General features: G+C 59.6%; 38 protein-coding genes (1 of these 38 only partly in view). 20 read left to right on the top strand and 18 right to left on the bottom strand.

Translation table 11 applies throughout. The annotated features are described in order from the left end of the window. The first annotated feature begins 187 nt into the window (after positions 1 to 187). Entirely contained in the window at positions 188 to 2,080 is a 1,893-nt protein-coding gene (gene mrdA / locus JN524_RS20265) for a penicillin-binding protein 2 (RefSeq protein WP_202370485.1), read from the top strand. A 75-nt stretch (positions 2,081 to 2,155) separates the two neighbouring features. Here mrdA and JN524_RS20260 read toward each other — a convergent pair whose 3' ends face one another. The 5 genes from JN524_RS20260 to JN524_RS20240 all read right to left on the bottom strand — a co-directional run bounded on the left by JN524_RS20260 (position 2,156) and on the right by JN524_RS20240 (position 5,330). Continuing rightward, a complete protein-coding gene (locus JN524_RS20260) occupies positions 2,156 to 2,827 on the bottom strand; it encodes a hypothetical protein (RefSeq protein WP_202370484.1) in 672 nt (223 codons plus the stop codon). Positions 2,828 to 2,911: 84 nt separating this feature from the next. Further along, on the bottom strand, positions 2,912 to 3,118 hold the full coding sequence (locus tag JN524_RS20255) for a helix-turn-helix domain-containing protein (RefSeq protein ID WP_003226632.1): 207 nt from the start codon (positions 3,116 to 3,118) through the stop codon (positions 2,912 to 2,914). Positions 3,119 to 3,127: 9 nt separating this feature from the next. Continuing rightward, positions 3,128 to 3,733, bottom strand: coding sequence for a hypothetical protein (locus tag JN524_RS20250; RefSeq protein WP_202370483.1), 606 nt, complete (start codon positions 3,731 to 3,733; stop codon positions 3,128 to 3,130). A 219-nt stretch (positions 3,734 to 3,952) separates the two neighbouring features. Next, complete coding sequence (locus tag JN524_RS20245; protein ID WP_202370482.1) at positions 3,953 to 4,357, bottom strand: lysozyme inhibitor LprI family protein; 405 nt, start codon at positions 4,355 to 4,357, stop codon at positions 3,953 to 3,955. A gap of 52 nt (positions 4,358 to 4,409) precedes the next feature. Continuing rightward, positions 4,410 to 5,330: an ADP-ribosylglycohydrolase family protein gene (locus JN524_RS20240; protein ID WP_202370481.1), complete on the bottom strand. Its 921-nt coding sequence runs from the start codon at positions 5,328 to 5,330 to the stop codon at positions 4,410 to 4,412. A 186-nt stretch (positions 5,331 to 5,516) separates the two neighbouring features. Here JN524_RS20240 and JN524_RS20235 point away from each other — a divergent pair, with 186 nt between their 5' ends. Beyond that, the gene (locus JN524_RS20235; RefSeq protein ID WP_202370480.1) at positions 5,517 to 6,005 is read left to right on the top strand and encodes an SRPBCC family protein; all 489 of its coding nucleotides are present in this window, start codon (positions 5,517 to 5,519) and stop codon (positions 6,003 to 6,005) included. A 360-nt stretch (positions 6,006 to 6,365) separates the two neighbouring features. Here JN524_RS20235 and acnA read toward each other — a convergent pair whose 3' ends face one another. After that, positions 6,366 to 9,107 (bottom strand): aconitate hydratase AcnA, encoded by a 2,742-nt coding sequence (gene acnA, locus JN524_RS20230; RefSeq protein WP_202370479.1) that lies wholly within the window; start codon positions 9,105 to 9,107, stop codon positions 6,366 to 6,368. A gap of 218 nt (positions 9,108 to 9,325) precedes the next feature. Between acnA and rlmM the strand changes: the two genes are divergently transcribed. Then, a complete protein-coding gene (rlmM, locus tag JN524_RS20225) occupies positions 9,326 to 10,399 on the top strand; it encodes a 23S rRNA (cytidine(2498)-2'-O)-methyltransferase RlmM (protein WP_202370478.1) in 1,074 nt (357 codons plus the stop codon). 166 nt (positions 10,400 to 10,565) lie between these two features. Next, on the top strand, positions 10,566 to 10,817 hold the full coding sequence (gene tusA / locus JN524_RS20220; RefSeq protein WP_202370477.1) for a sulfurtransferase TusA: 252 nt from the start codon (positions 10,566 to 10,568) through the stop codon (positions 10,815 to 10,817). A 49-nt stretch (positions 10,818 to 10,866) separates the two neighbouring features. On the opposite strand, the gene JN524_RS20215 is transcribed toward tusA, so the two are convergent. Beyond that, positions 10,867 to 12,276 (bottom strand): MATE family efflux transporter, encoded by a 1,410-nt coding sequence (locus JN524_RS20215; RefSeq protein WP_202370476.1) that lies wholly within the window; start codon positions 12,274 to 12,276, stop codon positions 10,867 to 10,869. A 218-nt stretch (positions 12,277 to 12,494) separates the two neighbouring features. Here JN524_RS20215 and pdxB point away from each other — a divergent pair, with 218 nt between their 5' ends. Beyond that, on the top strand, positions 12,495 to 13,637 hold the full coding sequence (gene pdxB / locus JN524_RS20210) for a 4-phosphoerythronate dehydrogenase PdxB (protein ID WP_202370475.1): 1,143 nt from the start codon (positions 12,495 to 12,497) through the stop codon (positions 13,635 to 13,637). A gap of 158 nt (positions 13,638 to 13,795) precedes the next feature. Here the strand turns inward: pdxB and JN524_RS20205 are convergent, their stop codons facing one another. Then, complete coding sequence (locus JN524_RS20205) at positions 13,796 to 13,975, bottom strand: PA1571 family protein (RefSeq protein WP_027611439.1); 180 nt, start codon at positions 13,973 to 13,975, stop codon at positions 13,796 to 13,798. A gap of 256 nt (positions 13,976 to 14,231) precedes the next feature. Here JN524_RS20205 and JN524_RS20200 point away from each other — a divergent pair, with 256 nt between their 5' ends. Beyond that, a complete protein-coding gene (locus JN524_RS20200; protein ID WP_202370474.1) occupies positions 14,232 to 16,010 on the top strand; it encodes an ABC transporter transmembrane domain-containing protein in 1,779 nt (592 codons plus the stop codon). Between the two features lie 85 nt (positions 16,011 to 16,095). Here the strand turns inward: JN524_RS20200 and JN524_RS20195 are convergent, their stop codons facing one another. Continuing rightward, positions 16,096 to 18,024 (bottom strand): transglycosylase SLT domain-containing protein, encoded by a 1,929-nt coding sequence (locus JN524_RS20195; protein ID WP_123588518.1) that lies wholly within the window; start codon positions 18,022 to 18,024, stop codon positions 16,096 to 16,098. A gap of 214 nt (positions 18,025 to 18,238) precedes the next feature. Between JN524_RS20195 and JN524_RS20190 the strand changes: the two genes are divergently transcribed. Then, on the top strand, positions 18,239 to 20,161 hold the full coding sequence (locus JN524_RS20190) for an ATP-binding cassette domain-containing protein (protein WP_202370473.1): 1,923 nt from the start codon (positions 18,239 to 18,241) through the stop codon (positions 20,159 to 20,161). Positions 20,162 to 20,335: 174 nt separating this feature from the next. On the opposite strand, the gene JN524_RS20185 is transcribed toward JN524_RS20190, so the two are convergent. Beyond that, entirely contained in the window at positions 20,336 to 20,773 is a 438-nt protein-coding gene (locus tag JN524_RS20185; protein ID WP_098964814.1) for a universal stress protein, read from the bottom strand. A gap of 103 nt (positions 20,774 to 20,876) precedes the next feature. Between JN524_RS20185 and JN524_RS20180 the strand changes: the two genes are divergently transcribed. From JN524_RS20180 to JN524_RS20150, 7 genes are all read left to right on the top strand, one after another. Further along, positions 20,877 to 21,314, top strand: coding sequence for a hypothetical protein (locus JN524_RS20180; RefSeq protein ID WP_202370472.1), 438 nt, complete (start codon positions 20,877 to 20,879; stop codon positions 21,312 to 21,314). 527 nt (positions 21,315 to 21,841) lie between these two features. Further along, positions 21,842 to 23,989, top strand: coding sequence for a fatty acid oxidation complex subunit alpha FadB (gene fadB, locus JN524_RS20175; RefSeq protein ID WP_024013640.1), 2,148 nt, complete (start codon positions 21,842 to 21,844; stop codon positions 23,987 to 23,989). A 29-nt stretch (positions 23,990 to 24,018) separates the two neighbouring features. Further along, positions 24,019 to 25,194 (top strand): acetyl-CoA C-acyltransferase FadA, encoded by a 1,176-nt coding sequence (fadA, locus tag JN524_RS20170; protein WP_047600135.1) that lies wholly within the window; start codon positions 24,019 to 24,021, stop codon positions 25,192 to 25,194. Between the two features lie 99 nt (positions 25,195 to 25,293). Beyond that, a complete protein-coding gene (locus JN524_RS20165) occupies positions 25,294 to 25,530 on the top strand; it encodes a DUF1653 domain-containing protein (RefSeq protein ID WP_202370471.1) in 237 nt (78 codons plus the stop codon). A gap of 114 nt (positions 25,531 to 25,644) precedes the next feature. After that, on the top strand, positions 25,645 to 28,275 hold the full coding sequence (gene topA, locus JN524_RS20160) for a type I DNA topoisomerase (RefSeq protein ID WP_202370470.1): 2,631 nt from the start codon (positions 25,645 to 25,647) through the stop codon (positions 28,273 to 28,275). A gap of 143 nt (positions 28,276 to 28,418) precedes the next feature. Beyond that, the gene (locus tag JN524_RS20155) at positions 28,419 to 28,943 is read left to right on the top strand and encodes a DUF6586 family protein (protein WP_202370469.1); all 525 of its coding nucleotides are present in this window, start codon (positions 28,419 to 28,421) and stop codon (positions 28,941 to 28,943) included. A 106-nt stretch (positions 28,944 to 29,049) separates the two neighbouring features. Then, complete coding sequence (locus tag JN524_RS20150; RefSeq protein WP_003226592.1) at positions 29,050 to 29,283, top strand: hypothetical protein; 234 nt, start codon at positions 29,050 to 29,052, stop codon at positions 29,281 to 29,283. Positions 29,284 to 29,377: 94 nt separating this feature from the next. On the opposite strand, the gene sulA is transcribed toward JN524_RS20150, so the two are convergent. Both sulA and lexA read right to left on the bottom strand, forming a co-directional pair. Further along, positions 29,378 to 29,851, bottom strand: a complete 474-nt coding sequence (sulA, locus tag JN524_RS20145; protein ID WP_202370468.1) for an SOS-induced cell division inhibitor SulA — start codon at positions 29,849 to 29,851, stop codon at positions 29,378 to 29,380. Positions 29,852 to 29,861: 10 nt separating this feature from the next. After that, on the bottom strand, positions 29,862 to 30,470 hold the full coding sequence (lexA, locus tag JN524_RS20140; RefSeq protein WP_003226590.1) for a transcriptional repressor LexA: 609 nt from the start codon (positions 30,468 to 30,470) through the stop codon (positions 29,862 to 29,864). Between the two features lie 229 nt (positions 30,471 to 30,699). On the opposite strand from lexA, the gene JN524_RS20135 reads away from it, so the two are divergent. From JN524_RS20135 to JN524_RS20125, 3 genes are all read left to right on the top strand, one after another. Next, positions 30,700 to 31,407, top strand: a complete 708-nt coding sequence (locus JN524_RS20135; protein ID WP_007961819.1) for a TetR/AcrR family transcriptional regulator — start codon at positions 30,700 to 30,702, stop codon at positions 31,405 to 31,407. A gap of 158 nt (positions 31,408 to 31,565) precedes the next feature. Further along, positions 31,566 to 32,576, top strand: a complete 1,011-nt coding sequence (nagZ, locus tag JN524_RS20130) for a beta-N-acetylhexosaminidase (protein ID WP_202370467.1) — start codon at positions 31,566 to 31,568, stop codon at positions 32,574 to 32,576. A gap of 11 nt (positions 32,577 to 32,587) precedes the next feature. Beyond that, positions 32,588 to 33,325 carry an S-methyl-5'-thioinosine phosphorylase gene (locus JN524_RS20125; RefSeq protein ID WP_202370466.1) on the top strand — a complete coding sequence of 246 codons (738 nt, stop codon included), beginning with the start codon at positions 32,588 to 32,590 and terminating at the stop codon, positions 33,323 to 33,325. A 140-nt stretch (positions 33,326 to 33,465) separates the two neighbouring features. On the opposite strand, the gene JN524_RS20120 is transcribed toward JN524_RS20125, so the two are convergent. The 3 genes from JN524_RS20120 to mfd are packed head-to-tail and all read right to left on the bottom strand — an operon-like array spanning position 33,466 to position 40,194. After that, positions 33,466 to 36,156, bottom strand: coding sequence for a DEAD/DEAH box helicase (locus tag JN524_RS20120; RefSeq protein WP_202370465.1), 2,691 nt, complete (start codon positions 36,154 to 36,156; stop codon positions 33,466 to 33,468). 11 nt (positions 36,157 to 36,167) lie between these two features. Beyond that, positions 36,168 to 36,734, bottom strand: coding sequence for a CsiV family protein (locus tag JN524_RS20115; protein ID WP_202370464.1), 567 nt, complete (start codon positions 36,732 to 36,734; stop codon positions 36,168 to 36,170). Between the two features lie 10 nt (positions 36,735 to 36,744). Next, a complete protein-coding gene (gene mfd, locus JN524_RS20110) occupies positions 36,745 to 40,194 on the bottom strand; it encodes a transcription-repair coupling factor (RefSeq protein WP_202370463.1) in 3,450 nt (1,149 codons plus the stop codon). A 354-nt stretch (positions 40,195 to 40,548) separates the two neighbouring features. On the opposite strand from mfd, the gene JN524_RS20105 reads away from it, so the two are divergent. Next, positions 40,549 to 42,012, top strand: a complete 1,464-nt coding sequence (locus JN524_RS20105; RefSeq protein ID WP_003226583.1) for a glyceraldehyde-3-phosphate dehydrogenase — start codon at positions 40,549 to 40,551, stop codon at positions 42,010 to 42,012. Positions 42,013 to 42,194: 182 nt separating this feature from the next. Here JN524_RS20105 and JN524_RS20100 read toward each other — a convergent pair whose 3' ends face one another. After that, positions 42,195 to 43,496 carry an MFS transporter gene (locus tag JN524_RS20100; protein WP_096797170.1) on the bottom strand — a complete coding sequence of 434 codons (1,302 nt, stop codon included), beginning with the start codon at positions 43,494 to 43,496 and terminating at the stop codon, positions 42,195 to 42,197. A 344-nt stretch (positions 43,497 to 43,840) separates the two neighbouring features. Here JN524_RS20100 and JN524_RS20095 point away from each other — a divergent pair, with 344 nt between their 5' ends. Beyond that, positions 43,841 to 44,857, top strand: coding sequence for an FAD:protein FMN transferase (locus JN524_RS20095; protein WP_202370462.1), 1,017 nt, complete (start codon positions 43,841 to 43,843; stop codon positions 44,855 to 44,857). Between the two features lie 197 nt (positions 44,858 to 45,054). Continuing rightward, the gene (sthA, locus tag JN524_RS20090) at positions 45,055 to 46,449 is read left to right on the top strand and encodes a Si-specific NAD(P)(+) transhydrogenase (protein WP_003226580.1); all 1,395 of its coding nucleotides are present in this window, start codon (positions 45,055 to 45,057) and stop codon (positions 46,447 to 46,449) included. A gap of 42 nt (positions 46,450 to 46,491) precedes the next feature. Here sthA and JN524_RS20085 read toward each other — a convergent pair whose 3' ends face one another. Continuing rightward, complete coding sequence (locus JN524_RS20085; RefSeq protein WP_202370461.1) at positions 46,492 to 47,214, bottom strand: glycerophosphodiester phosphodiesterase family protein; 723 nt, start codon at positions 47,212 to 47,214, stop codon at positions 46,492 to 46,494. Between the two features lie 14 nt (positions 47,215 to 47,228). Continuing rightward, positions 47,229 to 47,394, bottom strand: the 3' end of a protein-coding gene (locus tag JN524_RS20080; RefSeq protein ID WP_007968195.1) for a PilZ domain-containing protein. 416 nt of this gene lie beyond the right edge of the window; only the last 166 of its 582 coding nucleotides appear in the window; its start codon lies beyond the right edge, outside the window; its stop codon occupies positions 47,229 to 47,231.

The following is a 47,394-nucleotide window of genomic DNA, read 5'->3' as shown; positions in this document are numbered from 1 at the left end:
TCGCAGGAAAGTGCTGCGCTCGTCGGATTTGACGGAACCAGCGTTCCAACCGTCGCCGGGACTGCCATTGGGGAAAATCCTTCTGAAGTGACCACTCGGTTTTTGGTATGGTGCAGCTCGTTTTTTAACGGACTGATGTCATGCCCACGGATCGGCACTCAATTTATGTCAAAGAGCTGCTGTAGAAATGCCTGAGCCCATCCCGATCAAGGATCACGAAAAAGAGACGCGTCTGGTCAACAAGCGGTTGATCGCCTGCGCTCTGTTCGTCTTTGCTATCAGCTGCGCGTTGGTGGTACGTCTGTACATCCTCCAAGTGGTTGAATATGACTACCACTCGACCATCTCTGAAAATAACCGCGTCCACGTCTTGCCGATCCCGCCGACAAGAGGCCTGATCTACGACCGCAACGGTGTGCTGCTCGCGGATAACCGCCCCAGTTACAACTTGGTCATCACCCGCGAACGCGCTACTGACGTAAATCAGGAGTTGGACGAGGTGATCAATCTCCTGCACCTGCCCGCAGAGGATCGCACGGTTTTCGATAAGGCCATGAAGCAGTCCCGTCACCCATTTACCCCCGTGACGTTGTTCTATGAGCTGACCGAAGAGCAGATCGCCGTATTAGCGGTCAACGAATTCCGTTTGCCGGGCCTGGATGTGGAGCCGCAGTTTGTCCGTCATTACCCGCTGGGTCCGCACTTCGCGCATTCGATCGGCTACGTTGGCCGGATCAATGAAAAAGAGTCCAAGACCCTCGATTCGGTAGAGTACCGCGGCACGCAGTCCATCGGAAAAACCGGTATCGAACGCTTCTACGAAGCGCAACTGCACGGTCACGTTGGCTATGAAGAAGTTGAGACCAACGCCCAGGGCCGAGTATTGCGGGTGCTCAAGCACACCGATCCGGTGCCTGGCAAAAACATCGTTCTAAGCCTCGACGTCAAACTGCAGGAGGCTGCCGAAGCCGCACTGGGCGATCGTCGTGGCTCGGTGGTGGCTCTCGACCCGTCCACTGGTGAAGTGCTGGCCATGGTCAGCAATCCGAGCTTCGACCCGAACCTGTTCGTAACGGGCATCAGTTCCAAGGAATACTCGGCACTACGCGATTCCATCGACCGGCCGCTGTTCAACCGTGTGCTGCGCGGCCTGTACGCGCCAGGCTCGACCATCAAACCAGAAGTGGCGATTGCCGGCCTCGATACCGGAGTCGTGACGCCGCAGACCCGCGTCTTTGACCCAGGCTACTACCAACTCCCGGATTTCGATCACAAGTACCGCAACTGGAACCACAGTGGCGATGGCTGGGTGGACATGGACGCGGCAATCATGCGCTCCAACGACACCTACTTCTACGACCTGGCACACAAGCTCGGCATCGATCGCCTGCACGACTACATGGCGATGTTCGGCCTCGGCGAAAAAGTCTCGCTGGACATGTTCGAAGAGTCGCCCGGTTTGATGCCGTCTCAGGCCTGGAAACGCGCCACGCGCCGTCAGGCCTGGTTCCCGGGGGAAACGGTGATCCTCGGGATTGGGCAGGGCTACATGCAGGTTACGCCGCTACAACTGGCTCAGGCCACCGCACTGATCGCCAACAAGGGCGTATGGAATCGTCCGCACCTGGCGAAGACAGTCGATGGCGTGGCGCCGATCGACGAGCATCCGATGCCGAATATCCTGCTGAAGAACCCGCGCGACTGGGATCAGGTCAACCACGGCATGCAGATGGTGATGCACGATGCCCGGGGTATCGCGCGCGCTGCAGCGGCCGGTGCGCAATACCGCATTGCCGGTAAGAGCGGTACTGCGCAAGTGGTGGCGATCAAGCAGGGTGAGCGTTACAACCGTGAGAAAACCCTTGAACGGCATCGCGACAATGCCTTGTTTGTCGGCTTCGCTCCAGCAGAGCACCCGAAAATCGCCATCTCGGTGATGATCGAAAACGGTGAGGCCGGTGGTCGAGTGGCCGGCCCTGTCGTGCGGCAGATCATGGACGCCTGGTTACTGGATCAGGACGGCCACCTCAAGCCGCAATACGCGGCGCCCGCCAAGCCGCCGGGTGATCCGCACGTGTAACCTGGATCAGCTTCACAGCGCCGGCTCACATCGGCTGCGCTGTGAAGCTGTCGAGACAGACGTTTGGGCAACTGACTATTTGCAGCTGTAACCCTCGGGCATCGTGACGCTGTAGTTGCGTTGCAGGCGGTCCTGAAAATTCAGGTTCTGCAGGCCTTGCTCGACCAGAAATGCTTCGACCTTGGCAGCCAGACAGTCCTCGTTATAGGACGATGCCCGCAGCAGATACACCGTGCGTTTACTCGTCTCATCCCGGGCGGTGGCAATGAAAGTACTCAGGGTGGTGTAGCCGATTCGCTCTGAAGTGCCCACCGGACCATAGGTTGTGCTGGGTTTACTGGTGCAGGTCAGTCGGTCATCTTTCTTCTTGGTGTTCTTGCACACGGTCGTCGTGCTGGTTGGCACTTGTCCATAGTCGGTGGCGGTGTAGCGGTAAGACACTTGCCGGCTGCCGATATCGAGACTGATGGTCATTTTGATCGGTGCATGACTCCTGGGCAGGCTGGCGTCGGTATAGACCTCCTGGAAGCCCCTGTCTTTCAGTGCGTTGACCATGTCGCGAAGATAGTAGCGGGCATTCAGTGCGTTCTCATCGGCGCTGTTGGTCGAGGTCACCAGTACGGTTGCCTTTCGGTCAAACTGATAGTCCGGATCAGGTATTGCATTGAGTGCTACGTCTAGTTTTGTAGCGCAGCCGCTGAGTGACGCTGTCAGCAATAACAGCGCGCATAACAAATAACGGGACATGACAAAGCCGCCTTGAAACTAAGGAATGAATAAGAGTTAAACGATTAGGACTTGCGATAAACAACTCGCCGTCAGAGGAAAGTCTCAGTCTTTCTGGTATTCCAGCAGATCGCCCGGTTGGCAATCGAGCGCAGCGCAGAGCTTGTCCAGAGTTGCCATCTTCACGCCTTTGACTTTGCCGTTTTTCAGCAATGACAGATTGGCCTCGGTGATCCCGAGCAGGGCGGCTAACTCTTTCGAGCGAATTTTTTGCGTGGCCATGACAACGTCAAGGCGGACGATAATGGTCATTATGTTGTTCTATATGTATTGACTTTGCTCATCGCTGAGTACTTTTGCATCGCGCATGATAATTGAAAACGAACAGAGCAATACGCCTTTGATTATCTCGTAGGCAGAAGAGGAAGACAGGCCGATCGAGAACTGAAAAATGCGATCCCCCGGCGGCAGATCGATCGACAAAGCCAGACCTTGCAAAGTCTCTACCAGCGGGTAAGCCGCCGGAGAAACGATGCACAGCACCCCCACTCGCCACAGGACTCCGATATTGCGATCGGTCCAGGTTTCGCCGCGTGACAAGCGCAAGAAAAACAATCCGGTCAGCCATAACGCGTAAGCCGACAGGACAACGGGCAGGAAATCCAGAAAAACGATCAGCGCAGTGACCGTTGACGATAGCCAGGTGTCGGGATCAAGCAGCGCGCCTTCGACAAACGGGTCAAGCAATTGCGGCGAGCCTTCTGCAAAGGCATTGAGCAGGCCCGCCAGCATTTCATCCTTTTTGAAGAACCAGATCGTCGCGTTGCCGCCTACCTCCGTCACACCCAGAACCCAGACGAGAAACGCTGCCAGCAGCCCGATCCAATGCATGCGCTGCGGCGCCAATCCGTTGATGTGAGTACTCATGAAAATTCCTGGTTGTTACAATTTGGTAGCGAATTTTCGATTAAAAATTATCTAATTACAATAATTAATTTTGATTCGTTTGCCGCGGCATCTTCTTCTGCCGCGGCTTCGACCAATTATTTGTAATGGTCCGGGGAGTCGACTCGCTGGCGATTGCGCCGAAGGCGCTCCAAGAGTGAAATCAACAAATCTATCGGCAAGACCGAAACTCCTACAAAATCAGGCCCCGGGTACCGGGCAACTCATGTCTCCCTCCTGACACTTCAAATATTGCTTCAGCGCCTCGACCCGCACCTTGGTCACCCCGGTCAGGCAATTGCTGTAGATCAATGGATAAACACTCCCGCCTTCGACCCCGGATGCGGAAAACTTGCACTCGGCATCGCGAAACCCGATCCATGCTCGCTGCGCACCCACCAGCAGCTTCTTGCTGTCAGGGTTGTCCTTCAAACGACCGGTAATCTGCTGATACACCGTATTCAGTTCCTTGTCCGCCGCCTTGAATTCCTGCCCGGCACACTGGTTCATGGTGGCCTGATCGCTGGCATTGGCGCAGTCGACGCTCGCGTGGGCGAGGGGGGTGAACAGAAAGGGGGTCAGGGCCAGAAGCAGGTGTGGGGACATGGGGGAATCTCACTGTGTCGGATGAAAGTGCAGTTTAGCGACTCTGGGGCTTCTATTCAGGCACGCGTAGCCGGGATGCTTCGAGCAGGCGATCTGCGGTGGCCGCAATCTCCTCGCCGTCATGGAGCATTTCCAGCCAGTGGGCAGGAATCGCCCGAACGCCGTAATAGGCGCCGGCCATTTGTCCCACGATAGCGGCCGTGGTGTCGGCGTCATCGCCCAGGTTGGCCGCTTGCAGAATCGCTGCGGCGAAACTGTCGGTGTGATGAAAACACCACAGCGCCGCTTCCAGGGACTCGACGCTGTAGCCGCTGCCACGGATTTCGTCCGCCGACTTTATGAGGTAATCACCTCGGGCCATGGCTGCGACTTTTGCTTGAACGAAGGTTGAGCCTGACAGTTTGCGCAATTCTGACTTGGACGCGCCAAGCAAGGCTTTGTTGATCACCTCGGCAAACAACTGACAGCATTCGATGACCTCGGGAGCCGCGTGGGTTGTCCGAGAACTGTCGCTGGCGAATTGGCGGATCTGCCGGGCATCAGGGAAGTAAAACAGCACCACGGGTGCCAGACGCATCAGCGAGCCGTTACCGGCGGTAAACGGGTCGGTTGATCCCGCAAAGGGCTGACCGGTTTGCAGATACTGCGACAGCGCCTGGCTGACTGTCAGGCCGATATCGAAACACTCACCTGTGGAGCTGAGATAGCCCCATTTCCACCAGTTGAGATAGCGTCCCATCTGGTCTGCTGCATCGAATGTGTTTTTGCTCAGAAGACTTTCTGCCAGGCACAGCGCCATCGAGGTGTCATCCGTCCATTGCCCTGGCTTCAAGTGGAAGGGACCGCCACCGACCATGTCCGTCAGCGGCTGGAATGAGCCTCGTGGCTTGAACTCCACCGTGGTGCCAACGGCGTCGCCGCAAGCAAGGCCAAGCAGGGCGCCGCGATAACGTTCGGATAGAGAAGGCTGCATGCTTCGTCCTTGTCTGTGTCCATTTCGCAGGAAAAGGTAACAGGTTCATCGGATGGGGGCGCTCAATTCAACGATCGAAAATGCCGCCGAATGTTTCTCTCGTGCTGCACAGGTGCATGCCTTTGATACAACTTCAGGTTGGACATGTGGTCATACAAGCCTACTGTTCAGAACAGGAGGTGACTTATGAAACCGGTACCCAATAGTTTCGAACGAAAAATCACGCTGAAGGCGCCGCGATCTCATGTCTGGCGCGCATTGGTTGATGCCGAGGCATTTGGCCAATGGTTTGGTGTGGCGCTGGAGGGCAGGCGATTTGTCGCCGGAGAATGGACGCAGGGGCAGGTCACCTATCCCGGTTATGAACACGTTTTGTGGAACGTTTTGGTCGAGCGGGTCGAGCCGCAGCAGTTGTTTTCGTTTCGCTGGCACCCGTACGCGGTCAACCCGAAGATCGACTATTCCCAGGAGCCGACGACGCTGGTCAAGTTCGAACTGCAGGATTATGAGGCCGGCACTCTGCTCAAAGTGTCCGAATCCGGATTTGCGCATATTCCCGACGTGCGGCAGAAGGAGGCCTATTACATGGATAGCCGAGGCTGGGAGGAACAGTTGAGTCGACTTGAACAGTTTCTCGCCGAAAGCGCCAAGGCTCGGGAAAGTGAAGGTGGCTGATACGTCTAAGGGTTTTCGGAAGGGCTTCTATGGCGAATGTCTTACACGCGTTGGTAGCTTTTGCGACTATTGCCGATTGGATCCACGGCGTAATCTACACCCATCAACTGAGACACAGGGAGTGTTTCAGGATCACGGATGATCGACCATAGCAAGGATTGCTGCCGACAGGGAGTCGATAATGGTCTTGGGAAAAACCCGCTTCGGCGGGTTTTTTTTCGCCTGTACAAAAGCGCTGAAGGCTTGTGTCGAGCACCTGTAGCGAGGGGATTTATCCCCGATGGGTAGCGAAGCGACCCCAAAAAGGGCCTGCTGCGCAGTCCATCGGGGATGAATCCCCTCACCACAGGAATCAAGCAATCAAGAGGCGATCAGCTGGCGCAGAACGTAGTGCAGAATCCCGCCGGACTTGAAGTACTCCACCTCATTCAACGTATCAATGCGGCACAGCACCTCGATTTTCTCCTGGCGCCCGTCTTCACGGGTGATCACCAGCGTCAGGTTCATGCGCGGCGTCAGCTCGACACCGGTCAGGCCCTGAATATCCAGGGTTTCCTTGCCGGTGAGGTTCAGGCTCTTGCGGTTCTGATCGAGCTTGAACTGCAGCGGCAACACGCCCATGCCCACCAGGTTGGAACGGTGGATACGCTCGAAGCTTTCAGCGATCACCGCTTTGACCCCCAGCAGGTTGGTGCCTTTGGCCGCCCAGTCACGGCTGGAGCCGGTGCCGTATTCCTGACCGGCGATCACCACCAGTGGCGTGCCCGATGCCTGATAACGCATGGCGGCATCGTAAATCGGCATTTTCTCGCCGCTCGGGATGTAGATCGTGTTGCCACCTTCTTCGCCGCCGAGCATCTCGTTACGAATGCGGATGTTGGCGAATGTGCCGCGCATCATCACTTCGTGGTTGCCACGCCGTGAGCCATAGGAGTTGAAGTCCCGCGGCTCCACGCCTTTTTCGCGCAGATAGCGCCCGGCCGGACTGTCAGCCTTGATGTTGCCGGCAGGGGAGATGTGGTCAGTGGTTACTGAATCGCCCAACAGCGCCAGAACCCGCGCACCCTTGACGTCGGTGATCACTGGCAACGGGCCGGAAATGTCGTCGAAGAACGGTGGATGCTGGATGTAGGTCGAATCTTCCTGCCACACATAGGTGGCGGCTTGCGGCACCTGGATCGCTTGCCATTGCTCGTCGCCGGCAAACACTTCGGCGTATTCCTTGTGGAACATCGCGGTGTTCACCTGATTCACCGCCTCGGCGATTTCCTTGCTGCTCGGCCAGATGTCGCGCAGGTACACCGGATTGCCTTGCTGGTCGTTGCCCAGCGGTTCAGTGCTGATGTCTGTACGCACGCTGCCGGCCAGGGCGTAGGCGACCACCAGCGGCGGCGAGGCCAGCCAGTTGGTTTTCACCAGTGGGTGCACGCGGCCTTCGAAGTTGCGGTTGCCGGAGAGCACCGACGCCACAGTGAGGTCAGCTTTCTGAATGGCCTTCTCGATCGGCTCCGGTAATGGCCCGGAGTTGCCGATGCAGGTAGTGCAGCCATAGCCGACCAGCGAAAATCCAAGTTGATCGAGATATTGCGTCAGGCCGGCAGCCTTGTAGTAGTCGGTGACCACTTTCGAGCCGGGTGCCAGCGAACTCTTGACCCATGGCTTGCGGGTCAGGCCTTTCTCCACGGCTTTTTTCGCCAGCAGACCGGCCGCCATCATCACGCTCGGGTTCGAGGTGTTGGTGCAGGAGGTGATCGCGGCGATCACCACCGCGCCGTTTTTCAGGCGATAGGTGTGGCCTTCGTATTCGTACTCGGTTTCGCCGACCAGATCGGCGTTACCCACGGCCACGCCACCGCCGCCCTCGCTTTCCAGACGGCCTTCTTCCTTGCTGGTGGGCTTGAATTGCAGGTCCATGAAATCACTGAAGGCCTGCGCCACATTCGGCAGCGAAACCCGATCCTGCGGGCGCTTTGGCCCGGCCAGGCTGGCTTCGACGCTGCCCATGTCCAGCGCCAGGCTGTCGGTAAACACCGGTTCCTGGCCGGGCAGGCGCCACAGGCCCTGAGCCTTGGTGTAGGCCTCGACCAGTTTCACCACTTCGGCAGGGCGACCAGACAGGCGCAGGTATTCGAGGGTTACGTCATCGACCGGGAAGAAGCCGCAGGTCGCGCCATATTCCGGGGCCATGTTGGCGATGGTCGCGCGGTCGGCCAGTGGCAGGTCGGCGAGACCGTCGCCGTAGAATTCGACGAATTTGCCGACCACCCCTTTTTTGCGCAGCATCTGCGTGACGGTCAGCACCAGGTCGGTGGCGGTGATGCCTTCCTTGAGCTTTCCGGTGAGTTTGAAACCGATCACTTCCGGAATCAGCATCGACACCGGTTGGCCGAGCATCGCCGCTTCCGCCTCGATCCCGCCAACGCCCCAGCCGAGTACGCCAAGGCCGTTGATCATGGTGGTATGGGAGTCGGTGCCGACCAGGGTGTCGGGGAAGGCGTAGGTGCGGCCGTCCTCATCCTTGGTCCATACCGTGCGCCCGAGGTATTCGAGGTTGACCTGGTGGCAGATCCCGGTGCCCGGCGGCACTACGCTGAAGTTGTCGAAGGCGCTCTGACCCCAGCGCAGGAACGCGTAGCGCTCGCCGTTGCGCTGCATCTCGATGTCGACGTTCTGTTCGAAGGCGCTCGGGGTAGCGAATTTGTCGACCATCACCGAGTGGTCGATCACCAGATCCACCGGCGACAGCGGGTTGATTCGCTGTGGATCACCGCCGGCCTTGGCCATCGCCGCGCGCATCGCGGCGAGGTCGACCACGGCGGGTACACCGGTAAAGTCTTGCATCAATACCCGGGCCGGGCGGTACTGGATTTCCCGGTCGGAGCGACGCTCCTTGAGCCAGGCAGCGATGGCCTTGAGGTCGGCGCCGGTGACAGTTTTTTCATCTTCCCAGCGCAGCAGGTTTTCCAGCAGGACTTTCAGCGACATCGGCAACTGGTCGATATTGCCCAGGCTCTTCGCGGCATCCGGCAGGCTGAAATAGTGGTAGGTTTTTTGGTCGATCTGCAGTGTTTTAAGGGACTTCAGACTATCGAGGGACGGCATTACGATCACTCCTTTGAATCCGCACGGCTACGGATTGAGGGGACGGGCAGAGCTATCAACGTAGCCCTGTTTTCAGTAGCTGGCTAATAACTGGACTCTATCGACAAGTCCAAGGTTCCGAACTCGGCTATCATGCGCCGGTTTTCGTGACAGGCTTTGCTTCACCGCAAGGCTTGAGCAGCAGGGGCCGAATGTCCGCCCTCTGCCCAGGAGTAAGAATGAACACCCTATTCATGCATTGCCGGCCAGGCTTCGAAGGCGAAGTCTGTTCGGAGATTTCCGACCTCGCCGCCCAACTCAACGTCGCCGGTTACGCCAAGGCCAAGCCGGCCACCGCGTACGCCGAGTTTGTCTGCACCGAAGCCGACGGTGCCGAGCGCCTGATGCGCGGTCAGCGTTTCGCCGAACTGATTTTCCCGCGGCAATGGGCGCGGGGCGTTTTCATCAATCTGCCGGAAACCGACCGTATCAGCGTGATCCTCGAGCACATGGCGGACTTCCCGGTCTGCGGCAGCCTGTGGCTGGAAGTGGTCGACACCAACGACGGTAAAGAGCTGTCGAACTTCTGCAAGAAATTCGAAGGCCCGCTGCGCAAGGCGCTGACCGGTGCCGGTAAACTGGTCGACGACGCGAGCAAACCGCGTCTGCTGCTGACCTTCAAGAGTGGTCGCGAAGTGTTTCTCGGCATGGCCGACGCCGGCAACTCGGCGATGTGGCCGATGGGCATTCCGCGTCTGAAGTTTCCGCGCGAGGCACCCAGCCGTTCGACGTTGAAACTGGAGGAGGCCTGGCACCACTTCATCCCGCGTGATCAGTGGGACGAGCGCCTGCACAGCGACATGACCGGCGTCGACCTCGGCGCGGCACCGGGCGGCTGGACCTGGCAACTGGTCAACCGCGGCATGCTGGTGACCGCCATCGACAACGGCCCGATGGCTGAAAGCCTGATGGACACCGGTCTGGTGCAACACTTGATGGCCGACGGCTTCACCTTCAAACCCAAGCAGCCGGTGGACTGGATGGTCTGCGATATCGTCGAGAAGCCGGCACGCAATGCGGCGATGCTGGAAGAGTGGATTGGCGACGGCCACTGCCGCGAAGCGGTGGTCAACCTCAAACTGCCGATGAAACAGCGCTATGCCGAAGTGAAGCGCTTGCTCGAACGCATCGCCGATGGCTTCAAGGCGCGTGGGATCAAGGTCGATATTGGCTGCAAGCAGCTGTATCACGACCGCGAGGAAGTGACCTGCCATCTGCGTCGGCATGACATCAAGAAAGCCAAATCCCGCTAACACCGTAGATCCCTGTAGGAGCTGCCGCAGGCTGCGATCTTTTGATCTTAAATCAACGTCAAAAGATCGCAGCCTGCGGCAGCTCCTACAGGGGTGTGGCGTAACACCACAGATGACTGAGCACCCGGCAATGCGCGACAATGCCGGCCAGTTTCAGGAGTGAATCATGAGTGAAATGATCGATACCCCGGTCGACGGCACCCTCGACGCCACCGGTCTCAATTGCCCGGAGCCGGTGATGATGCTGCACCAGCACATTCGTGACCTGGTGCCTGGCGGCCTGCTCAAGGTGATCGCCACCGATCCCTCGACCCGTCGCGACATTCCCAAGTTCTGCGTGTTTCTCGACCACGAACTGGTGGGGCAACACGAAGAGGCCGGTACTTATCTGTACTGGATCCGCAAGAAGTCCACTTGAATTCGGGCAAAAAAAAGACCTGCATGTGCAGGTCTTTTTTTATGGCTGATCAGCCCACCGAACGACTGATCCGAATACGCTTGCGCGCACTGCGGGTCAGGCGGATCGAGAGCATGAATGCCGCGCAGCTCAAACCGACGATCAAACCCTGCCATAAGCCGCTCGGGCCACGCGGTTCGCCGAGCCAGTCGGTCAGGCCGAGGGCGTAACCCACCGGCAGACCGATGCCCCAATAGGCGAACAGGGTCAGGATCATCGTTACCCGGGTGTCCTGATAACCGCGCAGAGCGCCGGCAGCCGTCACCTGGATCGCATCGGAAAACTGAAACAGCGCCGAGTACACAATCAGCATCGCCGCGATGTGGATCACCGTCGGATCCGCCGTGTAGATCGACGCAATCGGCTCGCGCAGCAACAGCATCATGCTCGCCGAAATACAGGCGTAAGCCAGTGCAGTGCCCATGCCGACGCCGGCTGCAAAGCGTGCTTCACGCGGCTCTTCACGGCCCAGTGCCTGGCCGACGCGTACGGTCACCGCCATGCCCAGCGAATACGGAATCATGAACACCAGCGAGCTGACGTTAAGCGCGATCTGATGCCCGGCCACCACGGTGGCGCCGAGACTGCCGATCAGCAGGGCGATCACCGCAAAGATGCTCGACTCGGCAAACACCGCGATGCCAATCGGCAGACCGATCGCCAGCAGACGCTTGATCACCGCCCATTGTGGCCAGTCGAAGCGGCTGAAGATTTCACTTGAACGATAGGCCGGCGCCCAGCGCTCATAACCGGCCAGCCCCAGCGCCATGACCCACATCACGATGGCCGTGGCCCAACCGCAACCCACGCCGCCCATGGCCGGCACGCCGAAGTGGCCATAGATGAAGATGTAGTTCAGCGGAATGTTCAGCGCCAGACCGCACAGCCCCAGCACCATCGCCGGGCGAGTGCGGCCGATGCCGTCACTGGTGCAGCGCAGCACGTGATAGAACGCCACCGCTGGCAGACCGCTGGCAATGCCGTGCAGGTATTGCATGCACGGGCCGATCAGCTCGGGATCGACCTTCATCAGATGCAGCACCGGTTCGGCGGCGACCAGCATCGCTGTCGCGATCAGGCCCACCACCAGCGCCAGCCACAGCGCCTGACGCACGATCGGGCCGATTTCATTGTGGGTGCCAGCGCCAAAACGCTGGGCGACTTTCGGCGTGGTGGCCAGCAGGGTGCCGGTCATCAGCAGAAACACCGGGACCCAGATCGAGTTGCCCAGCGCTACCGCCGCCAGATCTTTCGGCCCGACGCGGCCGGCCATCACCGCATCGACGAAGCCCATCGCGGTAGTCGCCAGTTGCGCGATGATGATCGGCAAGGCCAGGGCGAGCAGGTTCCTGAACTCCAGGCGAATTCGCGCGGGGCGGGTGAGTGAGGCAGCGAGAGGTTGATCAGTAACAGAATTCACAGGCAAAGCGTCCACAGGTGTTGATGCGCAAGGCGCCGCATTCTACGCCGCTGACGTGACAGTCAGGAAAAATCCTCTGTTGCGGATTTGTAATCTGTAGGAGCTGCCGCAGGCTGCGATCTTTTGAACTCGATCTCGAGCTTGAAAAACAAAATCAAAAGATCGCAGCCTGCGGCAGCTCCTACAGTTAAACTGCCGATCCCCTCAAGGAGCCCGCCATGCTGATTGTTGCCGACGAAAATATCCCGCTGCTCGATGCCTTTTTTGCCGGTTTCGGCGAGATCCGCCGGGTGCCGGGCCGTTCCATCGACCGTGCGACGGTCGAGCAGGCCGATGTGCTTCTGGTGCGTTCGGTGACGAACGTAAACCGCGCGTTGCTTGAAGGCAGCAAAGTGCGTTTCGTCGGCACGTGCACCATCGGTACCGATCATCTCGATCTCGATTATTTCAACGAGGCCGGCATCAGCTGGTCCAGTGCACCCGGGTGCAATGCGCGGGGCGTGGTCGATTACGTGCTCGGTAGCCTGATGACTCTGGCGGAAATCGAAGGCGTTGATTTGCCGCACCGTACGTACGGTGTGATCGGCGCCGGTGAAGTTGGCGGGCGGCTGATCAAGGTCCTCAAGGGCCTGGGCTGGAATGTCAAAGTTTGCGATCCGCCGCGTCAGGCAGCCGAGGGCGGCGATTACGTCAGCCTCGAGCAGATCATCGAGCAGTGCGACGTGATCAGCCTGCACACGCCGCTGACGCGCACCGGCGAAGGCGCGACCTGGCACCTGTTCGATGAGCAGCGTTTGCTCCAGCTCAAACCCGGCACCTGGCTGATCAACGCCGCCCGTGGGCCGGTGGTGGATAACGCCGCATTGCGCAAAGTGCTGCTGGAGCGCGAAGACCTGCAAGCGGTGCTCGATGTTTGGGAAGCCGAGCCTGAGGTCGATGTCGCCCTTGCCGAACTCTGCGTGTTGGCCACGCCGCACATTGCCGGCTACAGCCTCGATGGCAAACAGCGCGGGACGGCGCAGATTTATCGGGCCTATTGTGAATTGATCGGTCAGCCGCCGAGCATCCAGCTCAGTGACCTGCTGCCGGCACCCTGGCTGTCAGAAGTGACCCTGCACGCCGACAGCGATCCGGCCTGGGCGCTGGCGATGTTGTGCCGCGGGGTGTACGACCCGCGCCGTGATGACGCGGATTTTCGCCGCAGTCTTGTAGGCAATGTCGCTGAACAGCGTGCGGCATTCGATGTGTTGCGCAAGCAATATCCGGTACGACGCGAGATCGAGGGGCTGAAGGTGCGGATCGACGGGGATTCGCCGCAGTTGCAAAAGATTGTGGCGGCGCTGGGGGCAGTGGCTGTCTGAAAATCCTGTAGGAGCTGCCGAAGGCTGCGATTTTTTGATCTTGCCTCTGAGAAACAAAATCAAAGGATCGCAGCCTTCGGCAGCTCCTACACAGGAGAGAACGGCAGGCAGAAAAAACCCGGCCAAACAGGGGCCGGGTCAGGAAGACGGTGGCTATATCACTTTTGTTCGGCAGGCTTGACCAATCGCTTCTCCAGTTCGCGGCAAGCGTCCTGGATCATGTCTTCAGTGATCGGTACTTCTCGCCCATCCTTGTCGATAATCGAGCATCCCAGAGGTTGGCCGGGCTTGGTGCGGATCACTTGAATCTTGTCATCGCTGCTGTGTTGCAAGGACATGGCCTGTCTCCTCATCAGGTTGTGCACGTAGATTAAAACCGCCACGTGACCAGGCTGTGACAACACCCTTGGGTCTGTCAAAAGCGGCATCTCCACTCCACCAGAAATGACCGCTCGTCTCAACCGGGACATTAGACCAATAGCAACTATGGCCTAGTCTTTGGGGGCATATTTAACCTGACTCATTGTGATTTACAGAGTTCCGCCCCATAGAAGGTTTAGGCTAGCCCTTTCACCAATAGGGATGTGTACCTGAATGATCTCGAAGCTTTCTTCCCGGCACCGTCGAGCTCTGAGCCTGACCAGCCGATTTCTGGCGCCTTACCGTTGGCAAGTCGGCGCTGCGCTGTTGGCGCTGATCGTCACCGCAGCCGTCACTTTGTCGATGGGGCAGGGGATCAAATTGCTGGTCGATCGGGGCTTCATGACGCAGTCGCCGCACCAACTGAATCAGAGCATCGGCATCTTCATGCTGATGGTGCTGGGCCTGGCAGTCGGCACGTTCGCGCGTTTTTACTGGGTGTCGTGGATCGGCGAGCGTTGTGTAGCGGACATCCGGCGCGAGGTGTTCAATCATCTGGTTTATCTGCACCCCGGCTTCTACGAGAACAATCGCAGCTCGGAAATCCAGTCGCGGCTGACCGCCGACACCACGTTGTTGCAATCGGTGATCGGCTCGTCACTGTCGATGTTTTTGCGCAACCTGTTGATGGTGATCGGCGGGGTGGTCCTGCTGTTTATTACCAACCCGAAACTCACCAGCATCGTGGTGATTGCCTTGCCGTTCGTGGTCGCGCCGATTCTGATTTTCGGTCGGCGTGTGCGCAATCTGTCGCGGTTGAGCCAGGATCGGGTCGCCGACATCGGCAGCTATGTTTCCGAGACCCTTGGCCAGATCAAGACCGTGCAGGCCTACAACCATCAGGTGCAGGACGAGAGGCGTTTCGCCACGACGGTCGAGGATGCATTCGACACGGCGCGCAAGCGCATCTTTCAACGCTCGTGGATGATCACCGTAGTGATCGTGCTGGTGCTCGGCGCGGTGGCGGTGATGTTGTGGGTCGGTGGCATGGACGTGATTGCCGGGCGCATCACCGGTGGCGAACTGGCGGCTTTCGTCTTCTATAGCCTGATTGTTGGCAGTGCGATCGGCACGTTGAGCGAAGTCATCGGCGAGTTGCAGCGTGCGGCGGGTGCCGCTGAGCGCATCGCCGAACTGCTCAGTTCGCAGAACATCATCCAGCCGCCGCCCCTCGGGCTGGTGACGTTGCCAGACCGGATCAAGGGCGAACTGCAATTGCAGAATGTGCACTTTTCCTACCCGTCGCGTCCGGACAGCTACGCCGTCAACGGCTTGAGCCTGACCATCAGGGCCGGCGAGACATTGGCCCTTGTCGGGCCATCCGGGGCCGGCAAGTCCACGGTGTATGACCTGCTGTTGCGCTTCTACGACCCGATTGAAGGGCGGATTCTGATCGACGGCGTGCCCCTGACCAGCCTCGACCCGCTGGACCTGCGGCGCAATTTCGCTCTGGTCTCGCAATCGCCTGCGCTGTTTTTCGGCAGCGTCGAAGAGAATATTCGTTACGGCAATGCTGGCGCGACACTGGAGCAGGTCAAGGAAGCGGCAAGAATTGCCCACGCCCATGACTTCATCGAGAAGATGCCCAACGGCTATCAGACGCACTTGGGGGACGCCGGCCTTGGCCTTTCCGGCGGCCAGCGTCAACGCCTGGCGATCGCCCGCGCGCTGCTGGTGGATGCACCAATTCTGCTGCTGGACGAAGCTACCAGCGCCCTCGATGCCCAGAGCGAGCACTTGATCCAGGAAGCCTTGCCCAGCCTGATGCAAAACCGCACCACACTGGTAATCGCGCATCGCCTGGCCACTGTGAAAAACGCCGACCGGATCGCGGTGATGGATCAGGGTAGCCTGGTGGCCATCGGTACCCATCAGGAGCTGATCGTGAGCAATCCGCTGTATGCGCGGCTGGCGGCGCTGCAGTTCAATGATGGGCATGCGGTGGCGGTGTAGAAACTGCCGCAGATCTTTGCTGCCGGCAAAAAAATGCCCGCATCGATTGATGCGGGCATTTTTCATTTCAGGTATTCAGCACCTGTCATTGATCATCAAAATACCGCTCATGCCAATCCACCAGTGGCTGCGGCGAATTGAGCTTTTGGCCGTAGATCACCGAGTACGACAGCACGTTCTGCACATACTGGCGGGTTTCATCGAACGGAATGCTTTCCACCCACACGTCGAAGCTCAGGTGATCGGCGCCGCGCAGCCACTGGCGCACGCGGCCGGGGCCGGCGTTGTAGGCGGCGGAGGCGAGCACGCGGTTGCCGTTGAACTGGCTGTGCACCTGGCTCAGGTAAGCGGCGCCGAGCTGGATGTTCTTGTCCGGATCGAGCACTTGCTGCGGCGAGGCCAGCGGGATGCTGAACTTGCGCGCGGTTTCCTTGGCGGTGCCGGGCATCAATTGCATCAGGCCGCTGGCCCCGACGCCGGAGCGGGCGTCGTCCATGAAGGCACTTTCCTGGCGGGTGATGGCGAACACCCAGCTTGAGTGCAGGCCGCGCGTCTTGGCTTCACGCACCAGTGTGTCGCGGTGGGCCATCGGGAAGCGGATATCCAGGTCGTCCCAGTATTGCGCCTGACTGATGGTGCGGATGGCCGGGAAGTACCATTTCAGGTCGTAGGCCAGTTTGGCCTGAGCGACCATTTCGTCACGATTGAAATGGCGACTGACGTGATACCACTCGCGGCGACCGTCAACGATCTGCCCACGCGCATGGAATTCCAGAGCACGCCGCACGCCGGGAGTGTTACGCACCTTGTTGATGGTGGCCTGGCTGAGTACCAGCGGCTTGTTCATCAGCGAGTAAGGCAGTTGCGAGCGGTCGGCGGCGAGGAAACCGTAGAAGTCGCGTTCCTTCGCCAGATTCTTGTACAGAGTCTGCGCTTCCGGGTTCTGTGGTTGCGCCAGTTCCAGACTGCGGGCCTGCCAGTAACGCCAGCGGTTGGTGGTCGCCAGATCCTGTGGCAGACGACGAGTCAACTGATACGCATCGTCCCAGCGTGCCAGTCGCAGCAGCAAACGCAGGCGCCATTCGGACACGGTGTTGTCACGCAGTTCCGGATCGTATTTGGTCATCACGTCCAGCGCACGGCTGTCGAAACGCCGGGCCAGGGTCAGGCCGATTTCCCGGGCAATCGCGACTTTCTCGTCACGGGAGAAATGCATGCTGCTGGCGTATCCGTCGAGCAGGGCCATGGCCTTGTCCGGATCCTGGCGGGCGAGGCGGCGCAGGCCGAGGCTGACCACGTCGGACATCGGCTCGTCGGCCGGGGTGAAGCGCGACGGCTGATTGAGCAGCTCGGGTTTCTGCGCCACATCTACCAGCAGCCGACCGCGCGGGGCGAGGGTGGTCAGGCCGTTGACCAGACTGTTGGCCAGTGGATAGTTGCGCGCCTGGGCGGCGAGTTTTGTGCGTTCCCAGCGTTTCTGTTCGGTCAACTGACCGTCGGCGGCCCAGATGCCGAACAGCCCGTCACAGGCGGCTGGTTGCGATTTGCCGGTCAGCCACAGTTTGTCGGCGTTGGCATAACCCTCGGCCTTGTGGCCGCTGCTGATCTGGAACTGCGCATTGAGGCAGTCCAGTTCAGTGAAGTTGAGTTTCGGGTCGTAATACTTGGTGAAGGTCGCCCAATCGCCACGGTCGGCGAGCCAGCGCAACCAGCGCAGCTTCATCCAGTTGGCCTGGGGCAGGTCGCCGTGCTCGGCGAGGAATTTCTCGATTTCCTCGTTGCTCGCGGTCTTCAGACGCGCGGTCAGTTCGTCGTAGGCCAGGTACGGTTCCAGCGGGTAATCGGCCAGGGCCTGGCTGTAACGGAAGTACGGGCCGGTATCGCCCTTGGCCAGCGCGCGCTTGGCTTCATCGTAATACTGGCGTTGGGTGGACAGATCCACCGCCTGAGCGGATTGAGCGGCAGCGGCGGTGAGTAGCAAACAGGACAAGACACTGAAAAGGCGACTGCGCATGAGACATCCGGGCAGAGAAATCATGACAAGCACCGGCCGCGGCCAGCACTGAATTGTCTGTAGCTTAGCCTTTTGCCAGCAACGGGCGAAAGCTTTGCCGGTCTTGCAGCACAAGTTCGCAACAAATGTTGTGCAGAGTGCTTCGGCAGACAAATTGCCGGCCTGCTGAGAGCCTAACTCAGGTAGAATGCGCGCCCGGTTTTTGGAGAAGCTCATGACCCTGCTCAAATTCAGCGATGTGTCCCTTGCATTCGGCGCGATGCCGTTGTTGGACAAGGTGTCCTGGCAGATCGCCCGTGGTGAGCGGGTGTGCATCATCGGCCGCAACGGCACTGGCAAATCCAGCATGATGAAACTGGTCAAGGGCGACCAGAAGCCCGATGACGGCTCGGTGTGGCGTGCCCCCGGTCTGAAAATCGGTGAATTGCCGCAAGAATTGCCGGTGGCCGACGGGCGGACCGTATTCGACGTGGTTGCCGAAGGCCTCGACGGCGTTGGCGCCTTGCTCGCCGAATACCATCACCTGAGCCAGAACATCGTTACCGACGCCGATCTGGACAAGCTGATGCACGTTCAGCATGACCTCGAAGCCCGTGACGGCTGGCGCTTGCAGACCCTGGTCGACAGCACTCTGAGCCGCCTGCAACTGCCGGCCGACAAGACCCTCGCCGAGTTGTCCGGTGGCTGGCGTCGTCGGGTGCTGCTGGCGCAGGCGCTGGTGTCCGAACCGGATCTGCTGCTGCTCGACGAACCGACCAACCACCTGGACATCGGTGCGATTGCCTGGCTCGAAGAAGCCCTGAAGGATTTCCAGGGCGCCGTGCTGTTCATCACGCACGACCGTTCTTTCCTGCAGAACCTGGCTACGCGCATCCTCGAACTGGATCGCGGCGGCCTGATCGACTGGAACGGCGACTACGCCAGCTTCCTGGTGCACAAAGAGGCCGCGCTGGCCGCAGAAGAAACCGCCAACGCGCTGTTCGACAAGCGTCTCGCCCAAGAAGAAGTGTGGATCCGCCAGGGCATCAAGGCCCGTCGGACCCGTAACGAAGGTCGCGTCCGAGCCCTGAAAGCCCTGCGTGTTGAGCGCAGCGAGCGTCGCGAGCGTACCGGCAAGGCGAATATCCAGCTGGAAACTGCCGACAAGTCCGGCAAGCAAGTGATGGTGCTGGAAAATGTCAGCTTCCATCACCCGGATGGCCCGTTCCTGATCAAGGACTTCTCGATGGTCCTGCAGCGCGGCGACCGTATCGGTCTGCTCGGCGCCAACGGTACCGGCAAGACCACCTTGCTCAAACTGATGCTCAACGGTCTGCAACCGACCAGCGGCAAGGTGGAAGAGGGTACTCGGATCGACGTGGCCTACTTCGACCAGTTGCGCCATCAGCTGGATCTGGAAAAGACCGTGATCGACAACGTCGCCGAAGGTCGCGACTTCATCGATATCGACGGCCAGAGCCGTCACGTCCTGAGCTACCTCGGTGACTTCCTGTTCAGCCCGCAGCGTGCGCGCACGCCGGTCAAGGCTCTGTCCGGTGGTGAGCGTGCGCGTTTGCTGCTGGCCAAGCTGTTCAGCAAACCGGCGAACCTGCTGGTACTCGACGAACCGACCAACGACCTCGACGTGGAAACTCTCGAACTGCTCGAAGAAGTGCTGCTGACCTTTAACGGCACTGTGCTGATGGTCAGTCACGACCGGGCATTCCTCGACAACGTGGTCACCAGCACCCTGGTCTTCGAAGGTGAAGGCAAGGTGCGTGAATACGTCGGCGGCTATCAGGACTGGATCCGTCAGGGCGGTTCGCCGCGCCTGCTGGGCGCGACCGAGAGCAAGTCGGGCAAGGCTGACCTGAATTCGGCGGTGGTCACCGCTGAGCCCGCCGTGGTGGCCGCACCTGTCGCTGCCGCGCCGGCTGCAAAGAAAAAGTTGAGCTACAAGCTGCAGCGCGAACTGGAAGCGTTGCCGGGCGACATCGATGCCAAGGAGCAGCAGATCGCTGCGGTCGAGGCTGAGATGGCTGAAGCTGGTTTCTATCAGCGTCCGCCGGCAGAAACGGCCAAGGTGATTGCTTCGCTGGAGCAGTTGCAGGCTGAGCTCGATACGCTGGTCGAGCGTTGGGCCGAGCTGGATGCCTGATTGATCCGGTAACAAAAAAGCCCGGCGTTCAGTGATGAGCGCCGGGCTTTTCATATACGGGTGGAGACCTGATGTGGGAGCGAGCCTGCTCGCGAATGCGGTGTGCCAAGCGGCATTAATGCTGAATGTGCCGACGCCTTCGCGAGCAAGCTCGCTCCCACAGGGTTTTGTGTTTCAGCGTTTGATCAGGTGCACCGCGAGCACATCGCAAGGCGCGCCGTGCAGCACGTCGTTGGCTGTGGAGCCCAGCAATAGCGCCAAACCATGACGGCCGTGGCTGCCGACTACGATCAGGTCGCAATGGTTTTCCTTGGCGAAATGATGGATTTCCTGGCGTGGCTGGCCATAGGTCAGGTGGCAATTGGCGCCCTCAAGTTCGGCGTATTTGGCTTTCAGGCGTTCAAGTCGCTCCTTGGCCTGATCGAACTGCTGCTGTTGCAGTTGTGACAGATCCATCGGCACGTCGCCGCCAAACGCCATCGCCATCGGTTCGACGATATGCACCAGCGACAGCTTGGCGCCATTGCTCGCCGACAGCTCTCGGGCGCGGTGAATCACAGGGTCGCACTCTTCGGTCAGGTCTACGGCGACCAGGATATGGTTGTAGGGCATGAGGTGCTCCTCGTGACGGTTCAATATTGTTAAGTATGGCTGGTTTCAAGCGCATTGGTTCCAAAGTGACACAATGCGCTCACCTTAAGTCGGGAGTAGAGATATGACGGTCTGGTTGGTGGTGTCAATCCTGCTGGTGGTTTTGAGTCCACTGGCATGGTTGCGCCCATCGCGCGCGCAGAGCGGCCGCATGGCCCTGCGCATGGAGGCGCGGCGCATCGGGCTGGCCATGCAGCTGGCGCCTCAGGAGTGGCCACACTGGCTGTCTCAGGAGCCGCCCAGCCCGTGCGCGCAATACCATCGGCCACGGCGTGGCACCCAGCCGGCGTGCTGGGCCTATTGGCAGAAATCGCCGGGGGTATGGGTCAATCAGTGGCAGGAAGTCTGCGAGGACCGCTTGCTGCTCGATCATTTCGAAAAGTTGCCGGGCAACGTGTTCAAAATCGAGGCCGACAAGCAGATGATCGCCTTGTACTGGGGTGAGAAGGGCGAAGCCACGGTTTTGCAGGATATCGACGCGACTCTGAAAGCGCTGGCCTGATTCGCGGACTTTTCCCACTGCAAGGGTGGGGAGCGTCCGGCAGACGAGCAATAAAAAGCCCGACATGATTCATCGGGCGGGGTGGCCAGGCAGGCCGGTAACTGTTTTTATCGCTGACTCGGCTTTTCGCGGTCAGCGATTCTCCCTGTAGTCCAGCCAGCGTAGCCTGTTAAGCAAGGCTCGCCGGTAATTAGGGCGACTTTTCTAACTATTGATTCTATGAATGGCTTTGCATGCGGCTGCGTGTTGCGGATCTGTGTGCAACGGAAATGACCACAAAGTCGCATTTCAACCCGTATTTTGGGCGATTGACAATTGTTGGAAATTCCGTGAAGGTGACGTACCCAAATCAAACGGGCGTATGAATTGAGCGTTTGTCTTACAGACTGCTCCTACAGAATCCCGACTATCGCGTTGGCGGGTGTGCCGGGTGGATTGGCGTCAGCATCGACGAAAAAGCGTCCTGCCGAGCCGTTTACCTGCGTCCGACGTGTACTGTTCAGCTTCCATATCGTGGAGATCAGTTGATGATTTACGAAGGTAAAGCCATCACGGTTAAAGCTCTTGAAAGTGGCATCGTCGAATTGAAATTCGACCTCAAGGGTGAGTCCGTCAACAAGTTCAACCGTCTTACCCTGAACGAACTGCGTCAGGCCGTGGACACCATCAAGGCAGATGCTTCGATCAAGGGCGTGATCGTCAGCAGTGGCAAGGACGTGTTCATCGTCGGCGCCGACATCACCGAATTTGTCGATAACTTCAAGCTGCCGGATGCCGAGCTGGTTGCTGGCAATCTCGAAGCCAACAAGATCTTCAGCGATTTCGAAGACCTCAACGTTCCGACCGTGGCCGCGATTAACGGCATCGCCCTGGGTGGCGGTCTGGAAATGTGCCTGGCGGCGGACTACCGCGTCATGTCGACCAAGGCCAAGATCGGTCTGCCGGAAGTCAAACTGGGCATCTATCCAGGCTTCGGCGGCACCGTGCGTCTGCCGCGCCTGATTGGCGTCGATAACGCCATCGAATGGATTGCCGCCGGCAAGGAAAACCGTCCTGAAGACGCGCTGAAAGTCAGCGCCGTCGACGCCGTGGTTGCTCCAGAGAAGTTGCAGGAAGCTGCCCTTGAACTGATCAAGCGCGCCATCTCCGGCGAGTTCGATTACAAGGCCAAGCGTCAGCCAAAACTTGAAAAACTCAAGTTGAACGCCATTGAACAGATGATGGCTTTCGAAACCGCCAAAGGTTTCGTGGCAGGGCAGGCTGGTCCGAATTACCCGGCGCCGGTCGAAGCGATCAAGACCATCCAGAAAGCCGCGAACTTCGGTCGTGACAAGGCGCTGGAAGTCGAAGCTGCAGGTTTCGTCAAACTGGCCAAGACCTCTGCCGCGCAGAGCTTGATCGGCCTGTTTCTGAACGATCAGGAACTGAAGAAAAAGGCCAAGGCCTACGACGAAATCGCCAAGGACGTGAAGCAGGCAGCCGTACTCGGCGCCGGCATCATGGGTGGTGGTATCGCCTATCAGTCGGCCTCCAAAGGCACGCCGATCCTGATGAAGGACATCAACGAGCACGGTATCGAGCAGGGTCTGGCCGAAGCCGCCAAACTGCTGGTTGGTCGCGTTGACAAAGGTCGCATGACCGCTGCGAAAATGGCTGAAGTACTCAACGGCATTCGTCCGACCCTGTCCTATGGCGACTTCGGTCACGTCGACCTGGTTGTTGAGGCTGTGGTCGAAAACCCGAAGGTCAAGCAAGCGGTACTGGCTGAAGTCGAAGACAAGGTCAAAGAGGACACCATCCTCGCGTCCAACACCTCGACCATTTCCATCAGCCTGCTGGCCAAGGCCCTCAAGCGTCCGGAAAACTTCGTCGGCATGCACTTCTTCAACCCGGTGCACATGATGCCGCTGGTGGAAGTGATCCGTGGCGAGAAGTCCAGCGAGCTGGCAATTGCCACCACCGTTGCCTACGCCAAGAAAATGGGCAAGAACCCGATCGTCGTAAACGACTGCCCGGGTTTCCTGGTCAACCGCGTTCTGTTCCCGTACTTCGGCGGTTTCGCCAAGCTGGTCAGCGCTGGTGTGGATTTCGTCCGCATCGACAAAGTCATGGAAAAATTCGGCTGGCCGATGGGCCCGGCGTACCTGATGGACGTGGTCGGCATCGACACCGGTCACCACGGTCGTGACGTGATGGCTGAAGGTTTCCCGGATCGCATGAAGGATGACCGTCGTTCGGCCATCGACGTGCTTTACGAAGCCAAGCGTCTGGGTCAGAAGAACGGCAAGGGCTTCTACGCTTACGAAGCCGACAAGAAAGGCAAGCAGAAGAAGGTTGCCGATCCGTCGGTGCTGGAAGTGCTCAAGCCGATCGTTTACGAGCAGCGCGAAGTCACTGACGAAGACATCATCAATTGGATGATGATCCCGCTGTGCCTGGAAACCGTGCGTTGCCTGGAAGACGGCATCGTTGAAACTGCCGCCGAAGCCGACATGGGTCTGGTCTACGGTATCGGTTTCCCTCCATTCCGTGGCGGTGCGCTGCGCTACATCGATTCGATCGGTGTTGCCGAGTTCGTTGCCCTGGCTGACCAGTACGCTGATTTGGGCGCGCTGTACCACCCGACCGCGAAGCTGCGTGAAATGGCCAAAAACGGCCAGAGCTTCTTCGGTTAAGCGCCCCCAACTAGAGTGAGAGTGAACTTATGAGCTTGAATCCTAGAGACGTCGTGATTGTCGACTTCGGTCGTACTCCGATGGGCCGCTCCAAGGGCGGCATGCACCGCAACACCCGCGCCGAAGACATGTCGGCGCACCTGATCAGCAAACTGCTGGAACGCAACGCCAAGGTCGATCCTGCTGAAGTCGAGGACGTGATCTGGGGCTGTGTGAACCAGACCCTGGAGCAGGGCTGGAACATCGCGCGCATGGCGTCGCTGATGACCCAGATTCCGCACACCTCGGCCGGCCAGACCGTCAGCCGTCTGTGCGGCTCGTCGATGAGCGCCCTGCACACTGCAGCGCAAGCGATCATGACCGGTAACGGTGACGTGTTCGTGGTTGGGGGCGTCGAGCATATGGGCCACGTGAGCATGATGCACGGTGTCGATCCGAACCCGCACATGTCGCTGTACGCGGCGAAAGCCTCGGGCATGATGGGTCTGACCGCAGAAATGCTCGGCAAGATGCACGGCATCACTCGTGAGCAGCAGGACGCCTTTGGCGTGCGCTCCCACCAGCTCGCCCATAAAGCGACGGTGGAAGGCAAGTTCAAAGACGAAATCATCCCGATGCAGGGCTACGACGAAAACGGCTTCCTGAAGCTTTTCGACTACGACGAAACCATTCGTCCGGAAACCACCCTGGAAAGTCTGGCGGCCCTCAAGCCTGCCTTCAATCCAAAGGGCGGTACCGTGACTGCCGGTACTTCGTCGCAGATCACCGATGGTGCTTCGTGCATGATCGTGATGTCGGCGCAGCGTGCACAGGATCTGGGGATCCAGCCGATGGCCGTGATCCGTTCGATGGCAGTGGCGGGTGTGGATCCGGCAATCATGGGCTATGGTCCAGTGCCGGCGACACAAAAAGCCCTGAAGCGTGCGGGCCTTGGCATCAACGATATCGACTTCTTCGAGCTCAACGAAGCTTTCGCTGCACAGGCCCTGCCAGTGCTGAAAGATCTGAAAGTGCTCGACAAGATGAACGAGAAGGTTAACCTGCACGGCGGCGCGATCGCCCTGGGTCACCCGTTCGGTTGCTCCGGTGCCCGTATTTCCGGCACCTTGCTGAACGTGATGAAGCAGAATGGCGGCACCTTCGGGGTGGCCACCATGTGCATTGGTCTCGGCCAAGGCATCTCCACCGTCTTCGAACGCGTTTAAGCGTCTCGTCGATGGAAGCCGGGGCCAAGTGCCCCGGTTTTTGTTTTTGCGGATTTATTTTTGTATTTATTTTGAAAAAATTTGAGTGAGGGCCGAAGCATGCCGATACAACCTGGGCTCTACCAACATTACAAAGGTCCGCAGTACCGCGTATTCAGTGTTGCGCGGCACTCCGAGACCGAAGAAAAAGTGGTCTTTTACCAAGCCCTGTATGGCGATTACGGCTTTTGGGTACGCCCATTGAGCATGTTCGTCGAGTCGGTCGAGGTTGACGGCGAGCAGGTGCCACGCTTTGCTTTGGTGCAAGCCGAACCGAGCCTTTTTTCCAAGGCATAAGGCGAGTGCGCACGGAACCCTGTGCTTGACCTCACCTTGTAGCCACTATATATAGCGGTGCCGCGTCAGGCGCCAACCGCCTTTCACTTCTAGAATTCAGGAATTTTCTGATCCATGGGCAAATCGCTGGTCATTGTGGAATCCCCGGCTAAGGCCAAGACCATCAACAAGTATCTGGGCAACCAATACGTGGTGAAGTCGAGTATCGGCCATATCCGAGACCTGCCCACCAGCGGTTCGGCTAGCGCCAGCAAAGAGCCAGCCGCCAAACGCGGCAAGGCTGCCGCGGGCGAAGGGCCGGTGCTCACACCGAAAGAGAAAGCGCGCAAGCAACTGGTCTCGCGCATGGGTGTCGATCCCGATCATGGCTGGAAAGCCCAGTACGAGATCCTCCCGGGTAAAGAGAAGGTCATCGAAGAGCTGCGCCGGCTCGCCAAGGATGCTGACACCATCTATCTCGCAACCGACTTGGATCGCGAGGGGGAAGCCATTGCCTGGCACCTGCGCGAAGCCATCGGTGGTGACGACAGCCGCTACAAGCGCGTGGTGTTCAACGAAATCACCAAGAAGGCGATTCAGGAAGCCTTCTCCGAGCCGGGCGAGCTGGACATCGATCGTGTGAACGCCCAGCAGGCGCGTCGTTTCCTCGACCGCGTCGTGGGTTACATGGTCTCGCCGTTGCTGTGGGCCAAGATCGCCCGTGGCCTGTCGGCCGGTCGCGTGCAATCGGTTGCCGTGAAGCTGGTGGTCGAGCGTGAGCGCGAGATTCGTGCATTCAACCCGGAAGAGTACTGGGAAGTGCACGCCGACCTCGGCACCGCCAAGGGTTCGACCGTACGTTTCGAAGTGGCGCGCGAGAAGGGTGAAGCCTTCAAACCGCTGAACGAAGCTCAGGCCGCAGCCGCGCTGGAGAAGCTCAAGTCCTCCAGCTACAGCATCGTCAAGCGCGAAGACAAGCCGACCAGCAGCAAGCCGTCGGCGCCGTTCATCACATCCACCCTGCAGCAGGCCGCGAGCAACCGCCTGGGCTTCGGCGTGAAGAAAACCATGATGATGGCCCAGCGTCTGTACGAAGCCGGCTACATCACTTATATGCGTACCGACTCGACCAACCTCTCGGCCGATGCCGTGGCGATGGCGCGTACCTATATCGAGGACGAGTTCGGCAAGAAGTACCTGCCGGAAACGCCGAACGTCTACAGCAGCAAAGAAGGTGCACAAGAGGCTCACGAAGCGATTCGTCCTTCCGATGCCAACACCACGCCAAGCAAGCTTGCAGGCATGGAGCGTGATGCTGAGCGCCTCTACGAGTTGATCTGGCGCCAGTTCCTCGCTTGCCAGATGCTCCCGGCGCAATACCTTTCGACCACCGTCAGCGTTGCCGCTGGCGACTTCGAGCTGCGTGCCAAGGGCCGCATCCTCAAGTTCGACGGTTACACCCGCGTTCTGCCGCAAATCACCAAGCCTGGCGATGACGATGTTCTGCCGGACATGGCGCAGGGCGATGCGATGAAGCTGATCAAGCTCGATCCGTCGCAGCACTTCACCAAGCCGCCGGCCCGTTACTCCGAAGCCAGCCTGGTCAAGGAAATGGAAAAACGCGGCATCGGTCGTCCTTCGACCTACGCAGCGATCATTTCGACCATTCAGGATCGCGGCTACGTGACCCTGCACAACCGTCGTTTCTATTCGGAAAAGATGGGCGATATCGTCACCGAGCGTCTGTCGGAGAGCTTCTCGAACCTCATGGACTACGGCTTCACCGCCGGCATGGAAGAGAACCTCGATGATGTAGCTCAGGGTGAACGCGACTGGAAAAACGTGCTGGACGAGTTCTACGGCGACTTCAAGAAGAAGCTCGAAGTGGCCGAGAACCCGGAAAGCGGCATGCGTGCCAACCAGCCGGTCATGACTGATATTCCGTGCACCACGTGCGGTCGTCCGATGCAGATCCGTACGGCATCGACCGGCGTGTTCCTCGGTTGCTCGGGCTACAGCCTGCCGCCAAAAGAGCGCTGCAAGGCCACCGTCAACCTGGTGCCGGGCGACGAGATCGCTGCGGACGACGAGGGCGAGTCGGAGTCGCTGGTGCTGCGCGGCAAGCATCGCTGCCCTATCTGCAGCACCGCGATGGACGCCTACCTGCTCGACGAGAAGCGCAAACTGCACATCTGCGGTAACAACCCGGATTGCGCCGGCTACGAAATCGAGGAAGGCAACTATCGCATCAAGGGCTATGAGGGTCCGAGCCTGGAGTGCGACAAGTGCGGCAGCGAGATGCAGCTCAAGACTGGCCGTTTCGGCAAGTTCTTCGGTTGCACCAACCCGACCTGCAAGAACACCCGCAAACTGCTCAAGAGCGGTGACGCGGCGCCGCCGAAGATGGATCCGGTGAAGATGCCTGAGCTGAAATGCGAGAAGGTCAACGACACCTACATTCTGCGCGACGGTGCTTCCGGTCTGTTCCTGGCGGCCAGCCAGTTCCCGAAAAACCGCGAGACTCGTGCTCCGCTGGTGATCGAGATTCTGCCGCACAAGGATGAGATCGATCCGAAGTACCACTTCCTCTGCGAAGCACCACAGAAGGATCCCGATGGACTGCCGGCAGTAATCCGTTACAGCCGCAAGACCAAGGAGCAATATGTGCAGACCGAGGTCGACGGCAAGCCTACCGGCTGGAAGGCTTACTACGACGGTGGCAAGTGGACTGTTGAAGACAAGCGCACAAAAGCCAAGGCTGAGTAAGCGCTAGCCTGATACAAAAAGGCCGCATGGTGACCCTCGGGTTTTCATGCGGCCTTTTTGTTTTGTGCTTGCGGTCGGATCCGTTGATCCACGACACTGTCGGGTCTGTGTGACGCAATTATTTCGCTGTGGAGACTGCCGGCATGGCGCACGAACTCTATACCCGCACCAATCAGAAGATCTATTTCGCCGGCCTGTCGCTGGAGGCTCTGGCTCGCGCCGAAGAGGGGCGGGCGATGAATTCGTTGGCGCTGATTCAGGCTGGCCGCGAATCAGCATTGTTTCACCTCTATGGCGCGCTTCTGGGACTGTGTCACGAGATCGCCGGTTTCTATCGTCTGCCTCAGGCCAATGCATCGCGAGCAGAAGCGTTGCTGTCTCGCGAAGTCCTGGAATCGATTGCGATCCCTGAGCTGGCCGAGATGGTTGAGCTGGCTGGTAACCCTCAAACCTGGCTGGCGAAACTGCTGGCAGCGCACTCGGCGTTGTTTCAGCCGCCACGGGTGCCCCACAAGCCCAAGGGGGATGTGACGCAGCCATTGATTCAGGCGGTTAACCTGGATGAAGAAGAGGAGCCACAGGAATTGAGTCGGGAAGAGCTGGAGAGCTGGCGCCAGCATCTTAAAGGTCTGGCCATCCGCTTTCGCGAAGGGTTGAACGAATGCTGACGGCAATTGACACGGTGGCAATCTGAAACATGCTGCTGGTCAAGATCCCGAGCGAAGCCTGAATGATGTCTATATAATCCCTGCCTTTCGTGGAGAACAGACCTATATGCCAACGTCCTTTCTAGAAATTGTCGAGTTACCAGACGGCCGAATCGAACTGCGCAGGGCTGAGGACGAGGGTTCTCTGGTGACGCTGGATTTCTCCGAGGATGCCAAGGCGTTCCTGCAAGGCCAGCACGTGGAAATCGCCAAGGCGATGTTGAGCGTCGGCGTACAGATGGCCGGCCGTATGGTCGAAGGCGAATTTGATAAGGAAGAAGGGCCGCGGGTTCTTCACTGAGCCCCGCCTGTCAGCGCTTGCCGCTACCGCATCAAGTCGGCTTCTCTGTCCCTGGAGAAGCCATGCGCTTCACACAGCGCGCGTTACAAGTGAATCAACCCAATCGAATGTTCAGGCTCTGAGCGTCGCCCGTGCGGGCTGCGCTGATCAGTTGTTGCCGAGAACTTGTGTTCAGCGGGTTGAGCCAGGTTACCACCGTATGGCTACGACCCAGGCGCAGTGCTTCGCAGGCGAGTTGCTGAGCGCTTTGCGCACCACGAGGTTGCAGCAGCAGAATGCGTTCACGGTTCAGGCCGGCCTCTCGCAGCCAGATCTGGGTCAGGCTGGCTGGAGGGGCGATCAGCGTCAGCCAGCGTGCATCCTGATCCTCGCTCAGTTCGCGAAGGATCGGGGCCAGCAGGTTCAGGCAGTTCCCGGCCGCACCGCGCAGTGACAGCTCACTGAATACTTCCGGTTCGGCCATCCATGGGCGCTCGACCACATCTTTCAGGATCGGCGTCATTGGTTGTGCCAGAAACGCTTCGAATAAAGGCAGTTGTGTTTGCTGAGGTGTGTGTGGGAACTGCATAAAGCCTCCTTTAGCGGCGGATTACGCCGACACTCAAGCCTTCGATCACCAGTTCCTGATCTTTCAGGTCGACTTCGATAGGGGCGAACTCAGGGTTTTCGGCAATCAGCCAGACTTTGCTGCCTTCGCGCTTGAAGCGCTTTACCGTCACTTCATCACCGATCCGTGCCACGACAACCTGGCCATTGCGTGCTTCGCGGGTGGTGTGAACCGCCAGCAGATCACCGTCGAAAATGCCGATGTCCTTCATGCTCATGCCGTGCACGCGCAGCAGGTAATCAGCGCGAGGGTGGAAGAAAGCCGGGTTGATGTTGCAGGACTCTTCAATGTGTTGCTGGGCGAGGATCGGTGCGCCGGCAGCGACCCGACCAATGATCGGCAGGGTAGAGTCGTCAGCCTTGGCTTCGAAGCCGGGGATGCGAATGCCGCGGGAGGCGCCCGGGGTCATCTCGATAGCGCCTTTGCGGGCCAGGGCCTTGAGATGTTCTTCCGCCGCATTGGGCGACTTGAAACCCAGTTCCTGAGCGATTTCCGCGCGGGTTGGCGGGTAGCCGTTGTCTTCGAGGCAACGTTTGATAAAGGCCAGAATCTCGGCTTGGCGTGGCGTCAGCTTTAGCATATTGATCGCTCTGTCTTTTTATACAGTGACTGGGATTATATACAGTGAAGCGGTCTTGGCAATGCCCGTTTTTTTGCAGACCGCCGGACGGTCGGTTGCCGTGCTTATTAATGCGCCGGGCGAGTGTGGTTAAATAGCTGACCGACCATTCCCAAAACGAACTGGCAGGCTTGACAAGGCTTAGGCTGAAACGTATGTTTCAAACAAGTGTTTGTCAGGCGGAGTAGCCATGGCCCAGTCGGAAACCGTTGAACGCATTCTTGATGCTGCCGAGCAGTTGTTCGCGGAGAAAGGTTTCGCCGAAACCTCATTGCGTTTGATCACCAGCAAGGCCGGGGTAAACCTGGCGGCGGTGAATTATCATTTCGGCTCCAAGAAAGCCCTGATCCAGGCGGTTTTCTCGCGCTTCCTCGGGCCGTTTTGCATCAGCCTCGACAAGGAGCTGGAGCGGCGTCAGGCCAAGCCTGAGAACAAGCCGACTCTTGAAGAGCTGCTGGAGATTCTCGTCGAGCAGGCACTGGTGGTGCAGCCACGCAGCGGTAACGACCTGTCGATCTTCATGCGCCTGCTCGGCCTGGCGTTCAGCCAAAGCCAGGGTCACCTGCGTCGTTATCTGGAAGACATGTACGGCAAGGTGTTCCGCCGCTATATGCTGTTGGTCAACGAAGCGGCTCCGCGGATTCCGCCAATCGAGCTGTTCTGGCGCGTACACTTCATGCTCGGCGCTGCGGCCTTTAGCATGTCCGGAATCAAGGCCTTGCGCGCAATTGCCGAGACCGATTTTGGCGTCAACACCTCAATCGAACAGGTGATGCGTCTGATGGTGCCGTTCCTCGCCGCCGGCATGCGTGCCGAAACCGGTGTCACCGACCCGGCGATGGCGACTGCGCAGCTTCGCCCGCGCAGCAAGTCGACTCCGGTGGCCGCCAAGGTTTAACCGCACACGGGTGGGCGCGGCAGTTTACATCCGCTAAGCTAGCCGCCCATGCCGACTCTCGTTCTGAACCCGTTCCCGATCAACATCGCCAGCCTGCCGGGCATTGCCCTCGGTGGCGATGTTGTGCGGATCGGGTTTTTCGTTTTCAAGGAATCTCTATGACTGCTGGCCTGCAAGGCTCGTTGATGGTGGACGTCGCCGGTACCTGGCTGACGGCCGAAGATCGCCAACTGTTGCGTCAGCCCGAAGTGGGCGGCCTGATCATTTTTGCCCGCAACATCGAGCATCCGCGCCAGGTGCGCGAGCTGAGCGCCGCGATCCGCGCCGTTCGCCCGGATCTGCTGCTGGCGGTCGATCAGGAGGGCGGCCGCGTGCAGCGTCTGCGTCAGGGCTTCGTGCGCCTGCCCGCGATGCGTGCCATCGCCGACAACCTGAACGCCGAATACCTCGCCGAACAATGCGGCTGGATCATGGCCACCGAAGTGCTGGCGGTCGGCCTCGACCTGAGTTTCGCCCCGGTGCTGGATCTGGATTACCAGCGCAGCGCCGTGGTCGGCACCCGTTCGTTCGAGGGTGATCCCGAGCGCGCTGCGTTGCTCGCCGGGGCCTTCATTCGTGGTATGAACAGCGCGGGCATGGCCGCCACCGGCAAGCATTTCCCCGGTCACGGTTGGGCCGAAGCCGACTCCCACGTCGCGATCCCGAATGACGAGCGCAGCCTCGACGAGATCCGCGCCAACGACCTCGTACCGTTCGCCAGACTCAGCAAGCAGCTCGCGGCGGTCATGCCCGCCCACGTCATCTATCCGCAAGTCGATTCGCAGCCGGCCGGATTCTCCCGCCGCTGGTTGCAGGACATTTTGCGTGGCGAGTTGCAGTTCGACGGCTTGATCTTCAGCGACGACCTGTCGATGGCCGGCGCCCACGTGGTCGGCGACGCCGCCAGCCGGATCGAAGCCGCGCTGACTGCCGGCTGCGACATGGGCCTGGTGTGCAACGATCGCGCTGCGGCCGAACTGGCTCTGAGTGCTGCGCAACGGATGAAGGTCACGCCGTCCGCGCGCATTGCGCGGATGCGCGGGCAGGCGTTCGCCAGTACCGATTACCGCCAGGATCCGCGCTGGCTCACCGCCATCGGCGCGCTCAAAGACGCTCAACTGATCGATTAAGGATTTTTGCTATGACGGTTTACGCAATCATCGGTGGCACCGGTCTGACCCAGCTCGAAGGGTTGACCATTCGCCAGTCGCTGGCGGTGGACACGCCCTACGGTGCGCCATCGGCCGACGTGCAGATCGGCGAGTACGCCGGCAAGGAAGTTCTGTTCCTCGCCCGTCACGGCCATCCGCACCGTTTCCCGCCGCACAAGGTCAACTACCGCGCCAACCTGTGGGCGCTGAAGCAGGCCGGCGCCGAGGCGATCATCGCGGTCAATGCGGTGGGCGGGATTCATCCGGCGATGGGCACCGGCCATTTCTGCGTGCCGCATCAGATCGTTGATTACACCAGTGGCCGCGAACACACGTTTTTCGCTGATGACCTGGAGCATGTCACCCATATCGATTTCAGCTTCCCTTACAGTGAGCCGCTGCGTCAGCAATTGATCGCCGCGCTGGCTGCCGAAGGCTGCGAATACAGCGATCAGGGCGTGTACGCCTGCACCCAGGGCCCGCGTCTGGAAACCGTGGCCGAGATCGTGCGTCTGGAGCGCGATGGCTGCGACATCGTCGGCATGACCGGCATGCCGGAAGCGGCATTGGCCCGTGAGCTGGATCTGGATTACGCCTGCCTGTCGCTGGTGGTGAACCCGGCAGCAGGCAAGACCACGGCGGTGATCACCATGGCCGAGATCGAGCAGGCGCTGCATGACGGGATGGGCAAGGTGAAATCGACGTTGGCGCGAGTGCTCAAGGGCTGAGTCTGACCGAGACCGATTTGGCCCCTTCGCTGGCAAGCCAGCTCCCACAGGTATCGAGTTGAATCACAGTTTTGTGTTCGACTCATAACCTTGTGGGAGCTGGCTTGCCAGCGATAGCTCTCTAACTGGCAGGGAGGGTCTCAGCGCTTGTCGAGCTTATCCGGCAACGGCGCAAACAGCGCCTCGATATCATCGCTCTGCAGTTTCCAGTCCCCGGCCTTGCGCCCATCCAGTACGCCCGCTGCCAGGTCAGACTTTTCCTTCTGCAGGTGCTGAATCTTCTCCTCCACTGTGCCCCGTGCGATCATCTTGTAGACGAACACCGGTTTCTCCTGACCGATTCGATACGCGCGGTCAGTCGCCTGATTCTCGGTGGCGGGGTTCCACCACGGATCGTAATGGATCACCGTATCCGCTTCGGTCAGGTTCAAGCCGACGCCGCCGGCCTTCAGGCTGATCAGAAAGATCTGACGCTTGCCGCTCTGGAATTCCTTCACCGGCGTGCGCCGATCGCGGGTCTGGCCCGTCAATAAGGCGTAGGCCACGTTGCGTTTTTTCAGTTCGTCTTCGATCAGTGACAGCATCGAGGTGAACTGCGAGAACAACAGAATCCGCCGACCTTCTTCGAACAGCTCTTCGAGCATTTCCATCAGGCTGTCGAGTTTGCCCGAGGTGCTGCCACGGGCGGGCAGGGTGGCGTCGTTGACCAGGCGCAGATCGCAGCAGACCTGACGCAGTTTGAGCAGGGCTTCAAGAATGATGATCTGGCTACGCGCCACGCCTTTGCGAGTGATCTCGTCGCGGACTTTCTTGTCCATCGCCAGGCGCATGGTTTCGTAAACGTCGCGCTGCGCCTCATTGAGATCAACCCAGTGGATGATCTCGGTCTTGGGCGGCAGTTCGGTGGCCACCTGTTCTTTGGTGCGGCGCAGCAGAAACGGCTTTATCCGTCCATTGAGGTGCTGCAGCCTGACTTCGCTGGCGCGTTTTTCGATCGGCACGCGGTAGTCGGCATTGAAGCTTTTGATATCGCCGAGCCAACCCGGCAGCAGAAAGTGGAACAGCGACCACAACTCGCCAAGGTGGTTTTCCAATGGTGTGCCACTGAGGCACAGGCGTTGCCGCGCATTGAGTTCGCGAGCGGCCTGCGCGGCCTTGCTGTTGGGGTTCTTGATGTACTGCGCTTCGTCGAGTACCAGAACGTGCAACGGCTGTTGTGCCAGACGCTCAACGTCCTTGGGCAGCAGCGCGTACGTGGTCAGAATCAGGTCGAAGTCGGCCAGATGCTCGAAATGCTTTTTACGGCCGGCACCGTACAGCGCCACCACTTTCAGTTGCGGCGTGAAGTGCGCAGCCTCATCGAGCCAGTTCGGGATCAGGCTGGTGGGCATCACCACCATGCATGGCCGATCCAGGCGTCCGGCGTTTTTCTCACTGAGAATATGCGCAAGAGTCTGTAGGGTTTTACCCAGCCCCATGTCGTCCGCCAGAATCCCGCCGACCTCGAGCTGACGCAGCGACTGCATCCAGCTCAAGCCTTCGAGTTGATAGGGACGCAGCGTCGCGTTCAAGCCCTTCGGCGCTTGTGCACTGTAGTCGCGGATGTCGCGCAGGCGTTGGGCGAAACTTCGAATCTGCTCGCCGCCCTCCCACAGCAGGGGAATGCCTTCCAGCGAGTTGAGGCGTGTGGCATCGGCCTTGCTCAAGCGCAGGGTGGTTTCGCCCGGCTCCTGCAGGTAGAACTCGCCCAGCGTCGCCAATACCGGTTTCAGTCGGCCAAGGGGCAGCGCCACTTGCAGTGGCCCGTGCTCGCTGTTGCGTTGCGGAATATTGACTAGAATCAGCTCGTCATCGCGTCGCCGCGCCAAGCGTTCCGGATTGAGGATTTCCGCGTGCGAGCGCATCAGGTTGAGCAGGATCGGCAGCAGGCTCAGGCGTTCGCCATTGACGATGATCCCCAATTCCAGATCGAACCAGTCGCGTTCCGGCGCCTGTTCGACGGTGGCGTACCAGTCGTCGACGGCGGTCAGGTCAAAACCGAACTCCTCGTCGATCTGCAATTCCCAGCCTTGGGTGCGCAGCTTCGGCAGTTCGTTGAGGGTGAACGTCAGCCACGCGCTGTCGTTGACCATCTCGTACAGCTCACCGGCGCTTTCCGGCAGCGCTTTGCTCTGGCGCGTGGCGATACGAAAGCCGAGGATTCTTAACTGTTCGCGGTAGGACTGTTCCACTTCCGGATGGCGTTTTATCCGCAGGGTCTGGGTTTCCTGACGAATCAGAATGTCGCTGTTTTTCTGCCCGCTGACGTATTCATCCAGATAGCTGAACGACAGCGCCGCCCGATGCTGAATATAGCGCTGCATCTTGCCGTTGCGCGGCTCGAACGCGCTGAACTCGACGCTGGCCAGCCACAGGCGCGGCAGCGGTTGCACGTTGTCCACCAGCACTTGCGGCGGCGCCTTGGGGCTGCGGTTTTCCAAAACTGCCTGGAGTTTTTCCAGCAGTTCGGCGTCTTTGGCGGCGGCAGGGTATTCGAGGGTTTCCTGCACTTGCAGGAGTACCGCAGCGCAGTGTTTGCAGTTGTTGCGCACCGGGCAGGTGCAGGTGGCGTCAACCAGCAATAGGGTGTCTTTGGCTGACTCGCGCAGGTGAATGGTCTGACGGTAGACGTTACCGCCAGAGCCTTCGCAACTGGCGGTGATGGTCGCATCGCCCACCTGCGCGATGCGTACCCGGTTTTCCAGGGCGTAGCGGCGGCCACGCTCCAGGCTCTGTTCCTTGAATCGGCTGACCCAGGAGGGTGCCAACGGTTTACTCAGGGGCGGGGACATAAGGACTTCGATCAGTCCGGAATCGCTTCAGGGGCTTGCCGTGGGGCGGGCGCCGTCAGGGACGTGATCTTGATCAGCAGGGCCAGGTGGCCGTTGTCGAGATAGTTGAGCTGGCCGTTTTTGGTGTGGCTTTCCTGCTTCAGGCGTTCGCTGGCGGTGACCAGGCCGTTGGCGTCGATCTGGTTGACCCAGAAGTCGGCGTTCACGTCGGTGAAGCGCCCGAGTTTCATTTCCAGCGTGCCCTCGATCGGGAACTGGCCGAACTGTTCCTTGCCGTCGCTGACGGCCACCTTGGTCGGCGCTTCGCCGAGGGTCTGCTGCCAGGCCTTGTGCATCAGCACACTGTAATCACCGCTGGCGCTGAGTTTGCTGGCAACGTCGCCGAGCGCCGGCGTGCGCAGGCTGTCATCGCCCAGGCGTTGAGCGCCGGCGGCCCAGTCTTCCGGGGCGGCGCGGGCGACGATAGCCGGCACAGCGTTCTGGCGCACCAGAATCATTTCGACCTGATACAGGTCATCGGCAAACGCCATCGGTGCTACGAAAGTCAGTAGCAATGTCAGTGAGCGAAACAGGCGCATGCGGCGTCCTTCAAACGGTTTTCGGGAGGAGGCGCTCGAACAGCGCCTCTACAGTATTAAAGCGCTCTTCCGGGCGTTCCATCGGCACCTGGAACTTGAACATCGTCGCGCCTTCGAATTTGTAGCGTTTTGGCTGAGTCTGGATCAGTTTGATCAAGGTCATCGGATCGACTGGCGTCTGCGCGGCGAACTCGATGCGTCCACCCTGCGGGCCACCGTCGACTTTCTTGATGCCCAGTTGTTCGGCCTGCAACTTTAGTGCAGTGATGCGCACCAGATTCTTGGTCGGCTCCGGCAGCAGGCCGAAACGATCGATCATCTCCACTTGCAGATCCTTCAGGCCTTCCTCGTCGGTGGCCGAAGCGATGCGCTTGTACAGAATCAGGCGGGCGTGAACGTCCGGCAGATAGTCTTCCGGAATCAGCGCCGGCACGCGCAGGTTGACCTCCGGGCCACCGCCGAGCGGTTGATCGAGGTTCGGCTGTTCGCCCTTGCGGATCGACTTCACCGCGCGCTCGAGCATTTCCATGTACAGCGTGAAGCCCACGGCCTGAATCTGCCCACTCTGGCCGTCGCCCAGCAGTTCGCCGGCGCCACGGATTTCCAGGTCGTTGGTTGCCAGCACGAATCCGGCGCCCAGATCCTGGGTGTTGGCAATCGCTTCCAGCCGCTTTTCAGCATCCGAAGTGATTTGCTGGCGCGGTGGGGTCAGCAGGTACGCGTAAGCCTGGTGGTGACTGCGGCCGACACGTCCGCGCAGCTGGTGCAATTGCGCCAGACCGAACTTGTCGGCGCGCTCGATGATGATGGTGTTGGCGCTCGGCACGTCGATGCCGGTCTCGATGATGGTCGAGGCGATCAGCACGTTGAAGCGCTTGTGATAGAAGTCGCTCATCACCTGTTCGAGTTCGCGTTCGCGCATCTGCCCGTGACCGATGCCGATCCGAGCTTCCGGCACCAGTTCGGCGAGATCCGCCGCGCACTTTTCGATGGTCTTCACGTCGTTGTGCAGGTAGTAAACCTGCCCACCGCGCAGCAGTTCACGCAGCAGGGCCTCTTTGACCGTGCTCTTGTTCTGCTCCATGACGAAGGTGCGCACCGACAGGCGTCGCGCCGGCGGCGTGGCGATGATCGACAGATCACGCATGCCCGACACTGCCATGTTCAGCGTGCGCGGGATCGGCGTGGCGGTCAGGGTGAGAATGTCGACTTCGCTGCGCAGAGCCTTGAGCTGTTCTTTCTGACGGACACCGAAGCGGTGCTCTTCGTCGATGATCACCAGCCCAAGGTTTTTGATTTTCACGTCGTCGGACAGCAGCTTGTGCGTGCCGATGACGATATCGATCTTGCCTTCCGCCAGGTCGGCGATCGCTGCATTCACTTCCTTGGCCGATTTGAAGCGACTCATCACTTCCACGGTCACCGGCCAGTCGGCGAAGCGGTCGCGGAAGCTGTTGTAGTGTTGCTGGGCGAGCAGGGTGGTCGGCACCAGAATCGCCACCTGACGCCCGCCGTGCACGGCGATGAACGCGGCGCGCATCGCCACTTCGGTCTTGCCGAAACCGACGTCGCCGCAGACCAGGCGATCCATCGGCTTCGGCGCGAGCATGTCTTCGCGCACGGCTTCGATGGTGGCTTGCTGATCCGGGGTTTCTTCGAACGGGAAGCCGGCGCTGAAGGTTGCGTAATCGGCTTTCGGGTCGGCAAATGCATAGCCTTCGCGGGCGGCACGACGGGCATAGATGTCGAGCAATTCAGCAGCGACATCGCGCACCTGTTCGGCAGCCTTGCGCTTGGCTTTCTGCCAGGTCTCGGAGCCGAGGCGGTGCAGCGGCGCCAGTGAGTCATCGCTGCCGGTGTAACGCGCGATCAGGTGCAGGTTGGCCACCGGCACGTAGAGCTTGGCGTTTTCCGCGTATTCGAGGGTGAGGAATTCGGCCGCCTGGTTGTCGATCTCCAGAATCGTCAGGCCCAGATAACGCCCGACACCGTGATCGATGTGTACCACCGGCGCGCCTTCGCGCAGTTCGGTAAGGTTCTTTATCACCGCATCATTGTTGGCGTCGGCGCGCTTTTCGCGACGGCGGCGCTGCATGACTCGCTGACCGAACAGCGGGCTCTCGGCCACCAGCGCCAGCGCCGGGTCATCGAGCATCAAGCCTTCGTCGAGCGGCGCAATGGTGATCGCCAGGCGATCCTTGCTCGAAACGAAGTCCGGCCAACTGTCGACGGTTTTCGGCCGCAGCTTCAGACGTTCCAGCAGCTCCAGCAGGACTTCACGCCGGCCCGCGGATTCGGCGGTGAACAGCACGCGTCCGGGGAATTCGTCGAGGAATGCCGAGAGCGCCGCCAGCGGTTGTGTGGCCTTGGCTTCGATCGCCAGGTTTGGTAGCGCTTGCGCCGGGAAGCGTTCGCGGCCGGCCCCGGATTCGACGTCCTGCTGGCTGGCGACTACGCGTGGCCAGCTCTTGAGGCGGGCGAAGCAGTCTTCCACCGGCAGGAACAATTCCGCTGGCGGCAATAAAGGACGCGATGGATCGACGCGGCGCTCTTCGTAGCGATTGCGCACGTCGTTCCAGAAATTTTCTGCCGCTTGTTCGATGCCTGGCAACGAGAACACCTGAGTGTCCTGCGGCAGGTAATCGAACAGCGTCGAAGTTTCATCGAAGAACAGCGGCAGGTAGTACTCGATACCGGCGGGTGTGATGCCGCTGCTCAAGTCCTGGAAAATCGGGCAGCGCCGGAAGTCGACGTCGAAACGCTCGCGGAAACGCGCCTTGAAGCGGGTGACCGCATCTTTCTGCAGCGGAAATTCTCGCGCCGGCAGCAGTTTGACCGATTCGACCTTGTCGATGGAACGTTGGTTTTCCGGGTCGAAAGTGCGCAGGGTTTCGATTTCGTCATCGAACAGGTCGATGCGATAGGGCAGTTTGCTGCCCATCGGGAACAGGTCGATCAGCGCGCCGCGCACGGTGAACTCGCCGTGCTCGTAGACCGTATCGACGTAGCGATAGCCGCTGGCCTCGAGGCGCGAGCGCATCTGTTCGACATCGAGCTTCTGCCCGACATCCAGCACCAGGCTGCTGCCGAGCAGAAACTTGGTCGGCGCCAGGCGATGCAGGGCGGTAGTGATCGGCACCACCAGCACGCCGTGCGCCAGCTCCGGCAGCCTATATAGACTGGCGATGCGCTGGGAAATGATGTCCTGGTGCGGCGAGAACAGATCGTACGGCAGGGTTTCCCAGTCGGGGAAATGCAGCACGGGCAAATCCGGGGCGAAGAAACTCAGCTCCTGTTCCAGCCGTTCGGCACTCTGGCTGTCGGCGGTCAGTAGCAGGGTGAAGCGCTTGGCAGCGCTGGCAGCCTCGGCAATCGCGAGGCTGAGGGCAGCACCGGGCAGGTTGCCCCAATGCTGTTTACCTGCCGCGGCAGGGAGAAGCGGTAGACGCAGAACGGGCACGGAAGGTTGAGCTCCAGGCTTTGCGACAAAGTCGGTAATTGTAGCGGCGTCCGGTGCCGGCTGTCAGTTGCAGACTGCGTCTATCTTCGCGCTTTGCGCAAAATGTAGTGGTAACCATAAAAACGAGCACTTTTTTAGTGGTTATGTAGTGCCGAAATCGACTGGTGTTACGGAGGGTTACAGACATCGTCTAACAGTCGTCGAAAAATTGACTGCGCTGGAAGCCCCGGTTTTACTGGGCTGGCGCGGGGCGTAATTTTTTTGAACGGAATTTTGTTACCGATTGCGCGACAAGCGCGCATTGCTACAAGAGGTTCTCGGCGGCATAATGTAGCCCCTTTTTTCTGCCCCTACATGTGGAAGGTTCCCGTGACTCAGAAGCCCGACCAGTGTCTTGGTGAATGGATCGACCGTGAAGCACTCGCAGAAGCGATGATTCCGCTTATCGGTCAGCTCTACCGCAATAACAACGTGGTGAGCTCGATCTATGGCCGCAGCCTGATCAACCAGTCTGTCATCGCGATTCTCAAAGCTCACCGCTTTGCTCGCCACCGTTCCTCCGACGATAGCGAACTCTCCGTCCACGAAACATTCCCTCTGCTGAAAGCCATGAGCGAGCTCAAGCTCGGCGCGGCTTCGGTAGATCTGGGCAAGTTGGCGTTCAAATTCCGCAGCGAAGGCAATGGCCGCAGCGCCGAGCAGTTCGTGCGTGAAGAACTGGCTGACGTGGTTGGTCAGCAAAACGCTTCGGCCCGCAAAGGCACTGACGTTGTGCTGTACGGCTTCGGTCGTATCGGCCGTCTGCTGGCGCGCATCCTGATCGAGAAAACCGGTGGTGGCGACGGTCTGCGTCTGCGTGCCATCGTCGTGCGCAAAGGCGCCGAAAACGACCTGACCAAACGCGCCAGCCTGCTGCGTCGCGATTCGGTACACGGTCCGTTCAACGGCACCATCGTCATCGACGAAGAAAACAACACCATCACCGCCAACGGTAACCTGATCCAGGTGATCTACGCGAAGAACCCGACCGAGGTGGATTACACCCAGTACGGCATCAAAGATGCGCTGCTGGTGGACAACACTGGTGTGTGGCGTGACGCCGATGGTCTGGGTCAGCACCTGCAATGCCCGGGTGTCGCTCGCGTTGTTCTGACCGCGCCTGGCAAAGGCAAGCTGAAGAACATCGTTCACGGTATCAACCACAACGAAATCACCGCTGACGACAAGATCGTGTCCGCCGCTTCCTGCACCACCAACGCCATCGTGCCGGTGCTGAAGGCTGTGAATGACAAGTTCGGCATCATCAACGGTCACGTCGAAACCGTTCACTCGTATACCAACGACCAGAACCTGATCGACAACTTCCACAAGGGCGATCGCCGTGGCCGTTCCGCCGCGCTGAACATGGTCATCACCGAGACCGGTGCTGCCACCGCCGCTGCCAAGGCCCTGCCTGAGCTCGCCGGCAAGCTGACCGGTAACGCGATCCGCGTTCCGACGCCAAACGTGTCGATGGCCATTCTCAACCTGAACCTCGAGAAAGCCGCCAGCCGTGAAGAGATGAACGAGTACCTGCGCTACATGGCGCTGCACTCCGATCTGCACAAGCAAATCGACTTCGTCAACTCGCAGGAAGTGGTGTCCACCGACTTCGTGGGCTCGCGTCACGCCGGTGTGGTCGACGCTGAAGCGACCATCGTTCAGGACAACCGCGTTGTGCTGTACGTCTGGTACGACAACGAGTTCGGCTACAGCTGCCAGGTGGTTCGCGTGATGGAAGACATGGCCGGTGTAAACCCGCCAGCGTTCCCGCGCTAAGCTTTGACTGCAAATGAAAACGCCCCGACTTAGGTCGGGGCGTTTTTTTATGCCTGGCAGATCTCAATTGCCTGTACCGGCCTTATCGCTGGCAAGCCAGCTCCCACAGGTTTCCTGGCAGGCTGCGTAATGGCATGTACGCCTCAAGACCTTGTGGGAGCTGGCTTGCCAGCGATGGCGTCCTATCGGGCGCCACCTGCCACGGCCGCTTGCGCAGTCCGCAGCTCATGTTTGTTGCCGCGGAACAGCACCAGCGTCGCAATCAACCCCAGCACCGCGGCACCGCTGAGCCAGATCCCCGGCGCAGCCTTGTTGTCCAGCACATGAATCAGGTAAGTACAGGCTGCCGGTGTAAAGCCGCCAAAGGTCGCCGTCGCCAGGCTATAGGCCAGCGAGAACCCGGTGGTGCGCACTTCCACCGGCATGATTTCGGTCAGCGCCACCACCATCGCGCCGTTGTACGAACCGTACAGGAACGACAGCCACAGTTCGACGATCAGCAGATGACTGAAGCTCGGGTTCGCCACCAGCCACGACAGCGCCGGATAGGCGGTCAGGATCGCCAGAATGGTCGCCGCCAGCAGTAGGGGTTTGCGCCCGATCTTGTCGGACACCGCGCCCATCACCGGCAGCCAGAAGAAGTTCGACAGACCGATGCACACGGTCACCAGCAGCGCGTCGAAGTCCGACAGATGCAGTTCAGCCTTGCCGAATGTCGGCGTGTAGGCGGTAATCAGGTAGAACGAAACCGTGGTCATCACCACCAGCGCCATGCCAGCGATGACGATGCCGAAGTTCTGACCGATCGAACGGACGATTTCGCGCAGGGTAGGGCGATGTTTACGCGCCTGGAATTCCGGGGTTTCCTCCAGCGAACGACGAATGACGAAGATCACCGGAACGATCATGCAGCCGATCAGGAACGGTACGCGCCAGCCCCAGTCACCCATCTGTTCCGGGCTCAGCCAGTGGTTGAGGCCAACCCCGAGCAGGCCGGCAAACACCACCGCCGCCTGCTGGCTGGCGGACTGCCAACTGACGAAAAAGCCTTTGCGGCCCGGCGTGGCGATTTCCGCCAGATACACCGAAACACCGCCCAGCTCGACGCCGGCCGAGAAGCCTTGCAGCAAGCGACCGAACAGCACGATCAACGGCGCTGCGACACCCAGAGTGGCATAGCCCGGCACGCAGGCGATCAGGATCGTGCCGGCGGCCATCAGCGCAAGAGTAATGATCAGGCCCTGGCGACGACCGTGACGGTCAATGTAGGCACCAAGGAAGATCGCGCCCAGCGGACGCATCAGGAAGCCGGCACCGAAGGTGGCCAGGGACAGCATCAGGGAAGCGAAGGCGCTGTCGGCCGGGAAAAAGGTTTTGGCAATGGCCGTGGCGTAGAAGCCATAGACCATAAAGTCGAACATCTCGAGAAAATTGCCGCTGACAACGCGAAAAATCGCTTTGCCTTTGCCCGTGGTGGAGGACATTGGTTCGTACTCTCTGTTGGCTGTCTTATTGGAAATCCCTGATCTAGACACGTCCTCGCCGTCACGCGGCAAACTCAGGCAGTACCCGTGAACAGTTTTGTAACCATATGTGTATAAAGATCGTTAGGCAACAACTGGTTAGGGCGCTGCTTAAACGATATAGCCATTACCAAGGCCAGCATGACGCTATCAAACGAATGAAAAACCTGTAGGAGCTGCGGAACGCTGCGATCTTTTGATGTTGCTTGAAAAGATCAAAAGCAAAAGATCGCAGCCTCGTTTCACTCGGCAGCTCCTAAAGGTTCTGGCGCATAATCTTCAGCTTTGTGTGGGGAGTAGGGGATTTGTCTATAGGGAGGCTGATTGGCCTTTTGCTGCTGGTGGGCGCCTTGTCCGGCTGCGGCAACGGCGATTCCATGGAAAGCTTCGGCGGCCCGACCATGGGCAGCACCTATTCGATCAAGTACGTGCGCCACGCCGGCCTTCCCGAGCCCGCGCAGGTTCAGCTTGAAGTGGAAAAAATCCTCAACGACGTCGACCGGCAGATGTCGACCTATCGCAGTGACTCCGACATCGAGCGCTTCAATACTTTGCCGGCGAACAGCTGTCAGACCATGCCCGCCGCCGTGCTCGAATTAGTCCGAGTTGGTAAGCAACTGTCAGAGCAAAGCGAAGGTTCCTACGACTTGACCGTCGAGCCGCTGATGAACCTGTGGGGGTTCGGCCCGCAAGGGCGTGAAGAGAAAGTCCCCGACCCCACCGCGCTGGCCGAAACCCTGCAGCGAGTCGGCTACCGCCATCTGCATATCGACGGCGACCGCTTGTGCAAGGACGCCGCTGTCGAGGTCGACTTCAACAGCATCGCTGCCGGTTACGCGGTCGACACTATCGCTGCCAGGCTCGAATCGATGGGCATCCATGATTATCTTGCCGAAGCCACCGGCGAGCTGAAGGCCAAGGGCAAGAAGCTCGACGGCTCGGCATGGCGCATCGCGCTGGAGGCGCCGCGTGATGACCAACAGGTGGCCGAACGGATCATCCAGGTCGATGGCTACGGCGTGTCCACCTCCGGTGATTACCGCAACTATTTCCTGCAGGACGGTCGGCGCTATTCCCACACCTTCGATGCGCGGAGCGGGGCGCCGGTCCTACACAACCTGGCGTCAGTCACGGTGATTCATCCTTCAGCGTTGATGGCCGATGGACTATCGACGCTGTTGCTGATTCTCGGGCCTGAAAGGGCTTGGGACTATGCCGAAAAACACGACATTGGTGCATTCTTCGTGATTCGTGCCGATACAGGTTTTGTTATCCGCACCAGTTCGGCTTTTGAGCGCCTCAGTCACGCAAAAGTTGACTGAAAACAGTACGAAAGCTGGCGTTGTAGTGCAGGCAAAAGTAGCCTACGACGCGACCAAGGGTTAATGTGCGCGGCGTTGACGCTTCTATAGACTGTGTCCGGGTTCTTTACTGACCCCCAATTGTTCCTTCGCGCCGCGATTCGGCGTGATTTAGCCGCCGGTGCTGCTGGCACCGCGGCCTGTTCTGAGGAGTACGCATGGCTGTCTACAACTACGACGTGGTGGTGTTGGGTTCCGGCCCGGCGGGAGAAGGCGCGGCAATGAACGCCGCCAAAGCGGGGCGCAAGGTGGCGATGGTCGACAGCCGTCGCCAGGTCGGCGGTAACTGCACCCACCTCGGTACCATCCCGTCCAAGGCCCTGCGTCACTCGGTGCGGCAGATCATGCAGTTCAACACCAACCCGATGTTCCGGGCGATCGGCGAGCCGCGCTGGTTCTCCTTCCCGGACGTGTTGAAAAGCGCCGAGAAAGTCATTTCCAAACAAGTCGCTTCGCGCACTGGCTACTACGCCCGTAACCGCGTCGACGTGTTCTTCGGCACCGGCAGCTTCGCCGACGAGCAAACCATCGAAGTGGTCTGCGCCAACGGCGTGGTCGAGAAGCTGGTGGCCAAGCACATCATCATCGCCACCGGTTCGCGCCCTTATCGCCCGGCGGACATCGATTTCAATCACCCGCGTATCTACGATAGCGACACCATCCTCAGCCTCGGCCACACCCCGCGCAAACTGATCGTTTACGGCGCCGGCGTGATCGGTTGCGAATACGCCTCGATTTTCAGCGGTCTGGGGGTACTGGTTGAACTGGTGGACAACCGTGGTCAGTTGCTGAGCTTCCTCGACTCGGAAATCTCCCAAGCGTTGAGCTACCACTTCAGCAACAACAACATCACTGTGCGCCACAACGAGGACTACGATCGCGTTGAAGGTGTGGACAACGGTGTGATCCTGCACCTGAAGTCCGGCAAGAAGATCAAGGCCGACGCCTTGCTCTGGTGCAACGGCCGTACTGGCAACACCGACCAGCTCGGTCTGGAAAACATTGGCGTCAAGGTCAACAGCCGTGGCCAGATCGAAGTCGACGAGGCCTACCGCACTTGCGTGCCGAACATCTATGGCGCCGGCGACGTGATCGGCTGGCCGAGCCTGGCCAGTGCTGCCCACGACCAGGGTCGTTCGGCTGCCGGCAGCATCGTCGATAACGGCAGCTGGCGCTTTGTGAATGACGTGCCGACCGGTATCTACACCATTCCGGAGATCAGTTCGATCGGCAAGAACGAGCAGGAGCTGACCCAGGCCAAGGTGCCGTACGAAGTCGGCAAGGCGTTCTTCAAGAGCATGGCGCGTGCGCAGATCGCCGGCGAGCCGCAAGGCATGCTGAAGATCCTGTTCCACCGTGAAACCCTGGAAGTGCTGGGCGTTCACTGCTTCGGTTATCAGGCGTCGGAGATCGTGCACATCGGTCAGGCGATCATGAGCCAGCCGGGCGAGTTGAACACCCTGAAGTACTTCGTCAACACCACGTTCAACTACCCGACCATGGCCGAAGCCTATCGGGTAGCGGCGTACGACGGCCTCAACCGGCTTTTTTGACGGGCTCCGGCCGGTGGCCTGAGCCGGCCGGGGAGACCGATTTCAGCAATTCTCGAGGGTGGCAGTGGCCAAACCGGGAAAGTCTGTAATCAGGCTGTCAACGCCGAAGTCGGCGAGTCTGCGCATCAGCGCGGGCTCGTTGACGGTCCACACCGACACATGCAGTCCCTGACGCTGCGCCTTCTGCAGGCGTTCCGGCGTACAAAGCGTCCAGTTCAGAGCCAGAATCTCACAGCCATAGCTGGCCGCGACCTTTAGCGGGTCGAGCCAGGCGTATTCGGCCACCAGTCCACGCGACACGTCCGGTACCAGGTCCAGCGCCGCTTTCAGCACTTCCCGCGAGCTCGAAGTGATGGTGACCTTGTCCAGCAGGCCATGACGCTGGGCCATTTCGCGAATCGCCAGTACGGTAGTCGCGGCGCGGGTGCGCGATGCACTTTTGACTTCCAGCTGCCAGTGCTCGAAATCACATTTTTCGAACAGCTCTTCCAGTGTCGGAATCGGGCACGGCTTGATCCAGCCCGGGCCGCCCTTGCGCGCGTCGTAGGTCGCCAGTTCGGCGGCGGTGTGCTCGACCACCTTGCCGCGCCGGTCGGTGGTGCGCTTGAGGGTCGGGTCGTGGATCACCATCAGCTCGCCGTCCTTGGACAGGTGCAGATCCAGTTCGCAACGGCGCACGCCGTGCTTGAGACATTCCTGAAAACTGGTCAGGGTATTTTCCGGTGCTTCGCCCTTGGCGCCGCGGTGGCCGTAGATGAGGGTCACGGTGCTTCCTTAATTTAAATGCCTGATTCGTTCTGTTCACGGGCCAGGCGTCGTTCCTGGGCCTGTTTCTGCAAGATATAGCGGGCGAGCAACTGGCGCTGGGCGTCGGTCAAGTGTTCGAACTCGGTGCCGACGTCATAGCCGTCGCCCTTGCGATCGCAATGGGTGACGCGGGCGCGC

It is taken from the genome of Pseudomonas sp. MWU318, assembly GCF_016756945.1.
Taxonomy (GTDB): domain Bacteria; phylum Pseudomonadota; class Gammaproteobacteria; order Pseudomonadales; family Pseudomonadaceae; genus Aquipseudomonas; species Aquipseudomonas putida_A.
The sequence above is the reverse complement of the archived record's forward strand: the minus strand, read 5'-3'. Positions and strand labels throughout refer to the sequence as shown.

What these genes read in the sequence shown, in the direction of transcription:
- mrdA (WP_202370485.1), top strand. Translation starts at nt 188, where the DNA reads ATGCCTGAGCCCATCCCGATCAAGGATCACGAAAAAGAGACGCGTCTG.
- JN524_RS20260 (WP_202370484.1), bottom strand. Translation starts at nt 2,827, where the DNA reads ATGTCCCGTTATTTGTTATGCGCGCTGTTATTGCTGACAGCGTCACTC.
- JN524_RS20255 (WP_003226632.1), bottom strand. Translation starts at nt 3,118, where the DNA reads ATGACCATTATCGTCCGCCTTGACGTTGTCATGGCCACGCAAAAAATT.
- JN524_RS20250 (WP_202370483.1), bottom strand. Translation starts at nt 3,733, where the DNA reads ATGAGTACTCACATCAACGGATTGGCGCCGCAGCGCATGCATTGGATC.
- JN524_RS20245 (WP_202370482.1), bottom strand. Translation starts at nt 4,357, where the DNA reads ATGTCCCCACACCTGCTTCTGGCCCTGACCCCCTTTCTGTTCACCCCC.
- JN524_RS20240 (WP_202370481.1), bottom strand. Translation starts at nt 5,330, where the DNA reads ATGCAGCCTTCTCTATCCGAACGTTATCGCGGCGCCCTGCTTGGCCTT.
- JN524_RS20235 (WP_202370480.1), top strand. Translation starts at nt 5,517, where the DNA reads ATGAAACCGGTACCCAATAGTTTCGAACGAAAAATCACGCTGAAGGCG.
- acnA (WP_202370479.1), bottom strand. Translation starts at nt 9,107, where the DNA reads ATGCCGTCCCTCGATAGTCTGAAGTCCCTTAAAACACTGCAGATCGAC.
- rlmM (WP_202370478.1), top strand. Translation starts at nt 9,326, where the DNA reads ATGAACACCCTATTCATGCATTGCCGGCCAGGCTTCGAAGGCGAAGTC.
- tusA (WP_202370477.1), top strand. Translation starts at nt 10,566, where the DNA reads ATGAGTGAAATGATCGATACCCCGGTCGACGGCACCCTCGACGCCACC.
- pdxB (WP_202370475.1), top strand. Translation starts at nt 12,495, where the DNA reads ATGCTGATTGTTGCCGACGAAAATATCCCGCTGCTCGATGCCTTTTTT.
- JN524_RS20205 (WP_027611439.1), bottom strand. Translation starts at nt 13,975, where the DNA reads ATGTCCTTGCAACACAGCAGCGATGACAAGATTCAAGTGATCCGCACC.
- JN524_RS20200 (WP_202370474.1), top strand. Translation starts at nt 14,232, where the DNA reads ATGATCTCGAAGCTTTCTTCCCGGCACCGTCGAGCTCTGAGCCTGACC.
- JN524_RS20195 (WP_123588518.1), bottom strand. Translation starts at nt 18,024, where the DNA reads ATGCGCAGTCGCCTTTTCAGTGTCTTGTCCTGTTTGCTACTCACCGCC.
- JN524_RS20190 (WP_202370473.1), top strand. Translation starts at nt 18,239, where the DNA reads ATGACCCTGCTCAAATTCAGCGATGTGTCCCTTGCATTCGGCGCGATG.
- JN524_RS20185 (WP_098964814.1), bottom strand. Translation starts at nt 20,773, where the DNA reads ATGCCCTACAACCATATCCTGGTCGCCGTAGACCTGACCGAAGAGTGC.
- JN524_RS20180 (WP_202370472.1), top strand. Translation starts at nt 20,877, where the DNA reads ATGACGGTCTGGTTGGTGGTGTCAATCCTGCTGGTGGTTTTGAGTCCA.
- fadB (WP_024013640.1), top strand. Translation starts at nt 21,842, where the DNA reads ATGATTTACGAAGGTAAAGCCATCACGGTTAAAGCTCTTGAAAGTGGC.
- fadA (WP_047600135.1), top strand. Translation starts at nt 24,019, where the DNA reads ATGAGCTTGAATCCTAGAGACGTCGTGATTGTCGACTTCGGTCGTACT.
- JN524_RS20165 (WP_202370471.1), top strand. Translation starts at nt 25,294, where the DNA reads ATGCCGATACAACCTGGGCTCTACCAACATTACAAAGGTCCGCAGTAC.
- topA (WP_202370470.1), top strand. Translation starts at nt 25,645, where the DNA reads ATGGGCAAATCGCTGGTCATTGTGGAATCCCCGGCTAAGGCCAAGACC.
- JN524_RS20155 (WP_202370469.1), top strand. Translation starts at nt 28,419, where the DNA reads ATGGCGCACGAACTCTATACCCGCACCAATCAGAAGATCTATTTCGCC.
- JN524_RS20150 (WP_003226592.1), top strand. Translation starts at nt 29,050, where the DNA reads ATGCCAACGTCCTTTCTAGAAATTGTCGAGTTACCAGACGGCCGAATC.
- sulA (WP_202370468.1), bottom strand. Translation starts at nt 29,851, where the DNA reads ATGCAGTTCCCACACACACCTCAGCAAACACAACTGCCTTTATTCGAA.
- lexA (WP_003226590.1), bottom strand. Translation starts at nt 30,470, where the DNA reads ATGCTAAAGCTGACGCCACGCCAAGCCGAGATTCTGGCCTTTATCAAA.
- JN524_RS20135 (WP_007961819.1), top strand. Translation starts at nt 30,700, where the DNA reads ATGGCCCAGTCGGAAACCGTTGAACGCATTCTTGATGCTGCCGAGCAG.
- nagZ (WP_202370467.1), top strand. Translation starts at nt 31,566, where the DNA reads ATGACTGCTGGCCTGCAAGGCTCGTTGATGGTGGACGTCGCCGGTACC.
- JN524_RS20125 (WP_202370466.1), top strand. Translation starts at nt 32,588, where the DNA reads ATGACGGTTTACGCAATCATCGGTGGCACCGGTCTGACCCAGCTCGAA.
- JN524_RS20120 (WP_202370465.1), bottom strand. Translation starts at nt 36,156, where the DNA reads ATGTCCCCGCCCCTGAGTAAACCGTTGGCACCCTCCTGGGTCAGCCGA.
- JN524_RS20115 (WP_202370464.1), bottom strand. Translation starts at nt 36,734, where the DNA reads ATGCGCCTGTTTCGCTCACTGACATTGCTACTGACTTTCGTAGCACCG.
- JN524_RS20105 (WP_003226583.1), top strand. Translation starts at nt 40,549, where the DNA reads ATGTGGAAGGTTCCCGTGACTCAGAAGCCCGACCAGTGTCTTGGTGAA.
- JN524_RS20100 (WP_096797170.1), bottom strand. Translation starts at nt 43,496, where the DNA reads ATGTCCTCCACCACGGGCAAAGGCAAAGCGATTTTTCGCGTTGTCAGC.
- sthA (WP_003226580.1), top strand. Translation starts at nt 45,055, where the DNA reads ATGGCTGTCTACAACTACGACGTGGTGGTGTTGGGTTCCGGCCCGGCG.